Source organism: Alicyclobacillus fructus (assembly GCF_017329605.1).
In the GTDB taxonomy this organism is placed as follows: domain Bacteria; phylum Bacillota; class Bacilli; order Alicyclobacillales; family Alicyclobacillaceae; genus Alicyclobacillus; species Alicyclobacillus fructus.
The window spans coordinates 1-57,671 of record NZ_JAFMTY010000021.1 but is presented as its reverse complement, the minus strand read 5'-3'; the positions used below and the strand labels follow the sequence as shown (position 1 = coordinate 57,671).

The window sequence follows — 57,671 nt, the reverse complement described above, 5'->3', positions numbered from 1 at the left end:
GGGGGTGGGCAAGCATGGACATGAGCTCGGCGACTTCGCGTACGGAGGCGCGATCGGACATCGTATCCGACGCGGATCGGATGGCGTCCGTGAGTACGAAAAAGGGATGGGGCCGTTATCTGTGGTCGTTCTGGGTGTTGCTAGGCCCTGGGTTTCTTGCGGCATTGGCCGACAACGATGCGGGCGGCGTGATCTCCTACACGGCCACGGGCGTTCAGTTTGGCATCGGGTTGTTTGTGCCGCTGGTGCTATGTCTCGCTGTGTTGACCTTCACCGTGCAGGAGATGAGTATGCGCCTCGGCGCGGTCACGCAGGAGGGATTCTCGAGGCTTGCGCATCAACGATACGGAAAGTTTTGGGGTATCTATCACGTGACGACGCTCGCCTTCGAGAATCTGCTCACCCTCATCACAGAGTTCATCGGGATGACGGCTGGATTGTCCATGCTCGGGATTCCGATGTGGCTCGCTGATCTCCTGTGTCTGGTGTTCGTCGTCTTGTTCGTGCTGTTTACCGGCTACTTCACGAAAGAGCGGATCGCGCTTGTCATCGGCGCGCTGAACATCGTTTTCCTCGTCGTGGCCGCCATGACGCACCCCAGCCTAGAGGCGCTGGGACGGGCGTTTACCACGTGGAATGTCCCCGCGTCTCTGCGAGGCGATGTCACCTGGTTTGTCATCGCCACGGTCGGAAACGCCATCGCCCCGTGGATGATCTTTTTCCAAGGCAGCGGCGTGATCGACAAAGGCGTCAGTTCCCGCGAACTCAGGCTTGGGCGGATCGACACGGCGTTTGGTTGTCTCGTCCAGGTCGTGATCGCGGCCGGGATTATCATCTGTGGTGCATCGCTCTATGGGCACATTCACAACGTGAACAGTCTAGGCCCTTCGGACATCATCAGCGGCCTGCAGCACACTGTGGGTCGGATCGGGGCAGTGCTCTTTGGAATTGGCCTGTTCGACGCGGGATTTCTGGCGTCGATCACGGTCTCGCTCTCGTCGTCTTGGAGTATCGCCGAACTGTTTGGCTGGTCCAAGAGCCTCAATGACAAAGTACGAGAGGCGCCGAAGTTCTATGCAATCTACGTGGGGAGCTTGACGGTTGCCGCGCTCGCCATCCTGATTCCGCATATGCCGCTCAACCTGATTTCGATCATCACCCAGGTCATCGGGGGCGTTCTGATGACGCCGCTACTCATCTTTCTCGTCCTGATGACGAGTGATCCGGCGCTCATGGGGTCGTATCGAACCAAGCTCTGGGGCCGGATCTGGGGATGGCTGATGGTGACGCTTCTCATTGGGCTGACGCTTGCCACGCTTGTGCAAACACTCCTGCACGTGTGACACGAACCGCGGGGTGTGTCATGTGCGTCCATCCGGCTGCGAACGAGCCGTTGAAGCGTAGCGACCGAGGCGCATGATCAAATATGAGGGACGAGAACGCTTTCTTGTCTCTGAGATCTTGACAGGGGCTTCGCCGCGTGTTACAAAGGCAGAGGAAAGCAGGCGGTTCACATGGCGCATGCCCGGAACCGCGTTGCGGGAATTGCATACCTTACGTTTGAAGATGCGTTCCTCGTTAGGCGAGGCTACTATACGAACACAAGCCACTGCCCGGAAACGTGGAGACACGCCAATGGGTAGAACAGGTATGGCCGGCTTAAGGCTTTACCTAACGTGGCTGGGTTATCCCTACGTCGTATAGTGCCAAAGCTCAACCAGGGGGGATATGCATAGGATCTGCCTATGCCCCCTGGTTTCCAGGGGGCTTTTCGTTGGAGCCATGAGAGGAGCCGTGGAGGAGGTGATGGGTATGGACAGTCCGTCGAGTAGTCGCCCAATCGGTGTAACAAGGTCGCGAATGATGGGCCGACGTCCAGGATTCGATGGATCGCATTCTATGAGGGCGTGGGGACTGCCTGCCCATCGCCCGTCCAGAGGTGATAGTCATGGCTCGCAATGTTCATGTGTATGCGAAGGATTTGCATGAGCTGGAGCGCGAACTCCGCGCTAAGGATATGGCTCGTGTTGCCAATTTGCACAACAAGCGGGGCTTTTGGGCGAGGCTTCGCCTGATTTTGGTCCTGATAGGTCCCGGTGTGTTGACGATGATCGCCGACAACGACGCGGGTGGCGTCATCACCTACGCTCAGACGGGCGCCACCTACGGCATTGGCTTTTTCATTCCTTCGCTCATCATCGCGGGTTTCATCGCGTACGTCGTTCAGGAGATGACGGTGCGCCTCGGCGCTGTGACGCAGAGGGGCCATGCCGAGATGATCTGGGGCCGGTACGGTGCGTTCTGGGGCTGGTTTTCCTTGATCGATCTCGTCGTGGCGAATGTGCTCACCTTGGTCACGGAGTTCATTGGAATCAAAATTGGAATGGGCGTGTTCGGCGTTCCTGGCTGGTTGAGCGAATCCATCGCGCTTGCCATCGACGTGTTTGCCCTTTTGGTGCTGAGGTATTACACCTGGGAGCGCATCGCGCTGTGGATCGCTGCCGGCAATCTGATCTTCATTCCGTTGATGTTCATGGCGAAGCCGCATTGGTCCGCCGTGGCGGACGCGTTCGTGAACTGGAATGTACCCGGTGGTTTTACGCCGTCGTTCTTGTTCATCATTCTGGCCAACTTTGGCACCACCATTGCGCCTTGGATGCTGTTTTTCCAACAGTCGTCCGTGGTTGACAAGGGGCTGACGGAGCGAGATATCCGCCATGGCCAGCTGGATACGGCGCTTGGCACACTGGCGATGATCGTGGTGGCGTGCGCCATCATCGTGTTGACCGGCACGGTGATGCATGGTTCGCGAGGCGTGAACCTGGATATCTCCGGTATCTTGAACGTGCTGGGCGCGAAAATCGGTCCCGTCGGCGAGCGGCTGTTCGCCTTGGGCCTCGTCGAAGCAGGCCTCATCGCCGCCATCGCGCTCACGGCAAGCACCTCGTGGGCGATGGGCGAGGCGTTCCACTGGCCGAAGAGCATCAACATGCCGGCTCGCTTGGCTTGGAAGTTCTATGTGCCGGGGATTGCGAGCGCCGTGATCGCGGCCGCCATCGTGCTGATACCGCATGCGCCGCTTGGCTTTCTGAACATGATTGTCCAGGTCATCGCGTCCATCTTTATGCCGGCGGCGCTCATGTTCCTGATGCTTCTTTTGAACGATCGCGACGTGATGGGCCAGCACGTGAATCGCAGGTGGCAGAACGTGTCGGGATTTGCCATCATCGGGCTCCTCGTGGTGCTGAACGGATTGTCTGGGTTGACGGTCATCTTTCCGCATCTGTTCTGAGGGAGGAGGGTGGAATCATGAAGCGTAAGCACGACGTGATGGTTGAACGGGTGCCGGTTGCGCCGATTCCCCCGTCGGAGCCGCTGCCGCGTGCCCACGTGAAGGGCTGGGTCAAGGCGGTGTTCTGGGGACTTCGCGTGTACATCGCTTTGATGCTCGTCCTCGTGGTCATCGGCTTGGCGAAAGGCAGCTTCTGAGGCGATGCGGGGTTTGACCATCGATGGAATAGAGCCTCGAGCGCGGCGATATGATCCAAAGGCCTGCATCCCGGATGTGACGCGCGGGAAGCAGGCCTTGTGTATGTTTCACAGGTGATGGCGACGAACTCGATCACGCTGACCGCTGGCGCGGGCTCGGGGTCCTGCGGCATGCAGGACGGCGGAGCGGGCTGCGAGCAAGGCGCCAACGGCCACTGCGCCCAAGATCCACTTCATTTCCTGGACCTCCTCGCCGAGATACCCCATTCCATGCGCGAGTTTCCCCGGGGAAAACCTATCCCAGATTATGCGCGCCGAGAGCCATCCGTTCTTGCCATCGCCGTTCCTCATCTGTTGCGCAGTCGAGGGCACCGGGAGTGGATTTCGAGGGTTCTTCAAGCTGGGGGTGGTATCGTAAGAACTGCGGAACCCCCCTGAAACCCCCTGAATAGGCTTGGCCGCCGCGTTTGCGGCGGCGCTTTTTTCTACGAGCTGGCGCGGTGAAGTTCGGTTGTCCTGCTGTGTCCTCATACGTCACAAAATTTCAATGGACTTTCAAGCGAAAATGCGTATGCTACATATTGAACCCTTCCATTCCCCCTGGGTTTCATTGTGGCCGCCGTGGGATTACGGCGGTTTTTTCTTTTCATGGTGCCGTGCGATCCGGCAGCAACCAGTAAATCACCAGGCCGGCCACGGTCGCGATGGCGATGCCGTTCTGCGGCGCGCCGATGCCAAGGATGAAAATGACCGCCACCACGATGAGATTCTTGGTCTTGGTCAAATCCACCTTCGCCTCAATCATGTGCCGAATGCCCATCGCGGCGATCATGCCGTAGAGCAGGATGCCCACGCCCCCCACCACGGCGGGCGGGATCGACTGAATGACCGCGCTCACCTTGCCGACAAGCCCGAGAATGATGGCGATCACGGCCGCCCCTTGAATGATGCGGCTCGAGAAGTTCCTTGTCATGGCCAACACGCCCAGGTTCTCCGCGTACGTCGTCTCCGCGGGCCCGCCGAGGAGCGCGGAAATCAGCGTGGCCAGGCCGTTGCCGAACAAGATCGACGCAAATCCCGGATCGCGCGTCACGTCGCGCTCGATGATCTCGTTCAAGACAAACATGTGGCCGAGATCCTCGACCATGGTGACAAGCGCGATGGGCGCCATGCTCGCGATGGAGGCGAGGCTCCAGTCAGGGACGTGGAAGGTCGGGAACTCGATCCACGCCTCGTGAGCCACGGCTTGTCCCACATGTACGAAGCCCCGGGCGAGCGCGTACAGGTAACCGATGACAATGCCCGCGAGAATCGGGATGATCCGCAAGGCGCGGGGGCCGGCGATGGCGCACACGACAGCGGCGGCGAGTGTCACGATGGCGACGTCCCAGTGCGTGGACGCATCCACGGTCACGGCCGTGGTCGCGAGCGACAATCCGATGATCGCGACCACCGGGCCGACCACGACGGAGGGAATGGCTCGGCGGACGCGATCGAACCCCACAATGCGCACGGCAAGCGCAAATAGAAAGTAGACGATGGATACGCTCACGAGTCCGGTGACGGCCTGCCCTGGCGCATGATGTCGGGTGACATACAGGGTAAGGGGCGCGATGAAAGCGAAGGACGATCCCAGATACGCGGGCACCTTGCCGCGGGTGACGGCATGAAACACGAGCGTGCCGACGCCGCTCGCCACCAGGGTTGCGCCTGGGCTCAAACCGGTGAGGATGGGGACGAGCACCGTTGCGCCAAACATGGCGAACACGTGTTGCAGGGAGAGCGGAAGCTTTCGCAAACGAGCGTTCAACGGCATGACCTCCTGTGAGATGGATACAGGGCCCCGCATGTGTGCGATGGTCCGCGGAAAGTATAACCACGATCTCGTCAAAACTCAAAGGAGTGTGGTCGCTTGCGGTGGGGAGTGGCAGCGGTGGCGCTTCTTGTCGCAGCCGCCCTCACGGGCTGCGACACGGTGAGCGAACATGGCGGAAACTTCATCGGCGAAAGCACCAATCAGACGGTGAACGGCTCGGCTCCTGAATCGGGTACGAATCGGACCGATCTCGGCAACCGGGCGCTTGGCAGCGATCGCGGTGAGACGGGCAATGCCCTCGGTGGAAGTCAACATCAGCCCACGAGCGGCCGCGGCACCTCGTGAGGCGAATGGGAGCCAAAGATACCCCGCCCAGGCTGAGATGGCCAGAGGCGGGGTGAGTTTTCATTGCGGATTGGTCATGATGAGCGTGGCCGATTTCAGGAGCACCCGGTTGGGCAAGCGGAGCGAATCGATGACGAGTTCGGCCACATCCTCCGGTTGCATCTGGTGATCCTCGTCGCCGAGCTTGAGGCCGACGTTTCGCGCGAGTTCGGTGTTGACGGTGCTCGGCAGGATGGCCATGACGCGGATGTTGTGCTTCCTCACTTCGTACATCAGGGACTCGGTGAAACCCAGCAGTCCGAACTTCGACGCGGAATAGGCCGACGTGGTGGCATTGCCCTTCTCGCCGGCGGTCGAGCTGATGTTGACAATATGGCCTCGGTTGCGCTCCACCATGTGGGGCAAAATGGCGCGCGTCGCGTAATACGTGCCCAGGAGATTCACTTGGATGATGCGCTCCCATTCCTCGACGGGCATGTCGAGGACGCTGCCGAACTTGGCGGTTCCTGCGTTGTTGATGAGAACATCCACGGATCCCAATTGATCCTTCAGTTGTGCGATGGCCGACTCGATCGAGGCTCGATCCGCGATGTCCGCTGCGCTCGTGTACACCGACACGCCGTACGCGGTGCGGATGCTGTCGGCGACCTGCCTCAGATCGCTTTCTGTCCGCGCGACGAGCCCCAGGTTCACGCCTTCCTTGGCCAGGTGTTCGGCAATGGCCTTGCCGATGCCTTTCCCCGCGCCGGTCACGATGGCGTTCCATCCCCTGAGCGATTGTGCCATGTCTGATTCCCTCCTCTGATTATCTGGACGCGTCCCCATTATAGAAGACGCGTAAGCTGCTTTCAAAAAGAGAGCAAGGAGTCTGGGGGCCTGGTGACCTCGTGTCAACGCCTGCACGGTTGGAGCGCATGTGACATACACGAGAACATGGCGAAGGGGGTGAAACACGATGAAGATCTGGACCGCCTTGATCCAACTCGCGCAGACCAAGCGGCTCAGCACGCTCATCATCGGCTTGTTGGCCTCGGCCAAGCTCATTACGGATGCGCTCGGGCTTCCCTTTATCACGGATCCCGAGATGAACGCGATCGCCAATGCGGTGGCGTCGGTCGTCACCGTGATCGCCATTTTCATGACGCACAGCAAGTCGTCGGGCACGTCCTCCTCTTCATCCGGTGGTGGCGGCGCTTCGAGCGGAAGTCAAGCGAGCTCGGGCCTCGCGGGTGACGGGGCGACCGCTTCTGCTTCGCCCGCGAATGCCTCGCCGCAACAGGCGTCCGACGGATATGCCCGGCCTCCAGGCTCGTAAACATGCAGGCGGCGGCGTGCGTCTGGTAGAATCGAAGGGCACCGATAGAGGCCTGGAGGAATGGAACATGCCAGAGCGCGTCGTCACAACGCTTGAAGTTCGCTGGGGGGAGTGCGATCCGGCAGGGATCGTGTATCACCCGTCGTACGTTGACTGGTTCTCCATTGCGAGAATGCATTTTTTGAAGGAAAACGGTATTCATTATATGGCCGACTTTCACGATGGCGGCGTCACCGTGGTGGTCACGGACGTTTCCTGTCATTACCGGAAGGCTCTTCGCGCCGAGGATATCGCGCATGTGAGCGCAAGGCTCGTGGAACTGGGCAGGACTCGCCTGGTGTTTCGCTACGAGGTGACCAATGAGCGAGGGGATTTGTGCGCTTGGGGAGAAACGCGCCACGCATTTGTCGATCGCGACACGCTTCGACCGGTGAACCTCGCCAAGTTTGCCTCGGGACTGTGGGAGCGATTGGCTCAGCTTCCCATCTCGCCTTTGGACGAAGGGGAGCGGTGACAGAACGGAGAGGGGCGACGGAATCCGAAGGGGATGCCGTCGCCCCTGGACTTTTAGAGAGACATCATCTCTTCGTGCAATTCGTCGTACATCTGCGCCTCGGAGAGCGCGATGTATCGACCGGTTTCATACATCACCTCGAGATCGTGCGTGGAGGTGAACGTCTCGAGGATTTGTTTGCACAGCTGGTAATGTCGAGGCTCATGCTCGTCGGCGTGAACGTCCCAAAACAACGTGTTGATGGGCCCTCGGCGCTGGTAATGCGGATGCCGGAAGCCTTCACCGATTCGAGCCATCACTTGGCCCGCGAAGAGCTCGGAACCCAGACCCACGGCCGCCATCGCCTGAAGCGGCGTGGCTTCGCGGAAGAATTGGATGAACGTGTCCACGGCCTTCCCCACCGCTTTGGACATGGGGACGTCGGGGATGCCGTGCCCGTCTAAGCGTGCGTCGGGGGCGACGGTCCGAAGAAACGTGAGATAGAGTTTTTCATGTGCCCGGCCTGGTTGGCCGCGTCCCGCCTCATCCCAGAGGTTGTCGGCGATTGGGACCCACCACGTGTCGATGGGAGGCATGGCGGCGATGGCGGCACCGAGCACGCGCGGGAAATGTCGGCTGTAATATCCGTATTGGAGCGCGAAGTACCGGATTTGAGCCTCGCTGTACGCCCCGGCGCCAAGCGTCTGCAGAAAGCGACCGTTCAGGAAGTGCTCTTCCACCAACGTGAGCATCGCTCGTTCCACGTCAGCGTAGGAAGACAACGTGAGGTGTGGAAGTGACACAAACATCCTCCTTCTTCGCATGGATGGTTACCCGCATGGCCTTCACCTGCAACTCGATACAGGCAGCTTCGATAGGATACGAGAAGGATAGGGGCGCGATCAACCGTTCTCAAGTCCACCTGTCGTTGACACCTCCTGTTTTCGGTTGCTACAATGAGGGGGCTGTGTGCGGCTGTAGCTCAGAGGGAGAGCACTACCTTGACACGGTAGGGGTCACAGGTTCGATTCCTGTCAGCCGCATTCACTCGAGGCCGCCGGGCAACATGTCCGGCGGCCTTTCCGTACTCAGCCTTTGCGCAGGTTTCTCGGACGGTTTTGGCGGAATTCAAGCTCGCTTTGAACTTTCTTTGAGATCAATAGAGGTGGCATTCGCCCTTGTGTCGAACTTCTATCCATCTGTCCTGTCGCCTCACCGGGCTGGAGGGACGGGCGAGGAGTGGCGATCACAACATGAGGCGTATCCATTGGGCAAAGACACTCTTCCCCGTTCTGGAGGGACGCTAGCGATGTGGACGTGGTGGGCCGCTGGCCTGGCGGGTCTCGGCGGCATAGGGTATGTGACGACCGTGTTGCCCACGCAGTGGCTCAAGGTGGAACACGTCGACTGGCAACTCGGCCTGGCGCGAACCATTCTTCAGGTGAGCGATCTTCACGTCGAACGAAATCGCGTTCAGCCGGATCGCCTGAAGTCCGTCTGCCGAGCGGAGCGTCCGGACTACATCTGTCTGACGGGAGATTATGTGGACTCCGAGAGAGCCATCCATCGTCTGATGCCGTATCTCCGGGCGCTGCAAAGCGTCGGCGTGCCGATGTATGCCGTGCTTGGGAACCACGACTATCGGCTTCGGGGGCGGATTCGCCGGCTGGTCCATGTTCTGGAGGATCACGGCGTGACGGTTCTTCGGAACGAAGCCGTCATTCTGGACGGATTCAATCTCGTCGGGATCGACGATTATCAAACGGGAAAGAGCGATGAACGTTCGGCGTACGAGCGCGTGCGCAAGGACTGGCCGGTCGTGGTGATGACTCACGACCCGACGTTTGTTCTTTCAGCGCAGCGCAAGTTTGACGCCTTCATGGCAGGGCATCTGCACGGCAAGCAGTTTCAACTTCCGTTCTTTTACTATCTCAAACCCATGGGCCCGTTGGCGAAGCGCGGCATCTACGCAGGCATGCATCGCGCGGAAGCTGGGCCCTTCTACATTTCGAAAGGGGTGGGCCAGTCCGGCATCAATCTGCGCTTCTTGGTGCGCAGTGAGGTCACGGTTCACCATCTGTGAACATGTCGCTGCCGAGGAGGGACAAGTATGGCGGATTTTCGCGACGTGAATCTCTTGACGCGGTTGGATCGCCTGCCGATCACGCCGCGCCTCGTGGGCATCATTGCGCTGTTGTCGCTTGTGTGGCTTGCGGAGGCGTTTGACATCGGCATCGTCGGGCCCGTGCTGACCACGCTTGAGAAGGCGTGGCACATGACGGCATGGCAGACGGGACTTTTGGCCATCGCCTCGACCATCGGCATCGTCATCGGGATGATCCCGGCGGGGATGATGGCGGATCGACTGGGCAGAAGGCGGGTCATCCTGCTGGGCATCGCGTGGTTTTCCATCGTCACCATGCTCGGCGCGCTCGCCCACAACGTGGCGGACCTGTTTTTCGTCCGGCTTGTTGCAGGGATCGGCGAGGGAGCCGTGTTGCCCATGCCGTATCTCATTCTATCCGAGTTCACGAATCACCGCCGCCGCGCGGTCAGCGTGGGCTACGCGAATGGGATCCTGACCGCCGCGTACGTGGTTCCGAGCCTCGTATCGGTCTTTGCGCTCCATCATTACGCTGAAGACGTGGCGTGGCGCATTCCGTTCCTGCTCGGAGGCGTGCCGCTTCTCATGCTCATTCCCATTGGCCTTTGGCTTCCGGAGTCGCCGCGATACCTGCTGGACAAGGGTCGCCAGGCACCGGTCGCTCGGCTGGTGGAAGCGCTTGAGCAGGAGGCGGCGCTGCCGCACGATGAAACGCTGTACGATGAAGTCATCGCTGAGACCCTGGACGAGACGCCGCACGACATGCTGCGGACGCTTCGCTCCATCTTCCGGCCGCCGCTTTTGACCCGCAGCGCGATGGTCATCCTCCATCTGACGGCTGCGCTCATCCTGTTCTACATCCTGCAGGTCTATGGGCCTGAGCTTCTGGCGACCCGAGGGCTTGGGGTGTCGAATTCCATCCTGTACACCGGTCTCATGATGCTTGTCGCGGGGTTCGGTTCTGTGTGTCAAGGCTATTTGTCCGATCGCTTCGGACGAAGACGGGCGCTGGCTCTGTACGCTTCGCTGGCGACCATCGGCTGCCTGTTGTTTGCCTGGGTTCATTCTCGCGAAGCGACACTGGTGGCCGGATTTCTCACGGCTTTCTTCGGCCTTGGGATCTTTCCTGTTTCGAAGCTGGCGGTGGCGGAGCAGTATCCGACCGAGGTCCGGGGCCGAGGCGTGTACGTGGCAGAGATGGTGGCGCGGGGGATGAGCGGGATCGTGACGACGTACTTCATCCCCTTCATCCTGTCGATGGGCGGGGATCAAACGGTGTTTCTGGGCGTCGCAGTCGTGCTCATCGCGTTCACCGTTCCGTTCGTGGCGTTTGGACGAGAGACAGCTCAATTGCAGTTGGAGTACGCGACGAGCGTCACGCCCGTCAAGCGGATGCGGCCACGGCTCTCTCGGCACTGACGATGAAGCGATCCGCGCGGCGATGCCGCGCCTCGTTTGGATTCAGGTGTGCAAGCGCTTGCTGAAATCCCTTGCAAATCCATGAGTGGTTTGCTAGGATCATATATGTTTGTTGGTCAAACGAATTTAGGGCGAAGGTGATGGGCGTGACGACGTATTTTCCTGATGTCACTCAAATTGCGTATGAGGGCAGAGGCTCCGACAATCCGCTCTCGTTCAAGGATTACAATCCTAATGAGATGGTGTTGGGCAAGCCGATGAAGGAACACCTGCGCTTCTCGGTGGCGTATTGGCACACGTTCACGCTGTCTGGTGCCGATCCTTTCGGATTGCCGAACATGATCCGGCCGTGGGACGGCGCAACCGGAATGGACCTCGCCAAGCGTCGGGTGGAAGCGGCGTTCGAGTTCATGACCAAGCTCGGCGTCGAGTATTTCTGCTTTCACGATCGCGACATCGCGCCCGAGGGCGACACGCTGCGTGAGACGAATCGGAACCTGGATGTCATTGTCGCGCTGATCAAAGAGTACATGCAGTCGACGGGCATCAAGCTTCTGTGGAATACGCAGAACCTTTTCTCCAACCCGAGGTTTGCCCACGGTGCGGCCACGGCTCCTGATGCGGACGTGTTTGCCTACGCCGCAGCCCAGGTGAAGAAAAGTCTTGAAATTGCGAAGGAACTTGGTGCGGAAAACTATGTGTTCTGGGGCGGCCGCGAAGGCTATGAGACGCTGCTCAACACGGATCTCCGGCTCGAACTCGACAATTATGCCCGCCTGTTACGGATGGCGGTGGACTACGCGGACGAGATCGGCTTTACGGGGCAATTCCTCATTGAACCGAAGCCGAAGGAGCCCACGAAGCACCAGTACGACTTCGACGTCCAATCGGGCCTCGCGTTCCTGTACCACTACGGGTTGAAGGATCGGTTCAAATTCAACATTGAGGCCAATCACGCGACGCTCGCCGGCCACACGTTCCAGCACGAGCTCAGGTTTGCGCGCATTCATGGCCTGCTCGGATCGGTCGATGCGAATCAGGGCGACCCGTTGCTCGGCTGGGACACTGACGAATTTCCGACGAACCTGTACGAGACGACGCTCGCGATGTACGAAATCCTCCAGAACGGCGGGTTGGCACCGGGCGGCCTGAATTTTGACGCGAAGGTTCGGCGCGCCTCGATGACGCCCTTGGATCTCTTCTATGGTCACATTGCGGGCATGGACAGTTTCGCGCGCGGCCTCAAGGTGGCGGCGAAGCTTCTGGAGGACCGGGTCTTCGAGAAGGAAATTGAAGATCGTTATCAGAGCTATCGAAGCGGCGTGGGCAAAGACATTGTGGAAGGCCGCGCGACGCTCGCCTCGCTTGAGTCGTACATCATCGATAAACCGGTGACGGCCACCCGCTCGGGTCGCCAGGAGGTTTTGCTGGCGAAGCTGAACCAATATTTGCTGGAAACGGAATGATGGCGATGCCGGCTGATCGGAAGGCGCTCATGGGGATTGACGTCGGGACATCCGGCGTGAAGGTGGTCGTGATCGACCGCGAGGGAAGGACCATTGGCCAGGCGACGGTCGGATATGACGTGTCGCAGCCAAAACCGCTTTTTGCCGAACAGGATCCAGAGGATTGGTGGCAGGCGACGTGTTCGGCCATTCGGCTGGCGCTTGCGCGCAGCGACAGGCGCGGGGAAGAGATTGTGGCGGTCGGCCTCACGGGGCAGATGCACAGCCTGGTCCTCTTGGACGAGGCGGGAGCGGTCATTCGGCCGGCCATCCTGTGGTCGGATCAGCGCACGGAGGAAGAGTGCGCGTATCTCCGTGACACCGTGGGGCTGGAGCGCATGATCGAATGGGTGGCCAACCCTGCCCTCACCAATTTTACGGCGGTCAAACTGCTTTGGGTGCGCAGGCACGAACCGGAAAACTATGCGCGCATTCGCCGCGTGTTGCTTCCCAAGGACTTCATCCGGTACCGGTTGACGGGGGAGTATGCATCGGATGTGTCGGACGCGTCGGGCACGCTGTGGTTCGATGTCAAGCGTCGCAGGTGGTCCGACGAGATGCTGACCGCCCTCGATGTTCCGAGCACGTGGTTGCCGGAGGTGTACGAGTCGCCGGAGATTTCCGGGCGAGTCACCGAATGGGCGGCTGAGCGCACAGCCCTTTGCCCTGGCACGCCTGTGGCGGCCGGCGGCGGCGATCAAGCCGCGGGGGCGGTGGGCAACGGCATTGTTCGCACGGGCTTGGTGTCGAGCACCATTGGCACGTCGGGCGTCGTGTTTGCGCATGCGGACGAGATCGTCCGGGACGAACAGGGCCGGTTGCACACGTTCTGCCACGCGGTGCCGGGCAAGTGGCACGTGATGGCGGTGACGCAGTCCGCCGGCGGATCGCTCCAATGGTTCCGCAATCAGTTTGCGGACGCGGAGCGGGCGGTGGCGGCGCAGACAGGGCGAGACGTCTACGATGTCCTCAGCGACGAAGCGCGGCGCGTCCCGGCGGGGTGCGAGGGGCTGGTCTTTCTCCCGTATCTCATGGGCGAGCGCACGCCGCACCTGGATCCGCTGGCGAAGGGCGTGTTTTTCGGCATCACGCCGAGGCACACGCGGGCGCACTTTGTGCGGGCCATCATGGAAGGCGTGGCTTTCAGCCTGCGCGACGGTCTGGCGCTCATGGAGGATCTGAACCTGCCCGTGGAGGAGATCCGCGTGTCCGGCGGGGGCGCGAAGAGCGGCGTGTGGCGGGAGATCCAGGCGGGCGTCTTCGGAAGGCCTGTGGTGGCAATCGAGGCGAACGAAGGGCCGGCGTTTGGCGCGGCCATTCTCGCGAGCGTGGCCGCCGGGATGTTCGACGACGTGGTGACGGCGGTCGACGCCTGGGTTCGCGCGGAGGATACGGCGCAGCCGGTGGCGGAAGACGTGGATGTGTACCGCCAGGCGTATCAGACGTATCGCGCCTTGTATCCGGCGCTCAAGCCGCTGTTCAGGGCTGCGCCATCGCGAGAACATGCGCAATGAGGCATATCGTAACGTTAGGCGGTGCGCCCATGGAGCCCGGTCGTCCGGGTTTCCGTGGGCGCCGGCGTTTGTGGGCAGAATGAGGCGTGCAAAGTGGTTTTGAGGGAGCAGGATATCTCGACTTGAAAGCGTATAGCTACCGAGGGAACATCATGAGAAGGGGTGGCGAGCATGCCCGCAGTGGAGACGACGTATGGCGGTGAGCGCGCGATCCGGCTTTCGCACGGGCGCTACGAGGCCTATCTGCTGCCCGGATGGGGCAACCTCGTGGCGCTGCGAGACACGGCGCGAGGCTTCCGGTTCTTGCGCGAACCGGAGTCGGAGATGGACGAATTTCGCAAGACGCCCGGCCGGTACGGGATTCCCGTCCTGTATCCGCCGAATCGGTACCGGGACGGCGAGTTTACCATCGCGGGCAAGGCGTATCGCCTTCCGGTGAATGAGGAGGCCACGCACAATCATCTCCACGGCTTCTTCATGCGCATCGAGTGGCCCATCGTCGACATGGGCGAAGATGAGGGCGGCGCGTACGTCGAAATGGCCCACGACGTCGGAGAAGGGCATCCGGTCTATCGCCACTGGCCGCACACGTTTCGTTTCGCCATTCGCTATGAACTGTCTGACGCAGGGTTGGTGCAGCGCGTCCGGATCGACAACCGAGGGGACGAGCCCATGCCCGTCATGCTCGGGTTCCACACCGCGGTCAATGTGCCGTTTTCGCCGGAATCCACCGCCGAGGCGTGCACCGTTCAGCTCACCATCGGCGAGCGCTGGGAGCTCGACCATCGCAAATTGCCCACGGGCCGGTTCCAGCCGCTGAACGAGAACGAACGGAAGATGCCGGTGGGCGGCGCCGATCCATTCTATGAACCGATGGACAACCATTACACGGCTCGCCCGCAGGACGGGCACAATCGGATGGTGCTGACCGATGCGCGCCTCGGGCTTTCGTTCGTGTACGACGTCGATTTGAAGTACCGGCACTGGATGGTCTGGAACAACAACCGCTGCGGCACGTTCTTCTGCCCTGAGCCGCAGACCAACATGGTCAATGCGCCGAACATGGACCTGCCGCAGGATGTGACGGGGCTCATCGTCCTTGCGCCCGCGGAGACGTTCACGGCGCAAAGCCGCATGTACGTGCAATCTGCGCAGTCGTTGAAAGGAGCGGGGGAGCATGGCGCTGAGAGCGCGCAGTGAGGTTCCTGAACACGAGACCTGGGATTTGTCGCCCCTATTTGTGACTGTCGATGCGTGGGAGGAAGCGCTCCAGCGCGTGCGCAAGCTGGCGGACGAGATCGCCGAGATGGCCTCGAAGTCGTTCGGCGGACCGGCCGAGGTGGCCCGCGCGTTGGCGCTGCACGACGACATGTTGCGCCTTGGCACCGACGTCGAGCGGTATGCCATGAGCAAGTTTGCGGAGGACGCCACGGATGAGGGCGCTCAGCGGCTGATGTCCATGGCGCAGCTCGCGCTGGATCGCGCGGGGGAGGCTGCGGAGGCGCTGGTGGCGGCGCTCTGCCGCGTGCCCGAGGGCGATCTCGCCGCCTGGCGCGAGGAGGAGGCCCTGCGGCCCTATGCGCCGTACTTCGGCGAGATCGACCGGGAACGCCGACACCGGCTTGCCGATGAGGCGGAAAAGGTGCTTGCCGCGCATTCGTCAGCCTTCGCTCTTCCTTCTGGGATTTACGAGGCGGCAACGGGGGCGGACATGCGCTTTGAGCCGGTTCGGGACAGCGGCGGGCGGGAGGTGGGCGTCACGCCGTCCGCGCTTCTCATGCACATTGAGACCTCCCACGACACTGCGCTTCGTCATCGCGCTTACGACAGCGTGGTGAACGGACTGAGGCCGTATCAGCACATCCTCGCGCGATCGCTTGGCGCCAAGATCCAAAGCGACGTGGTGACGGCGCGGGTGCGTGGGTTCGAAAGTGTCTTCGACATGTTGCAGAGCACGCGGCTCGGCGGAACGATGGCCGCCAACCAGGTTCCTCCGGAGCACTACTTCATGGTGCAGGACGTGATGCTGAACGAGCTCGCTCCGCACATGAGGCGGCTCGCTCGTTTGCGCAGGCGGGTGATGGGACTTGAAAAGGTCCGGCTTTGCGATACCAAGGCGCCTTTTGTCCCGCTCACGGACGGAGCCCTCACGTTTGATGAGGCGCGGGAACTCATCCTGGAGGCGGCTCGCCCGCTTGGAGACACGTACGGCGACATCCTGCGCCGCGCGTTCGAAGAACGATGGATCTACTGGGCGCGCAACCAGGGCAACTGGAACGGCGCGTTTTGCGGCGAGTCGAGCGTTCACCCATACGTGTTTTCGCCGTTCGAGGGCGGGGTGTACGACGTTTTCGTCATGGCGCACGAGCTCGGCCACGCCGTGCACCTTTATCTCGCGTGCCAGAACGAGCGGCCTTCGAACCTGTCGTTCTCAAACTTGTTCATCGAGACGCCGTCGACGCTCATGGAGCACATGGTGGCAAACGCGCTCATCCAGCGTGCGGAGGACGACGCGGCTCGCGCGAAGGTTCGCATGATGCAGATGTTCACCTTCCACCACGACTTCGTCACACACCAAACGGAAGCCGAAATCCTGCGCCGGCTGTATGCCATCGCGGATCGCGGCGAGCCCCTTTCGACGGACGTGTTTCGCCGGGTATCGAGAGAAGTGTTGACCGACTTCTGGCAGGACGCGGTCGATCTCGACGAAGGGGCGGATCTGTACTGGATGCGCCAGCCGCACTATTACATGGGCCTGTACCCGTACACGTATGCGGTGGGGTTGGCCGCGTCCACGCTGATCGCCGATCGCATTCTCGCCGGTGATGCGGACGTGCTCGCCCGCTGGATCGAGGTGCTGCACGTCGGAGGCGGAAAGACGCCGCTTGAGCTTTTCGCCCACGTGGGGCTCGACATGGGCGATCCGGCTCCCTATCGCGAGGCGATTCGCAAAGTGGGCGAGATCGTCGACGAGTTGGAGCGGGCGTTCGCCTGACGCGCGGACGCCCAGGAGTATACGGCTCCCGCCCCGAAGGAACAATGGAGGTAAATGGAATATGCGATCCGGGGGCGGGAGCGTTGCTCATCTTGGAATTGACATCCGATCTGGACGGCGTGGGGCTTGCCGGGCGTCTGACCGAATGTGGCGCGGCGAGCTACGTGGTGTCGGGCGATCCGCCGCGCGTCGTCTGCGAGTGTGGGAGCGCGCTGTTTGGGCGTGTGGCGCAACTTGTCGCAGGGATGATGACCCGCGAGTGGCTTCAGGCGCGTGTGGTGCAGCGGGTGTGTCGCATGGAACCGCTTTGGTCCGCGGAAGAAGTGCAATTTCAAGCGCTTGTGGAGATCTGCGAGTCGCGTCTGCACGGCCGCCCCGTGGCGGGGCACACGCTCGACGAATGGCAGTCGTCGCTTGCCCGGGCGCTCGTGAGCCAGTTCAGGCGCTCTTTGGTCGTCGCTGTCGATCCCTTTGCTTGCTTTCGGCTGCACAAGGCCGCGGTGGAAATCGCAGAGCGCGTTCGGAATCGTCTCATGGCGTCGGCGCTCGAGGACGAATACGAGGAGTCGCTCGCCATGCTTCGCTACATGTTGGATGAGCAGCCGCTCCACGAAGCGGAACTGCACGTGTACGTCACGCCGGAGGGCGTCTGGATCACCGACGCCGAGGGCGCGTTCGTGTCAGACGAGCAGATTGAACGCGTCGCTCTGCAGGACGAGGATGTCACCACCGAAGATCTCGCGATGACCATTCTCATCACTCGGTCTCCATGGCGCATCGTCGTGCATGACGCCTATCCGGGAGCGCCTTGGCCGAGCTTTGCGGAAACCGTGAGCCGCGTGTTTGGCGATCGCGCCATTCGTTGCGAAGGCTGTTCCACGTGCTGGTCCGCGCGGACATCTTCAGGTTCGGGTAGGCGAGGGACGAGCGAGGGGCGGGTTCGCCCCATTCGACGCCGCTTGGCGCCCGACTCACCAGGCTGATGAGAGCCACAGGCGGAAGGCGAATGGGGCGAGGCATCCTAAGCGTCTTCCGCTTGACATCATCCCGAGGCGTTGTGTAGTTTCATAGGGGAAGGCGCGCCGGAAGCGGCGCGCAGAATGGCATGGATGTACAGGCGATGCGGGAAGACGCGCTTTTGCGATGACGTCGCGCCCAGAGAGAGGTTGCCGAGGCTGCAAGCACCTCCGCGACGGCGCAAGAGACACCACTTCCCAAGCTGTTCGCGGGTCACAACGCGAACCGTGTCCGCCGCGTTAAGGCGTCGAGCCCGCGCTTTTCGTTCGGGAGCGCGGGGAAGATGGGTGGAACCACGAGGCGAGCGCCGTCGTCCCATTGGGGCGGTGGCGTTTTTTGTATGCCCGTGGATCAAGATGCAGAGGGGGATGTCCCATGTCTCACGAAATCACCGTGCGGTTGAAGGACGGCTCCGAGCGCCAGATGCCCGCCGGATCGACCTATGCGGAGCTGGCCCAGTCCATGGGTCCGCGGCTCGGCAAGGAGGCCGTGGTCGCTCGGGTCAACGGCGCGCTCGTCGATCTCAGCCGCGAAATCGAGGACGGCGCTCAGGTCGAGTTTCTCACCTTGCAGGACCCCGAAGGGCTCTACGTGATGCGCCACACGTGCGCGCACGTCATGGCCCAGGCCGTGCAGCGGCTGTTTCCGGGTACGAAGTGCGCCATCGGGCCCGTGATCGAAAACGGGTTCTACTATGACTTTGCCGATCACGATTTTCATCCCGAGGATCTGCCGCGCATCGAGGAGGAGATGCGCCGCATCGTCGCGGAGGATCTGCCGATTCAACGCGAGGTCATCTCGCGCGATGAGGCCCTCCGGTTTTTCCGCGAGCGCGGCGACCGATTCAAGGTCGAGATCATCGAAGATCTGCCGGAGGACGTGACGCTCACCCTCTATCGGCAGGGTGAGTTCGTGGATCTCTGCCGCGGACCGCACCTCCCGTCGACGGGCCGCGTCAAGGTGTTTCAGTTGCAGAGCTTCGCCGGAGCCTACTGGCGCGGCGATTCGAAGCGGGAGATGCTCACGCGCGTGTACGGCGTTGCCTTTGCCAAGAAATCCGATCTCGACGAGTACAACCGCCTGCAGCAGGAGGCGCGGGAGCGGGATCACCGGCGGCTCGGCAAAGAGCTCGACATCTTCACGCTGTCGCCCGAGGTGGGCCAGGGGTTGCCGCTTTGGCTGCCCAACGGTGCAAAGATCCGCCGCATCATCGAGCGGTACATCGTCGATCTCGAAGAGTCTTTGGGCTACCAGCACGTGTATACGCCGCATCTGGCCAACGTCGAGCTGTACAAGATCTCGGGCCACTGGGAGCACTACAAGGACGACATGTATCCGCCCATGAAAATCGACAACGAAGAGCTCGTCCTGCGGCCCATGAACTGTCCGCACCACATGATGGTGTACAAGCATCGCCTGCACAGCTACCGCGAGCTGCCCATCCGCATCGCGGAACTCGGCACCATGCACCGGTACGAGATGTCCGGGGCGCTCGCTGGTTTGCAGCGCGTGCGCGCCATGACGCTGAACGACGCGCACATCTTCTGTCGCCCGGATCAGATCGAACAGGAATTCACCGGCGTCGTCCGCCTGATCCAGCGCGTCTACAAGGACTTCGGGATCGACGACTACTATCATCGCTTGAGCTATCGCGATCCGAAGAACACGGAGAAGTACGTGCAGAACGACGAGATGTGGGAGCTCGCGCAGAGCACGCTGCGCAAGGTCATGCTCGATCTCGGCCTCGAGTTCGTCGAAGCGGAGGGCGAAGCGGCGTTCTACGGCCCGAAGCTCGATGTGCAGGTGCGCACGGCGCTCGGCAAGGACGAGACCCTGTCCACGATTCAGCTCGACTTCCATCTGCCCAATCGGTTCAACCTGGAGTACGTGGGCGAAGACGGCGAACGGCATCGACCCGTCGTCATTCATCGCGGTGTCGTGGGCACGATGGAGCGGTTTGTGGCATTCCTCATCGAGCAGTACAAGGGCGCATTTCCGACGTGGCTCGCGCCCACGCAGGTGGTGGTGGCCTCCGTCGCCGATGAATTCGCGGGCTACGCCGAGGAGGTCGCGGCCAAGCTGCGTGAGCTGGGCATTCGCGCCGAGGCGGACGTGAGCGACAACAAGATCGGCTACAAGATCCGCCAGGCGCAGACGCACAAGATCCCGTACACCCTCGTCGTGGGCGCGCGCGAGCGCGAGGAGGGCTCCGTCTCCGTCCGCAAATATCAGGCGGGCGATCTCGGCGCGATGCCGCTCGATCAGTTCGTGCGGCAGATCCAGGACGAGATCGAGCGGAAGGCGAAGCTCGTGGAGGCGTGAGAGGATCAGGCTGATCCTGACATTGGTTGTGGAGCGGCGGGATCGGCAGAAGCGGCGCGGCTTGTGAGGTCTGTCCACAAGCATGCGCCGCGTTTTACGTCGTGATGATGGAGACGGCAGAGGCCGACTGCGCATGTTTTAGAATGGCGGCGATGCACTTCAAGTTCGGAACCGTGCACGGGTGGCAAAGGGGGGAACATGGAGGCCGTGCAAGTTGTGGAGGTTCAAAAGGGGATCCGCATCGAGTGGGTCAGTATCCTTTGGATGGTGGTGGAAGCTGGCGTCGCCATCCAGTCTGGCATCCTTGCACATTCCCTCGCGTTGACAGCGTTTGGCGCGGACAGTGTCATTGAGTTGGTTTCAAGTGCTGTGTTGTTGTGGCGGCTCTATGTCGAGGCACAGGGTTCAAGCCTTGCAAGGGTGAAACGAGCAGAGAAACAGGCATCTTGGTGGGTCGGGGTGGCCCTGATTGCCCTCGCTGTCTATATCGTCGCGATGGCTGGATATGATTTGTACACTCGTTCAGCCGCTGAGACGAGCGCAGTCGGTCTTGCTCTTGCCGCTGCGTCAAGCGTCCTCATGCCATACTTGTCTCGCGCCAAGAAATCCGTTGGGAGACGGATTGGGAGCAAGGCACTTCAGGCCGACGGATCGTGCAGCATGGTTTGTGCGTACATGGCCTGGATACTCCTCGTTGGTCTTGGCTTGAATGCTTGGTTGGGCTTGTGGTGGTTGAATGCCCTGGGCGGATTGGCCCTGGTGTATTTTGTGGTGAAAGAGGGGATTGAGGCGATTCAAGAAGCGCGCGGCGTGGAAGGCACTTGCGGCTGTTGCGACTGAACTCTCTTTCGTCCATGGTGGGAGATACGTGTCGCCTCATTTGCCTGCGACGCCGCCTTCATGTCGCGGCGTCGCGAGGCTTCACGCCGAGGCGAAGGCGATAGGAGAACCAGACGGGCCTGTCGCCGTCGCCGAAGGCGGCGCGCACGCGCGTTTCAAACGCCAAAATCTCCTGCTCGATATCCGGAAGGCGGCGCCGCAGTGCGCTTTGCACCTGGCCCTGGCTGAGCGCAATGCCGATGAACGCGTCGGCCCGAAGGCGCGTTTCCACGTGGAAGACCACTTCTTTGGCGAATGAAAAGAGCCCTGAGGCGCGGATTTGGTCGAGGTGTTGCTCCTTCGGCCACTTGCGCGCCTGTTCTCGCTCGGGCACGTGTCGTCGAATGGACGCTTCCGCGCTCTGCAGGAGCGTCTCATAGGCAGCGTCCGCTTCCAGGCAGCAGGAGGGCGGCCAGTCGCAGTCGTACGCGGCGAATACGCCGCCCGGTCGAAGCACACGTGCCACTTCACGCAGCGTCGGCTGGGGGTCCATCCAGTGAAACGACTGGGAGCAAGTGACGAGATCGGCTGAGGCGTCGGAACAGGGGATGGCAGTGGATACGCCCTGGAGGAAGGTGACGTTGTCGGCGCCAAGGTCCATCGCGCGGCGCTCGGCCTGCGCTCGCATGTCGTCGTTCGGCTCGACGCCGATCACGCTCCGGGCTTCGTGCCGCCAAGGGAAGGTCGAAAGACCTGTGCCGCTGCCGAGATCGACCACCGTGTCAGGCTTTTTCCCGAGATAGGCGATGAGCAGCTCGCGAACCGTTTTCGGCGCTTCGGGTCGGTAGGTGTCATAGAGTTTGGCGAAACCCGAAAACCGCTCGATATTGTTGCGCACCACGTCGTCCACAGGCATCCCCCTCGCAACCGCGTTGCTCTCATTCTACAACAAAGGCGCCCCGCGGAACTCAAGGCCCTAGGGGCGCCGAATTTGGGATGGGCGCGTGTCAACGATTCTGCAGTCGGCACGTCGGTCGCAGCCGCACGCCGATGAAACTGCCGAGGAGGGCTCCCACAAACCATTCCCAGCCGTGCAGGCTGAACGAAGCGACGCCGGAGAAGTAGGCGCCGATGTTGCAGCCGAATGCAATGCGCGCGCCGTAACCCATCAGGATGCCGCCGACGAGCACGCCGACGATCATCTGCCACGGCATCGGGCGCAGGTACCGCTTGGGCAGCGCGCCCGCGAGGCTTGCGGCGAGGAGTGCGCCGAGCATGATGGCGATGTCGTCCGTGGTCTCGAGGTTCTGGAGCACGCTGTGATGAAGCGCGGCGGCGTTTTGCGGTGTCTGCCAATACGGCAGCGAATCCACCGGATAACCCAACAGAGCGCTGAGTTTCGCTGCCCAGAGCGCGAACGCCGAGGTGATGCCCCACGGCTTGCCGGAAAGCGCCAGCACGATGAAGTTGCCCACGGCGAGCACGATACCGCCCGCAACCCAGGACCACGGCCCCTTGATCACACGACTCACATGCCAAGGTTGATGGCTGAAGAGCGGCTCGACGTCGCCATTGCGGCGCCTTTCGAGCCAGAGTGAGATGGCGAAAATGATAGCCATGATGGCGAAGTTGGCGGTCAGACCGCCGATCGGCCCGAGTGACTGGATGAGCGAGATCTTGCCAAAGTTCGGCGTGCTCATCCACCAAGCGTAGTGCACGGAGCCGAAGAACGATCCGAGGATGAATCCGACAAGCGTCAGAATGCCGCGGGCGTCGCCTCCTCCGGTGTGGTACAGCGTGCCCGAGGCGCATCCGTCGCCAAGCTGCATGCCAATTCCAAAGAGGAACGAGCCCACGAGGACGGATAAGCCCACCGGGTAGACGCTCGCCTTGATGGCGTGATCGAACGCATGGCCTCGAATCAAAAGGGGAAGAAACAGGACATTCGCGAGCGCAAACATGATCATCTGCGCGCGCAATCCCACCGTTCGTCCGCTCACGATCAGGTGGCGGAACGAGGTCGTGAAGCCGAAGTGCGCGTGGTAGAGCGCGACGCCCAGCACGCCCGTCACGAGAAACAAGATGGCGTGTGTCGGCGAGACGGCATTCCACAAATAGAGGAAGCCGAGGACAAAGACAATGAGTGCGGCCGCCGTCCACGCTCGTTGCGCCTCTTCGGGTTGGCGCTCGCGGGTGCGCGTTTCGAGATCGAGGGTGCGAACCTCGGAACTGGCCATGGAATCACCTCCGGGGATTTCGATATCGAGAAGTCATTTTAACCTAAAGTACATCGGAATACAATGTTTTTGGCACCGAGCGAGCGTTCATGTCTTGACATTTGCCCGCCATGTCGCTACCATGAAAACGTTCCGTTGCACACCAAGCAGAAGCCTGCCGCTTCTCACCTGGTCGGCGCAAGCTGACGGGTTCCAAGTCCAGCGCGATTGCCGTAGGTGGAACGTAGCTGGAAGAGGGCGAATCAAGCGCAGGCGAGACCTGCGCTTTTTTGTGTATTGGTGTGGTGGGGCAGATTGGTGGAGGTGACACCCCATAAGCAAAGAAGGGTATCAGGTCAACGAGGGCATTCGCGCGAGAGAAGTGCGTGTCGTGGACGCGGATAACCAGCAGCTGGGTATCATGCCCTTGCGCGAAGCGTTGCGATTGGCCGAGGAGCGCAATCTCGATTTGGTCAACGTTGCGCCCAACGCGAAACCGCCAGTGTGCCGGATCATGGATTACGGCAAGTTCAAGTACGAGCAGAGCAAACGCGAACGCGAATCGCGCAAGAACCAGAAGGTCGTTCTGCTCAAGGAAGTTCGGATGACGCCCAATATCGATGAGCACGATCTCAACGTCAAGCTGAAGAATGTCCTGAAGTTCCTGAGCGAAGGTTCCAAGGTGAAAGTGTCCGTGCGCTTTCGCGGGCGGGAGATCACGCACCAGAACATCGGTCAGGAATTGCTTGAACGGCTGGCGAAATCTGCGGAGGAGCACGCCATCGTCGAAAGGGCGCCGAAGCTCGAAGGTCGTCACATGGTGATGATCTTGGCGCCGAAGCAGCCGAGTGCGTGAACCTCGTGACCTGGTGCAGTTGACTCGGTCGACTGCAGGAACGGCGATTTCGGAGACAGGAGGACACACGAGATGGCCAAGACGAAAATGAAGACACACAGTGGTCTGAAGAAGCGCGTGAAGCGCACCGGGACGGGGCTTCTCAAGCGCACGAAGGCGTTTGGCTACCACAAGGCGGAGCACAAGCCGCCCGCTCGCAAGCGCCGTCTGCGCGGGATGACGCTCGTGTCGCGGAGCGACATGAAGCGGATCAAGCAACTCGTGGCGTACAAGTGAGGAACCGGATTGCGCGTCGCGCCGATGCGCGTTCCGGTCCGATGATGGGAACATGATTCGAGGAGGCTGTTGGAGATGGCTCGCGTCAAGGGTGGCGTGGTGACACGCCGTCGTCATAAAAAGATTCTGAAGCTCGCAAGGGGCTACTTTGGTTCCAAGCACACGCTGTACCGCACGGCGAAGCAGCAGGTCATGAAGTCGCTGATGTACGCGTACCGGGATCGCAAGCAGCGCAAGCGCGACTTTCGCCGGCTGTGGATCCAGCGCATCAACGCGGCGGTCCGGCCTCACGGCCTGTCGTACAGCCGATTCATGCACGGGCTGAAGTTGGCTGGTGTTGAGGTCAACCGCAAGATGTTGGCGGATCTCGCCGTGACGGACAAAGAGGCATTTTCGCAGTTGGTCACGGTCGCTCGCGAGCGCCTGAACGCTAACGCGTGACAAAGACCCCGGTCTCATGACCGGGCTTTTTTGTCGATCTCGCCCTGGGAGGGCCTCATCGTGTACATCGAATCTGCGCACAACGATCGAGTCCGGGAGTGGGCCCGCCTCAAGACGCGCCGAGGGCGCGAGCGGACGGGCTGTTTCCTCGTGGAGGGCGAGCGCCTGGTGGCCGAACTGTTGAATAGCTCGCTCCATGTCGAAGCTCTTCTGTGGAATGCTGCGTCGGACGAGCCATCTGGCGAACTGTGGCAGCATCCCAAGGCACAGGGGCGCCGCTTCGAGCTGTCGCCGCAGGCGTTCGCTGCGGTGGCTGACACACAGACGCCACAGGGTTTGATGGCTGTGGCGGCCATCCCGAATTGCGAGCCGCAATATGGCGATCGCGTCCTCGTGCTCGACGCCGTCCAGGACCCGGGAAATGTCGGGACTTTGATACGGAGTGCCGAGGCGTTCGGCTTTCGCGAAATCGTATTCGGCACGGGAACGGCGGATCCGTACGCGCCCAAGGTGGTTCGCGCCTCGATGGGCGGCCTGTTCCGCGTCTGTGTCGTCGTGAGCCATGCGGAGGACTACCTCAGGACTTGGCGCGAGCGCCATCCCGAGGGCATCGCGGTGGCCACCTCGGCTGACGCGGTGGATCGGTGCGATCAAGCGCCGCTCGGGGGCGATGTGGCGATGGTGATTGGGAACGAGGCCCGCGGCGTGAGCGAGGGCGTTCGCAAGCTCGCACAGCGGTGCGTGGCCATTCCCATGGCGGGGAGCGCGGAGAGTTTGAACGCCGCCATGGCAGGAACCATCCTTCTGTATGAGGCGTATCGACAGGCTTCCAACCTCGCGATCTGAGGAGGACTGGCGCGTTGCTTCATATCTGGTCGAGTTTGTGGGCGGCACCGCTTCTGGCGATGATCGTCGCCCAAGGTCTGAAGCCGGTGTTCGTGATGATTCAAATGCGGTCGTGGGATTGGCGCCATGTGAAGAATTCGGGCGGCATGCCGAGTTCCCATACGGCGGCGGTGGTTGCGTTGGTTGTGCAGCTGTGGCTGCACCTGGGCGGCTCCGATCCCGTTGTCGCCATTGGGTTGTTTCTGGCCGCTGTCGTGATGTACGACGCGGCTGGCGTGCGTTGGCAGACGGGAAGGCAGGCGGCGGTCCTCAATCGCCTGTTGCACGACTTGCGCGGGCAGCATCTTTTGATGGAACCCATCGAACAGGCTGCATCGTCCGAAAAGGCGGCGCAAGCAAAGGAAGCGGCCGAGGGCGCGTCGTCGCGTTCGACGTCTCCTTCGATCCGCAGGGGCGGCTCGCACGCCGTCGAGCCGCTGCGCGTTGCGAAAGGGCCTTGGTGGCTCGTGGATTGGCCTGTGTTGAACGAACAGGTGGGGCACAAGCCGAGCGAGATCGCAGGAGGCGTGATCGTCGGCATCCTCGTGGCGCTTGTGCTGAATCATTGACGCGTCTGCATGTCCTCCGAAATTCCCCGGCTGTCCCAACGTCTGAAATTCCCCTCGGGCGCATATAGATACTTTCGAACGCTGCTCAAGGAGGGATGGCGTGACAGTGGATGGCAATTTGCCCGAATGGCGTCCTTACGTGAATTATCGAAGCCCGTTCGATCCATGCTCCGCGCGGGTGAAGTGGTATGACGTTCCGCCCGAAGTGACGCATCCTGTCCAGAAGAGCGCGCGGAAACAATACGCGCCGCAGGAGGCGCTTCGAAAGGGCACGCTTTGGCCGGAATACGATAGCCCCTATCCGCCGGCGTGAGGAGGACGAGATCGCGTGAGTGAGACCGCGGGGCCTCTGCCCAAGCTTTACTATCAGTATCTTCGGGAACTTCAGGCCGTTGATTTCGTGTTGGTCGACTTGACGCTGTATCTGGACACGCACCCGGATGACGAGCAGGCGCTCGCTCAATTCAAGCAGTTTCAGAAACGAAAGCACAACCTCATGACCCAGTTCGAGTCCGCGTTCGGTCCTCTGCATCAGTACGGCTTGAGTCCCGCCGCGGGGGAGTCTTGGGCTTGGTCCGAGACGCCTTGGCCGTGGCAGGTTTAGCTCGAGGTGGGGGGTGAGCGGCCATCTGGATCTATGAGAAGAAGCTCCAGTACCCTGTGCGCGTGAGCAAGTGCGATCCCAGGCTGGCCAAGATGCTCATTGAGCAATACGGTGGAGCCGACGGAGAGTTGTCCGCTGCGCTGAGGTATCTGAATCAGCGGTACTCGATTCCAGACAAAGTCATTGGCCTTTTGACCGATATCGGAACGGAGGAATTTGCGCACCTCGAGATGATCGCGACCATGGTCTACAAGCTGACGAAGGATGCGACGCCCGAGCAGCTGCGTGAAGCCGGTCTTGGCGATCACTACGTGAATCACGGCTACTCGCTCTTTTACCATGATGCCGCGGGAAACCCGTGGACGGCGGCCTACATCGCGTCGAAAGGCGATCCAATCGCCGATCTGTACGAGGACATTGCCGCAGAGGAAAAGGCCCGAGCCACCTACCAATGGATTATCGACAACACGGACGATCCGGACATCAAAGACAGTCTTCGATTCCTCCGCGAGCGGGAGGTGATCCATTCGCTTCGTTTTCGCGAGGCGGTCGAAATTCTAAAGGAGTATCAAGGCAGTAAGAAGGTGTTTTAGGCGCAGCTTGACCCGATGCCACGACGCTCAGGCGATTGTCCCCTTCTCCTTTGGCCCTCGGCCCACGGCTGAGGGCAATTTATTGTTTCATTGACGTTTTTCGAGGAGTTTCAGCATAATAGCCTCGTTGACATCCAGGAGAGGAGCGTGACACATGGAAACATCAGGGCATCGGGAGCCGTCAACGCTCGGCTATCGCCAGGAATTGAAGCGATCCCTTCGCTTGCGGGATCTCATTGTCTACGGCATGATTTTCATGGTCCCCATTGCGCCCATGGCCATTTACGGCTACGTGGCGCAACAGAGCTTCGGCATGGTTCCCCTCGTTTACATCATCGGCATTGTGGCCATGGTCTTCACGGCGCTCAGTTACAAGCAGATGAGTGCCAAGTTTCCCATCGCGGGATCCGTATACTCCTACGTGCAACGCGGCCTGAATCCACACGTCGGCTTCGTCGCCGGATGGATGATCCTGGCGGACTATCTGCTCGCACCCTCCCTGCTGTACGCGTTCTCGGCGGGTTGGCTGCACGGCCTTGTGCCGAGCGTTCCCACCTTCGTGTGGCTTCTTTTCTTCGTGCTTTTCAACACCGTCGTCAACGTCCTGGGCATCACGCTGCAGGCGAGGACCAACTTCATTCTTCTGGCGATTGAACTTATCTGTCTCCTCATCTTCCTTATCGCTTCCGTGCGGTTTGTGTTTGCGTTGGGCCACGGCGCGGGGCATCTGTCGTTCACCCCGTTTTATCAACCGAGTCACTTCAATCTGAAGTTCATTGAAAATGCCGCGTCCATCGCGGTGTTAAGCTTCCTCGGCTTCGATGCCATCAGCACCTTGGCCGAAGAGACGGAACGACCGGAGAAGACCGTCGGGAATGCGACCATCGCGTCGCTTGTCATCATCGGCCTCCTCTTCGTTTTACAGACGTACGTCGCGGCGCTCGTCCATCCGAATTACGCGGATCTGAATCCGAACATGGCATTCTTCCAAATCGCGAAAGAAGCGGGAGGAACGTTCCTCTACGTCGTTCTCCTCTTGGTGAACGCGGTGGCGTCAGGTATCGCGAATGCTCTGGCCGCGCAGTCGGCTATCTCCCGGATTCTGTATTCGATGGGCCGCGACAATCTGCTGCCGTTTTCCAAGTTTTTCTCACATGTGAGTCCGAGATTCCAAACACCGGTCAACGCGACGCTGTTGGTCGCGGTGATTTCGCTTTTGGTGGCGGGTCTCGTTCCTCAAGAGACCATCACGACGTTGGTCAACTTTGGCGCACTGACCGCGTTCCTGATGTTGAACGCAACCGTGTTCGTGTACTTCTACATCCGGCAGCGGGGCTTTCGCCACGTGTTCAAGTATCTGTTGTTTCCGCTCTGCGGTTTTGTGGTCATCGGTTACGTGTGGCTCGGCTTTGACCGGACCACGTTCATCTTCGGGTTGAGCTGGATGGCGCTCGGGATTCTCATCGGAGCCGTGAAATCGAAAGGGTATCGCGAGGTTCCGCCCGTTCTGAAGGACATGTGACGAAGCGGAGGAGAAAACATGGAGGCGCAGACGCGAATCATCACGCTGTCCACGGGACACCACGTGTGGACGCGCAGAGTGGGGACGAGCCCCATTCGCATGCTTCTGTTACACGGTGGGCCCGGTGCGAGCCACGAGTACTTCGAGATCTTCGAGCCGTATCTCACGAAGGCCGGGATCGAGCTATACTTCTACGACCAGCTAGGCTCGTATTTTTCAGATCAGCCTGACGATCCCTCCCTCTGGACCATCGACCGCTTCCGCGAAGAAGTGGACGAAGTGCGTCGAGCGCTTGGTTTAGAGGACTTTTACCTGTTGGGGCAGTCCTGGGGCGGGATGCTGGCACTCGAATACGCGCTTGCCCATCCGACCGTGTTGAAGGGACTTATCATTTCAAACATGACGGCCAGCATTCCTTCGTATATGCGGTATATCCAGTTGTTGCGCCAACAGCTTCCGAAGGAGATTCAAGAACAGCTGCGGGCGCATGAGGAACGCGGAGACTACGAGTCTGCGGGTTATCAAGAGCTCCTCATCGAACATCTGTACAAAAGACACCTGTGCCGCCTGGATCCTTGGCCGGACGCCGTGGTTCGGACGTTCGCACACATCAATCAGCAGGTGTACAACACCATGCAGGGGCCGAATGAATTTGTGGTGACCGGCAACTTCAAGGACTGGGACCGCTGGCCCCATCTCGGCCAGGTCAGTGTACCCACCCTCGTCATCGGCGCTCGTTACGACACGATGGATCCTGCGGACATCCAGGAGATGGCGCGTCGGATTCCCCGTGCGCGTGCAACCATCTGTCCCAACGGCAGCCACATGTCGATGTGGGATGACAGCGACGCGTATTTCAGCGCCATCGTGAGCTTCGTACGCGATGTGGAAGCGGGGCAGTTCTGAAGCGTCCTCTTGGGGGAGATGGACATGATCACCATTCGAGGCGCCCTTCCGGCGGATCTCGAGGCCGTGGGACGGGTGCACGTGGACGCATGGCGCCACGCGTATCGGGGCGTGGTGCCGCAATCGTTTCTCGATCGGATGGACCCAACGGTGAGCGCCGAGCGGTTCGGGAGGCGATTGGCGGATCCTAGACAGGCGTTTTGGGTGGCGCTTGCGGGTGAGGACGTCGTCGGATTTGCGAGTGGTGGCCCCACTCGTTTGGAGGACTTCGACGCGGACGCGGAGATCTACACGCTGTACGTGTCCCCTTCGTGGCATCGGCGGGGCATTGGGCGGCGTCTCGTGGGTCAACTCGCCGATTGGTTGAAGCAGCAGGGGCATCAATCGGTCGCCGTGGTCGCCTTTCGGGACAATCCGTGGCGGAGATTTTATGAACGATTGGGCGGGATCGTCGTCGGGGAAAAGACGTTCGAAATCGACGGTGTCGCGCCGCCGGAAGTGGTCTATCGCTGGCCGGACGTCGAGGATCTTCGCGTGCGCGCGAAATGAGGCGCGCTGTCTGGGAGCGCCGGGCGGCTGCGCGCAAAGGCCGGACGGTAGATAGGGGGACTGCGGATGACTTGGCTGGCCACCTTCAGAACCGCGCGATGGCGCCCATTGTTCCTGGGGCTCCTGGCCTCCTTGTTTTTCGCTGTGACGTTTGTCGCGAACGAGGCCATGAGCCGCGCGGGCGGATCGTGGGCCTGGAATGCGTCGTTGCGGTATTTTCTCACGCTGCCGATTCTGTTCGCCTACGTCGCCTGGAAGGGGCGGATAGGCGCGCTCCTTCAGTCCTTTCGGCGCAATTTCTGGCGCTGGGTGGCGTTTGGAACGGTCGGGTTCGGCTTGTTTTACGCTCCGCTCTGCCTCGCGAACGCGTACGGGCCCGCGTGGCTCGTGGCGGGCGTCTGGCAAATCACCATCGTGTGCGGGGTGTTGCTCACGCCGTGGCTGAGCGCGCGCGGGCCCGACGGGCGCCACGCCCCCATCCCAGTCCGAGAGCTGGTGACTTCGCTCGGAATCGTGGCTGGTGCCATGCTCATGGAGATGGCCGATGCCTCCCAGATGTCGTGGGGGCGCGCGGCGCTTTGTGCGGTTAGTATTCTGGTCGCGGCCGTCGCATACCCTGCCGGCAACCGGATGGCCATGCGCGCCTGCGCCGGGGAATTCGACGCGCTGGAACGGATGCTCGGCATGACCCTCGGGAGTCTGCCGTTTTGGATCGCCTGGTCTTCGGTGAGCGCCGCAACGGCCGGCTGGCCCACGCCGCGGCAGATTGTCGGTGCGCTGCTTGTCGCCGTGTGTTCGGGCGTGATCGCCACGGCGCTCTTCTTTCGGGCGACGGACATGGCGCGCGAGTCCCCGAGAGAGTTGGCCGCTGTGGAGGCGACGCAAGCTGGCGAAGTGGTGTTCGCGCTGGCGCTCGAACTCGTTGTGATCCCGGGCGATCGCGTCGGATGGCTCGGCGCCATAGGCGTGGTGACCGTCGTGGTGGGTTTGGTGGTTCACGGGCTGGCCATGGCGGCACGGCCCGTTTCGTCGGAAGGAGGCGAGTGACAGCACCTGCACGCGCGCTCGTCTCCCGAACGCTGCATTTTACGGGACAATCGGCTATGATCGGGAGACGGGTCCGAGCCCGCGACCGAGGAAGAGGAGCGGGAGGTGCATCGAGACTTGCATTCCGACATCAAACAGATGCTCCTGGCCGAGGGCTTGCTTTCGGAACGTGAACTTTGGCTCGCGGACTGGCTGCGGTCCGAGCGGCTTTTGCGGCTGCGGGAGGTGTTGATGCGGCGAACGTCGTATATCGCCGTGGCGATGGAGGCGGTCGATGACGGGCACAATCAGGCTGCCATTCTGCGCAGCGCCGAGGCGTTCGGCGTCCAGCATGTGGCCGTGATCGAGGGACAGCAGCCGTTCCACCCGTCGAAGGGTGTCACGCAGGGCGCGCATAAATGGCTCACCATCCACCGCATGGCGAGCGTCGGCGACGCGATAGACGCGCTGCACGCAAAAGGCTATCAGGTGTACGCGACGGATCTCGGCGAGGGCGCGGTACCGATTGAGGAGGTCGATCTCGCCCGGCCGACTGCGATCCTCTTCGGCAACGAGAAGGACGGCGTTTCGCCCGAGGCTCGCGAGCGGGCGGACGGGCGGTTTTTCATCCCCATGGCCGGATTTGTGCAGAGCTTCAACGTGTCCGTCGCGGCCGCCATCGCGCTCTACGAGCTGACGCGGCGAGCCCGCGCGGTGGCCGGAGATCGGTATACGCTCGACGGGAGCGAGCGCCACCAATTGTTTGTGACGTGGTGCCTGCGCTCCCTCCACGGCGGAACCCATGAAGAGGCCCGGCGCCGGTTGCTCGCGGGCGGCTTCCCGTGGTGCGATGCCCTCCTCGATGAGGACAAGCATGTGCCTGAGGAAGACGAGTGACCCGGGCCGTGAGGCCCGGGCGACGGCGATTCAGAACCCGTGGCGCGGGTCGTTGATGAAGTCGATGGATCCGCATTCCGGGCACACGAACACGTGCACGGCGACGTTGCGCTCCAACGCCGTGCTGAGGAGCGCCTCGTCGCGCTCGCCGAGGAACAGGTCCGTCAACAGGCCGGCTCCGCGGCTCAGTCCGCCGGTGCGAATCGCGTGCGCACCGTGGTATTGCATGGGAACTTGGCATCGAACGCAGAGGTGGTCGTGGCGATACTCGCCGTCTTGGCTCAGGCCTTCCGCCGCGCGGCGCAACATATCAAAAAAGCCCATTCAGATCTCCCTTCTGGCGCCAGCCGACACCTGGCGTCTCCTCCGATCTTCGCGGCGCGCGAACATAATTCCTGTCGAACTGCACAACTTGATCTCAGGATGCGAGACACGCCATGCCAGATGCACCGGGTGTCCAGAGCCGGGCTTTCATTTTCGCGGAGGGGAAGAGGGCATTTCGTGACAAGTTTCGATTGGGTGGAAAGCGTCCGGCGCGAGCTCACGGATCTGACGCGCGCGTACTGGTTGGAACACGATCTCGGCACCTGGCAATGGTGGCTCTTTGTGAGCCTGGCGATTGTGCCTTGGATGGTGTTCGTGCGATTTGTCGATCGCGCCCGGGTGATGGAGGTGCTTCTGTACGCGCTCCTCGTGGGTCTCGCAAGCTCCGTGCTCGACATCATGGGTTCGGATCTGATGCTCTGGGGCTACAAGGTCCGCCTTCTGTGGTTTGTCTACCCCACTCTCCTCTGCACAGACCTGACCATTATTCCGGTCACTTTCGCGCTCATCTATCAGGCGTGCAGCCGCTGGCCCGCCTTCGCGGCGGTGTCGCTCGTCTTCAGCGTTTTGTACGCGCTGATGGAGATCGTGTTCCGCTGGTTCGACATTTACGTTTCGTACCGCTGGCATCTGCTTTACTCCATTCCCATCTACTTGGCGCTGGCTTCAGCCGCGAAGTTCATCTTGGATCGTCTGGCCCTATTGGAGCGGCGCCATCGACGGTGAGGGTTGCAGCCAAATCCGAAATCACGTGACCACATTGAGGATGGCCCTCGCGGGCGGGTTGTGGTTCAATGGAATCGGACTTCGACCCAAGACAAAGAGGTGAACCCGAACGCGCATGGAAGCCTGCCTGCATCCGACCCTCGTGGACGAGACCACCCTCGTATCCTATCTTGATCTCGCACGTGAAACCGGTTACCGTTACGTCGACGTCCCTTTTCACTGGCTCGAAGCCGAGGCGGAACGGCTCGGCGAAGCCGCCGTCGAAGCGCTGTTTGCGCGGCGCGGCCTTGTCTTGGCCAATCTCGGCCTTCCGCTCAATCTCTATGATTCCGAACCGGCATTTCTCCGGGAACTCTCCCTGTTGCCGGATCGCGCACGTCTGTGCGCAAGGCTTGGAGCGCGCAGCGTGACGGCGTTTTTGTGGCCCTCGATGGACGAAGAGCCGGTGCGCTACATTTCCCAGCTGGCGCGCCGCATTCGCCAGGTGGCCGTAGAGGTGATGCCGTTCGGGATGCGCGTGGGACTGGAATACGTCGGGCCGCATCACCTGCGCCATCGCAGGTATCCGTTCGTGCAGTCGCTCGCGGACCTGAAAACGTTTTGGGAAGCCATCGGGGCCCCGAATGTGGGCGCGCTCGTCGACAGCTATCATTGGTACACCGCCGGTGAGCAGGAGGATGATCTCGCCTCGCTTCCACCGGAAAAAATCGTGTACGTGCATATCAACGATACGCTGGATGCGCCGGAAGACGCGCACGACGCAAGACGCCTGCTACCAGGCGACGGCCGGATTCCGCTTGTGCCGTTTTTGCGCGGCTTGTATCGCGCCGGATATCGCGGGCCCGTGGCCGCCGAGGTGCTTCACGAGGCGCCGCTCGCGGGCACGGGAGAGGCGCGCGCCCGCCAGGTTCGGGAGCGCTTGGAACAATTTTTCGCGCTGGCGAAGGGGGACGTTTTGGATGGCTGAGATCGCGCTGCAAATGTACACGCTGCGCAAGCCGCTTGAGGACGATTTCGACGGGACGCTCCGCCGGGTGGCCGAAATCGGTTTCCGCCTGATCGAGCTCCATCACTACGGGCCGTACACGGCGCCGGAGCTACGGCGTCGGTTGGACGAACTGGGGCTCAGGGCCATTTCCGCTCACGTGCCGCTTGATCGGCTGGAGTCGGAAATCGAAAAGGTTGTGGACGAAGCGAAGGCACTTGGCCTCGAATACGTGGTGTGCCCTTGGCTGCCTGTGGAGCGGCGCGGCGACTATCCGGCGCTCGCCGACGTGCTCTCCCGCGCATCGGAACGGGTGCGGAGCGAAGGGCTCGGCTTCTCTTACCACAACCACGATTTTGAGTTCACGGCGTATGAGGATCAGACGGCGCTCGACTGGCTGCTTCAGCGCGTTGCTGACGCCGGGCTTGAGCTCGACGTGTATTGGGCGCATCATGCCGGGTTCGATCCCGTCGAAATCATCCGCCGCTACCGCGGCCGTCTCGATCTTCTGCACGCCAAGGACGCCACCCCCGGCGGGGACTTCGCGGCCGTGGGAACCGGCGTGCTGCGCTGGAGCGAAATCTTGCCGGCGGCCGCCGATGCAGGAGTGCGCTACGTGATCGTCGAACAGGACGTCTGCCCGGGCGATCCGTTCGAGGCCATCGCCACCTCGCTCCAATTCTTGCAGTCGCATCTCTGATGCGCGGAAAGGAGGCCTTTCCATGAAGTTGGGCATTTTTACGGTCCTTTTCAGCCAAATGCCATTCGAAGAGATGCTCGATCACGTCGCGGCGGCCGGCGTGGACGCCGTCGAGATCGGCACCGGCGGTTACCCCGGCAACGCGCACTGCGACCGGGAGACGCTCCTCGCCTCCGCCGAGAAGCGGTCCGCGTTTCTGAATGCCATCACGTCGCGCGGACTCGAGATCTCGGCACTCTCCTGCCACAACAACCCGCTCCATCCGAACGCGGAGATCCGCCACAAGGCCGATCAGGAACTCCGCGAGACCATTCGGCTGGCGGCGGAACTCGGCGTCCGGACGGTGGTCACGTTCTCCGGGTGTCCGGGAGAATCGGAACGCTCGGAAAACCCGGTTTGGGTCACCTGCCCTTGGCCCGAGGAGTATTCGCGCGTGCTCGAATGGCAGTGGAAAGAAAAGGTCATCCCGTATTGGGCGGAGATGAACCAATTCGCGGCTCAACATGGCGTGCGGATTGCCATCGAGGCGCATCCTGGGTTTGTGGTGTACAACGGAGAGACGATGATCCGTTTGCGCGAGGCATGCGGTGAGCAGCTGGGCATCAACTTCGATCCGAGCCACATGTTCTGGCAGGGAATCGATCCCGTCGAGGCGGTGCACGCGCTTGCGGCGCACGGATGTATCTTTCACGTGCACGCGAAAGACACCGGATTCAACAAACACAATGTGGCGCGCGACGGCGTGCTCGACACGAAGCCGTACCGAGAAGAGCTTAGCCGGGCGTGGATCTTCCGCACCGTCGGCTACGGGCACGATCAACAGACCTGGGCCGATCTGTTGAGCGCCCTGCAGATGAACGGCTACGACGGCGTGATTTCCATCGAGCATGAGGACAGCCTCATGTCGATCGAGGAAGGGTTTCAAAAGGCAGTCGCGTTCCTGCGGCCGCTCGTGATTCGTGAAAAACTGCAGCAGATGTGGTGGGCATAAGGGGAGGACATGGAAGTGGCAGATCAGATTCGCGTGGGTATCGTGGGCGCGGGCGGGATCGCCCAGCAGGTGCACATTCCAAACTATAAAAAGTGCGGCGAACAGGTGGAGATTGTGGCCATCTGCGACGTGGCGGTCGATCGCGCTGAAGAGGCGGCGCGCAAGTGGGGCATCCCGCATTTCTTCAAGACCGTCGACGAGATGTTGGAGAACGTGCAGCTCGACGCCGTGAGCGTCTGCACGCCGAACAAGTTCCACAGGGACGCCACGATCAAGGCGCTCCAGGCAGGGTGTCACGTGCTCTGTGAGAAACCTCCGGCCATGACGGTGGAAGAGGCTCAGGAGATGGCGGATGCCGCAGCGAAGAGCGGGAAACACCTGTCGTACGGGTTTCATTACCGGCACACGAGCGAGGTCGACTGCTTGAAGCGGTTTATCGACGCGGGCGAGCTGGGCGAGATTTACGCGGGAACGGCCATCGCCGTTCGGCGCCGCGGCATTCCGGGCTGGGGTGTGTTTACGAATAAGGAGTTGCAAGGCGGCGGCCCGCTCATCGATATCGGTTGCCACATGCTCGATACGGCGCTGTACCTGATGGGGTACCCCGAACCGACGATGGTGTGGGGCGCCACGTACCAGAAGATCGGCACGCGCAAGGGTGTGGGGCTCCTCGGCGATTGGGATTGGGAGCATTTCACCGTGGAAGACATGGCGCGCGGCATGATCCAGTTTGCGAACGGCGCGACGCTCGTGATTGAGTCGGCCTTCGCGGCGAATGTGAAGGACCGCGACGTGATGAACGTGAAGCTGATGGGCGATCTCGGCGGCGCCAACGTGTTCCCGCTCGAACTGTACCAGGAGAAGCACGGCGCGCTCATCGACGTGACGCCGGCGTACCTGCCGGAGATCTCCCCCTATGAGCGGGAGATCCGCCGCTTTGTCGACGCCTGTCTGACGGGCCAGCCCCCCCTGTCGACGGCGGAGCAGGGTGTCAAGTTGCAGCGCATCTTGAACGGCCTGTACGAGTCCGCCGAGCGGGGCGAGCCCGTGAGGCTGTAGGTCGAAACGGGGAGGCATCGAAATGCCGAAACGGTCGATTCGAATCGGCATGGTGGGCTATCAGTTTATGGGCAAGGCCCACAGTCATGCGTATCGCGATCTCGCGTTCTTCTTCGGCGATCTGCCGGTTGAGCCGGTGCTGCAAGCCATTGCGGGGCGCAGTGAGGAACCCCTGCGGCGAGCGGCTGAGGCGTACGGCTTCTCTTCGTATGAGACGGACTGGCGTCGATTGGTGGAGCGCGACGACATCGACGTGATCGACATTGTGACGCCGAACAACGCCCACGCCGAGATCGCCATTGCCGCGGCCGAACACGGCAAACATGTGATCTGCGAGAAGCCGCTCGCGATGACCGTGGACGAGGCGGTCCGAATGCGAAGCGCGGTGCAGGCGGCCGGGGTCCACCATCTCGTCTGCCACAACTATCGGTATGCGCCGGCTGTGCAGTTTGCCAAGCGGCTGATCGACGAGGGGCGCCTGGGGCGGATTTATCACGTGCGGGCGCAGTACCTGCAGGACTGGATTATGGATCCCGACTTTCCGCTCGTGTGGCGGCTGCGCAGAGACGTGACGGGATCGGGCGCGCTCGGCGATATCGCGGCGCACATTCTCGATCTCGCCCGGTTTCTCGTCGGCGAGATTCGCGATGTGGCGGCTTGCATGGAGACGTTCATCAAGGAGCGCCCGCTCGGCGAGATGGCGGGCGGCCTGGAGGCCAGGGCGTCTGGCGGCACGGGGCGCGTGGACGTCGACGATGCGGTCGCGTTTCTCGCGCACTTTGAAAACGGCGCGATGGGCGTGTTTGAGGCGACGCGTTTTGCGGGCGGCCATCGAAACGGCAATCAGATCGAGATCAACGGCGAGAAGGGATCCCTTCGCTGGAACCTCGAGGACATGAACTGGCTCGAGGTGTACTTCCACGGCGATGAGCCGGGACTGCAAGGTTTCCGGCGGATCAACTGCACGGAAGCCGTTCATCCCTATGCGGAGCGGTACTGGCCCGCGGGGCACATCATCGGCTATGAACACACGTTCTTGAACCTGTTCGGCGCGTTCTTCAAAGGTTTGGTGGACGACCAGCCGGTCAAGCCGGACTTCGAGGACGGGGTGCGCAACCAATGTGTGCTCGAGGCGGTGGAGAAGGCGGCGGCCTCGAGATCGTGGGAGACGGTGGAATACCGCTGAGCGCACGGCCTTGCGCCAACTTACAAAGTTGCAGTACAATGTGAGCAAGCGAATAGGAACCTTCGGGGCAGGGTGAAATTCCCGACCGGCGGTGATGGCCTTGTGCCTAAGCCCGCGACTCGCCAGAGGTCTGGCGACTGATTTGGTGAAAATCCAAAGCCGACGGTGAAAGTCCGGATGGGAGAAGGTTCACGGTGACCGCAGCGTGCTGCGGCGTGCGGTCGCGGCTTCGGCCGTGGCGGATCGCCGCAGGCAGTGGACTGTTGTGGAAAAAGCCCCGAGGGATGGTGTTCCTCGGGGCTTTTTCCGCTTTGCGACACCGTTTCTCCACTCGCTCCCAGGGTTCCTCCGACGAAAAGAAAGAAAACGGAGGGACGCCCGGTGAAGTCGATGCATGCGAAACGCGAGGCGGGCCGGGGATCGCTTTGGCTCATCTCTTGCGGCGCCGCCTTGTGGGGCCTGGATGCGCTTTTCATCCTCGCGCTTCAGCACTGGTTCACATCCATCCAGATTGTGTGTTTTGAACACGTACTGCTCGCGCTGTATGCTATTCCCGTTTTGATCCGCAGGCGCAGGGAATGGATGAGGCTTGGCCTGATGGATTGGCTCGCCGTGTTGTTTGTGGCGTGGGGCGGCTCGGCCGTGGCCTCCATCCTGTTTAACGTGGGGCTCTCTATCGGCATCCGGTCCGACGCCGTCAACGAGGTGTTGCTGTTGCAGAAGCTTCAGCCGATCTTCGCCATTTTCTTGGCGGCCGTCGTCCTGGGTGAGCGCGTGCGGGCCTCGTATTGGCCGTGGTTTGCCGTGGCCCTCATCGGTGGGTACGTGTTGACGTTTGGGTGGACCTGGCCGTCGTTTGCTCAGAATTTGAGCGCATGGGCGGGCGTGTGTGCGTTGGGAGCCGCGTTTCTGTGGGGCGGTTCGACGGTCATGGGCAAGCGCGTGATGCGCAAGGTCTCGTTTCCAACCATGACTGCCCTGCGCTTTGGCGCGGCGTTGCCGCTTCTGATGGCGCTCACGCTCCTGAATCACCCAAACTGGGCGCGCGTGGCGGACGGGCTTCATCACGGGGCCGTGATCGGCAACCTGGTGTATCAGACGGTTGTGCCGAGCCTCCTCAGTCTGCTCGTCTATTACCGCGGATTGGGCGGCGTCAAGGCTTCGTACGCGACCTTGGCAGAACTCGCCTTCCCGGCCACAGGCCTTGCCGTGAACGCGCTGTTCCTGCATCAGACGGTTCATTTGGCGCAGTGGATCGGATTTGCGCTCGTGTGGAGCGCGGTGTACGCGCTCTCTCGGCTGGCGGATGGCGCGGACGCGAGTGCGGATCGCGTGCGGCAGGCTTCGGCCGGCACGGCGGCCTGAAGCGGCTCGCTTTCGCGCGAGGCCCGTCCGACGGTCAAGACCGGGCTTGCGCAATCAACAGAAGGGCGGCGGTTCTCCCCGCGAGGAGAGCCGCCGCCAGCTATTACAAGAGCCCCTTCTTCCAATGCCACTTGTCTGTGATTTCCTCGCCTCGGTGCACGATGGCGCGCGACACATGCGAGATCTTGTGCCATGCCGCTGAACCCAGCGCTTTCGAATACCGGCCGTGATCGCCCGCGAGACTCACGAAGCTCATGAAGAGAAGTGCAAAGCTCAGGCTGATGGCCGTGATGGCGCGTTGGCGCACATACCGCTTGGCGGGCGCCGTTTGCGCGTCTGGGGTGTGCCGAACGGGAAACGCGATGATCTTTGCCGTTCTGCGGGGCCGACCCCGCCCTTCAGCGCGATGGTCATCCTCTTCCTTCGGCTGAAACATGGTCAGCAACTCGCGGAACTCCGCGACGTCGCGCCGGCACGCCGGGCAGGTGGCGAGGTGGCGTTCAAACCGCTTCTTCACGAGCTCGTCTTGAAGCTCATTCAACGCGTAATCGACGCAATAGGAGCAGATGGACGGGTTGTCCAAATGGTTCTCACCCTCTTGACGGAATCCATACCCCATCGTTTTTCAGTAAACCACGATCCAGCGCGGTTGAGAAGCCCTTATTTTTGTCGCGCAGCATGAGAGACGGGCACAAGGCCACACAGGTTCGCCGACGCGCCGCCGATCAACGTGTCCACTCTGCGAAAGCCAAAAGATGAGAAACGACTGGGCGGGCAGCGCGTTCTCAAGGGGTCGCGCACCTTTCCTTCAGCAAGCATTCGGAGTAGAGTGAAACTGGCAACGGTATTCAAGGGGAGGGCGCGTATGGCAACCATCGTTTCCACGAAACCGCTCAGCGAAGCACAAAAGGGCAAGTTGGCCCGTTTTGGCGAGATCGCCTGCCCTCCGGAAGGCGAGCGGTTCTCGCAAGCTGAGCTCTTCTCCGCGCTTCACGACGCCGTCGGCCTCATCACGTTTGGGACGCGCGTCGACGAGACTTTGCTCGAGCAAGCGCCCCAGCTCAAGGTGGCGTCCACAGCGTCCGTCGGCTATGATCATTTCGATCTCGCGGCCATGCGCCGGCGCCGGATTCTCGGGACTCACACGCCGCACGTGCTTGACGACACGGTGGCCGATCTCGGCATGGCCCTCATGCTCGCCGTTGCGCGCCGGATCGTCGAATTGGACGGCTACGTCCGCAAGGGCGCGTGGAAAAAGGGCGATGAAGAGGTCCTGTACGGCGTCGATGTCCACCACCGGACGCTGGGCATCGTGGGCATGGGCCGTATCGGGCGGGCGCTCGCGAAGCGGGCAAAGTTCGGATTCTCCATGAACATCCTGTACCACGCGCGATCGCGCCACGATGACGTGGAGCAGGCGTTTGGCGCCCGGTACGCCGACTTGCCGGAACTCCTTCAGAATGCGGATTTCGTGGTGCTGCTGACCCCACTCACGCCGGAGACGGAAAATCTCATGAACCGGGATAGGTTCAGGTTGATGAAACCTGGCTCGATTTTCATCAACCTTTCCCGCGGAAAGACGGTGGATGAGGACGCGTTGGTTCAGGCCCTGCGTGAAGGTTGGATTCGAGGCGCGGGGCTCGACGTGTACCGACAGGAGCCCATTCCGGCCGATCACCCGCTTCTCTCGCTCTCCAACGTGGTGTGCGTGCCGCACATCGGCTCGGCGACGCAGGCGACGAGAACCGCGATGCTCGATCTCGCCATCGACAACCTGATCGCCGCGTTGGAGGGGAGGCCGAAGGACGCGTACATCGTGCCTGAACTCAGGGATCTCGTGGAGGAGGGATGAACATGTGGCCTGTGAAATTCAAACCGGTCGCCATGGAGCGCATCTGGGGCGGCGACGAGCTGAAGTCGATGTTTGGCGTGACGACGGATCGACCGATAGGAGAATATTGGGTGATCTCGGCACACCCAAACGGCATGAGCGTCGTGGACGGCGGTCCGCTCGCCGGCAAGAGCCTGCAGGAGCTGGTCGAGACGTATCCGGACGCGTATCTCGGCAAGCATTCTCCGCAACCGCGCTTTCCGCTCCTCGTGAAGTTCATCGAAGCCCACGACGATCTATCGGTGCAGGTTCACCCGGACGACGCCTACGCCGAAGCGCACGAGGGGGATGCGGGCAAGACGGAGGCGTGGTACGTGCTCGACGCGCCTGAGGACGGGCGGGTGATCCTCGGCCACTCGTTCCCGGACCGGGACACCTATCTGCGAGCCGTCCGCGAGGGCCGCGTCCGCGAGTATCTGACGTATCGCCCGATTCGCAAGGGCGATCTCGTCTTTGTTCCCTCGCGCACATTGCACGCGCTGCTTCGGGGCACCAAGGTATTGGAGATTCAGCAGACGTCCGACGTGACCTACCGCGTGTACGATTGGGACCGCGTCGATTCGAACGGCAAGCCGCGGGAGCTTCACATCGAGAAGGCCGCGGACGTGATCGCCTACGGAACAGAACCGCCCGTGCCGGAGCCCGTCACGATGGCGGACGAGCCGGGATTCCAGTGGAGACGCTTGGTTTCTTGCCCTTACTTCACCATCGATCTCGTCCGCGTGAACGAGCGCTCTGCCGAGATGGAAGTCGGCGTGCGCGGCAATCCGGACTGCGCCATCGTGGTGGCAGGCGCGGGGCAGCTCCGCTGTGTGGCGGAAGGCGAGGAGGTACGCCTGTCCGTCAAGGCGGGGGATGCGCTCGTCATCCCGGCGGACGTGCCTCGGTACGCATGGGAGACGGACGGCGAGCTCACCGTCGTGCGGGCGTTTTATGGCTCGTCTGGGCCGTAACGAACTCGCTCGTACGCGCGGACCAGTGCCGGATCGTCCGGATGGAGAAGGGCGCCAGGAAGCGCATCGGTGAACGAGCGCACCGTCTCGCCGCGGGCGAGGGTATGTCCCGCGCGGTGCCACGCGCGCAGGCGCTGTTGCATGCGAACGCGCACAGGATGGGTGGTCGGGGCGAGCCGGAATTCGTCTTCGAGCCGCCGCTGGACAATCGCCGGGCGGATGTGCGGCTCGGTTGACGCCGCCGGCGATGCGACGAGCCTTCGCGTCATCAGAGCGAGAGCGACGAGAATGGCGACAGCAGCGACAGCGGAAATCAGCACGACCGGGAGACCGGCATGGGGAGGTGCGGCGTGCTCGGACATCCTGACCCCCCCAGGTGGGTGATTCGGCGTGTGCCCCTTGTTGCGAAATGCGCCCGGATGGAGGAAGCGCGGCAGAAACGCGATGACCGGCGTCGCGACGGCGATCAGGCCGGCGGTGTAGAGCGCGTAACGCGCGATGGCTTGCATCACTTCTACAGGCAGGTCGCGAAAGGCGACGGCGAGTCCGAGCGCGGCAAGCCATGCGCGCCGGGCGCGCGAGCCGTAGGTCAGCCGATGCGCCGCGCGCGCCGTCGTGGCGGCGAGGACGATGATCGCGCATGGGTACATGGTCGCCGCCGCTTGGCCGAGGCTATTCGGCGACGACAAGGGGCGAACGAAGGCCAAGTAGGCCACCGTAGCCAGCAACACGGCGGCCGTGGCGACGCGGACGTGGACCTGGCTCGCGAGCGCGATGTCCCCGTACGTGAGGAACGGTGCCGACATGGCGGCCACGAGCGCGGAGCCCGCGAGCCCCGCGGCGAGCCACGCGGGTCGATGCAGCGGCCCGAAGACGGCCACGCTACACGCCGCCCCAGCCGCCGCGCCGAGGATCAGGGCCACCGCGGGTGTCCGCCGCGCCGACCATGCCACAACGGCGCCTGCGGCCCAGGTGCAGAGCGTGAGCAGCGCGAGATCGCCGATCCCGCCCGCACGACTCCAGAACACGCTGGTCACCATCCATGCGGCCGTCATGCCGACCGCGAGGCTCATCCAGGCGCGAAACGCGGCCGGGGCGTCGCCAAGGCGCATGTACGATGGCCGGCCCGATCTCGCGCGTTCATCTTCCGGTCGCGGCATGTGGCGTCCCCTCCGTTTCCTCCCTGCGCTCACCCTCTGAAGGGCTGTTGGGACAAATCCAGAAGGCGCGGATGCCAAGGCGATCCAGCCGACTGGCCGCTTCCGGATCGTCCCAGGGGGTCAAAATCACCCAGTGATCCAGGGCCCTGTGCGATCGCGCCAACGCGGTGATGAGTGTGCCGAGATCGCAAGTCGCGATGGGTTTCGCATGCGCGAGCAAGGACGCGACGCCTTGCGCATTCAGCCATCGGATGACCGAGCGCTCGCGGTGGCCGCACGCCGCGTTGGTCGCAAAACAAACGGGTTCACCGCGCCGGGTGAGCCACTCCGCCGCGGCGAGCGCCTCTTCGCAAAGCGCATCGAACGTTTCGGCGTCCACAGCGGCCATCCAGTGCGGGCGGGCCGACTGGGCGTTCAGAACGACGGCCCACCGCGGCATTTCGGTGGAGAAAAACTCTTTGACCATCAACGTTCCGAGTCTGGCCGTCGCGCGCCAATGGATGTGGCGGACGGGATCGCCGTACGCGTATCGGCGCACGCCGCGCAGCGCCGTCTCGTCGGGGAACAGCCTCGACTCGCGCACCATGGCGCCTTCGAGCGAGGCCTCGAGGGAGCGGGCCATTCGCCGGCGCTTGGGGCGAACGCCGAGCGAGGCCCTGACTTGGAGCGGCAAGAAGATCTCCACCAGGCCGAGACCCTCTCTCAGGGCGATATGGCCCTGAATCGAGGTGACGGCGCCGCGACGCCATCCGTACACCGTGAAGTCGACGTCGGCCTGGCGGCGCGGAAGAACCGCAAGTGCCGCGCGGCCGCGGCGAATCGGCGCATCGGGCCGAAACGACAGCTCCTCTGGCAGCCGGATTTCGATGGCGACGAGCGGCAAGGGCATCCACGAGCGGTTGATCACCGTCACCCGGAGCGTGGCTTCTTCAAGCGGCCACATCTCCAGGCGCGAGATGCTGAGCCAGCCCTCGACTCGGCCGTTCGTCGCCTTTGAAAACGCGGGCGGCCAGAGCCACAGCGCGGCCAGCATCAGCAAGGGCAGCCAGAGCCAGGTCATGGCGGGCTCACTTCGCGCTCGTGGGGAACCGGCGTTCCGGCGAGAATGGCCTGGAGCAAGTCGTCCCGATCCGCGCGATCCGCCCACGCGATGTCGAAGACGAGCCGATGCCTCATCACGGGAAGGAACGCTTCCTGGACGTCGTCCGGCGTGACAAAGTGCCTGCCTGAGACGAGCGCTAGCGCTTGGGCCAAGCGGACGAGCCACACGGCCGATCTGGGGCTGGCGCCTAGCGCGATTTGATCGTGCTCCCGCGTCCGCCGCGCGAGCGACACCGCGTAGTGCAACACCTCGTCGTGGACAAAGATCTGCCGGGCCAACTGCTGCAGGCGCAGCACCTGCTCCGCGTCGACCACCGCGTCGGGTGCGCTGTCGCGGTCCGCCTCGGACAGGACGCGCCGAACCATGTCGACTTCCTGCGACTCCGGCAGGTAGCCGAGGGCGACCTGGACGAGAAACCGATCGAGCTCAGCCTCAGGGAGGGGAAAGACGCCCTGGGATTCGACGGGGTTGGCTGTCGCGAGCACCAAGAACGGTTTCGGGAGCGGCTTGACTTCGCCGTCCACGGTCACCGCCTGCTCGGCCATCGCCTGCAGGAGCGCCGATTGCGTCCGGGGCGTGGCCCGGTTGATCTCGTCAAACAACAACACCTGTGTGAAAATGGGACCGGGATGAAACCGGAACGCCTCTTCGCGCGGATGGTACACGGTCGTGCCGATGACGTCGGACGGCAGCAGATCCGGTGTGCCCTGCACGCGGGCAAACGACAGCCCGAGCGCGGCGGCGAGCGAGGAGGCGAGCCTCGTCTTGCCGGTGCCGGGCACGTCCTCGAGAAGCGCGTGGCCGCCCGCCAGGCATGTCGCGAGGAGGATCTTCACGGCGCGTTCGTGTCCTACGACGCGGCGGCAGACTGCGGCGATGACGGCGTCGATCCGCGGCTTTTCCTGCGCCACGGTGTCCGCTGACACCCTCTCGGACATCTGTGTCCCTCCCCTTCTTCAAGCCCGAATCTGACATGCGATCCGCTTTACTGAAAAAACCATCCGTGACTGAACAAGCCTGCCCCCATGGCTCCCACGGCCGCGAAGGCCACAAGCGCGATCCAGAACAAGAACGACGTCGGCTGTCGCACAAAGCGCCGCGCGATGCCGCCCGTTGCCGGATACACGATGGAGGCGAAGCGGAGCGTGCTTTGCAGCGGGTTGTGAGGCATGTTGGCGCACATGTCGATGACGGCCGTGAGCCACATCCAGAGCCCGCTTTCCAGACTATCCATCATTCTGCCATCCTGCGGCGCCAAAAGAAAGCGATCCCGCCCGATGGCGATGCCGCCCTGCACGCACAGGAGCCCGATCACGAACACCGTGAGCACGCCGACGGACGTGAACGCGCCCTGCGCGATGGCGTCGCCCACATTGACAAACGGCCATGTCCAGTGGCGGTGCCAACTGCTTTCGGCGGCGAAGATGGCGAACGGCGTGCCGAATCGTTCCCACATGTAGAGGGCGTAGGCGGCCGGCGTGACGCAAAAGCACGCTACGAAGACGAGCGCCGCGCCGAAGCGGCGCAGGCGCGCAAGCCTGAGTGCAAACAGGACGGCGAATGCGCCGAGATCGTGAAAGGATGGGGCGAGGAACGCTCCGAAGCATGCCGCGGCCAGGCGGCGACGGTCATTCGGCCGCTGAAGCCCCCAAAGGATGAGGAGAAACGCGGTCAACGTGTAGGTCTCCGTGTACAGGGAGCTGAAAAAGATGGCGCAAGGGCCCGCGGCGAGGAGGAGCGCGGCAGGGAACCCGGCGCCTTCGCGCTCCTCTTCGGCGATGGCGTAGGCCAGGACGAGATCGAGCGCGAACAGGAGGTTCGTGAGCACCCATGCGCCGCCGATGCCCAGCGCGTGGATGATGATGGGGAGGCCGGGCAAAAAGGCGGCCGCCTTGTCGAACGGGACAAACGGGACGGAGTTGCCCGTCGGGATAAAGGTGCGCTGGATGTCGGGCGGAAACACGTACCCATAGCGAGCGATGTCCACAAACCACTGGCTATCCCACTGGACGAAGTTGTCAAGCCACGAGCCTGTGATGGCGAGCCTAGCCGGCGCGTTGCCGATGGGGCCCAGGACACCCACCAGGATGATAAGCCAATGCACGGCCCAAGCGGACAGCGCGTGGCGCAGCGGTTGAAAGCGGAGGAGGCGCTGTTGAACGTTCAATGAAACTTCGCTCCCGTCTGTCGGTTGAGCGCGCGAAGTTTTGCGCGGGAATTCCGACTGTGGTATACATAGAAATCGGAAAAGGATCGGGTTTGTCCTACCCGTCTATTCATTCTCTGACACCAGGCCGGAATTCCTGCTTGGGATCCCCGGGTGTCCCAAGGCGCCCCAAGCGGGCGCTCCGTCATGCCCAGTGCGCGTGGAAGAGGGGTTCACAATGGCGAACGAACAACCTGGATCAGTGCAGACGTTCTGGCATCAATTTTCAGGGCCGAATTTGGCCTATCTGCTCGAGCAATATGAGCAGTACCTCGCGGATCCCAACGCCGTGCCGGAGGACGTGCGCAGCCTGTTTGCGCAATATGGCGATCCGGCTCAGGCCGTATCTGCTTCACCGATAGAGAGACAACCGGTGTTCGCACCTCAGGTTTCCGCGCCGTCGCCTCGTTCCCTCGAGGCAGCAGCGAAGGCCCATCGGCTTGCGCAAGCCATCCGCGCCTGCGGTCATCTCGCGGCGGATACCGACCCGCTCTTTGCTCCTGAAGGTTCTCCCGAATTGGAAGCGTCGACCTACGGTCTCGTGGAAGCCGATCTCGCCCAATTGCCCGCCTCGGTGGTGGGAGGTCCCATCGCGCAGACCGCTCCGAGCGCGCTTGCCGCGATTGAGGCGCTGAGGAAGGCGTATTGCGGCGATCTCGGCTTCGAATTTGCGCATCTTTCGAGCCGCGAAGAGCGGGAGTGGTTCGAGGATCAGATTGAGAACCGCCGCTTTCATCAGCCGCTCACCCTCGAGGAGACGAAGGCGCTTTACGAACTGTTGGCTCGCGCACAGCTGTTTGAGCGGTTCATGCACAAGCGCTTCGTCGGGCAGAAGCGGTTCTCCGTGGAGGGTGTCGACGCGCTCGTTCCCATGGTGGATGCGCTTGCGAAGATGGCGGTGGACGCGGGATTCGAGAACGTGTTCATCGGTATGGCACACCGGGGCCGCCTCAACGTGCTCGCCCACGTGTTGAAGAAGCCGTACGAGCGCATTTTCGCCGAGTTCCACGCGGGCAACGGCATGGCCTCCGACGAGGAACTCGCGGAATACATGCTCGGATGGGGCGGCGATGTGAAGTATCACATGGGTTGGACGCGCGTCTTCGAGGCGCCGAGCGGCCGCAAGGCTCGCTACGTGCTGTCCAACAACCCGAGCCACCTCGAGTTCGTCGATCCGGTGGTCGAGGGCATGACGCGCGCGGCCCAGGATGATCGCACGCGCCCGGGTCAACCCATCCAGGACGTGCACAAGGCCTTCCCCATCCTGATCCACGGCGACGCGGCGTTCACGGGCGAGGGCGTGGTGGCCGAAACCCTCAACTTCTCGAAGATCCCCGGCTACTACACGGGGGGCACGGTGCACATCATCGCCAACAACCACCTCGGCTTCACCGCCGATCCGGAGCAGGGCCGGTCGACGCGCTACGCGAGCGACATCGCCAAGGGCTACGACCTGCCGGTGATCCACGTGTCGGCGGATCGGCCTGAGGCTTGTCTGCGCGCGATTCGCCTCGCCTTTTTGTACCGCGAGGCCTTCCAGAAAGACATCGTGATCGATCTCGTCGGCTATCGCCGCTGGGGCCACAACGAGTCGGACGATCCCGCCATGACCCAGCCGGTGATGTACGCGAAGATCTCGTCTCACCCGACGGTCATGGAGATCTACGCCAACGAGCTCGTCGCGCGGGGCGCGTTCACGGCAGAGGATCTCCAGAAGATCGATCAGGCGATTGACGAGGAACTGATGCAGGCCTACAAGAAGTACCCGGAGATTCATACGCCGGCCGCCGTGACCGACTTCTCGGAGCCCACGGAGGACGCCGAACCGGTTCAGCTCGACGAGTTGAAGGAGATCAACCGCGCGCTTCTGGAGACGCCCCCGGACTTCACGGTCTATCCGAAGCTCAAGCGCATCCTCGAGCGGCGCCGCGATGCCCTCGACGGCGGGGACATCGACTGGGCGCACGCCGAAGCCCTGGCGTTTGGGACCATTCTGCGATCCGGCACGCCCATCCGCATGTCCGGCCAGGACTCGGAGCGCGGGACGTTTGGCCAGCGCCACCTCGTGTTGCACGACGCGAACACCAATGCGCGCTACGCGCCGCTGCAGCATCTCCCGGGGGCGAAGGCGAGCTTTGTGGTGTACAACAGCCCGCTCTCGGAGACGGCCGTGATCGGATTTGAATACGGCTATTCGGTGGAGGCCAAGGACACGCTGGTCCTCTGGGAGGCCCAGTACGGCGACTTTGCGAACGTCGGTCAGCCGCTGTTTGACAACTTCATCGTAGCCGCGAGATCGAAGTGGGGCGAAACGTCTGGACTCGTGTTGCTTCTGCCGCACGGCTTTGAAGGGCAGGCGCACGAGCACTCGAGCGGCCGCGTGGAGCGATTCCTGCAACTCGCTGCGCGCAACAACATCGTGGTGGCGAATGTGACGACATCGGCTCAGTATTTCCACCTGCTGCGGCGGCAGGCGGCGCGGCTTCGCAATCCGCGTCCGCTGGTCATCATGACGCCGAAGAGCCTGTTGCGCAATCCGCTCGCGGCCTCGAAACCGGAAGATCTCACCAACGGTCGCTTCCAGCCGGTGCTCCACTTCGCGAAGTCGGGCGAGAGCGCGAAGGCCGTCCGCCGGTTGATTCTCTCGAGCGGCAAAGTGGGGGTCGATCTCGCCGCGGAGATGGCGAAGCGGGGCGACGAGGCGTGCGCGCACGTCGCGGCCGCGCGGATCGAGCAACTCTATCCGTTCCCGGCCGATCGCGTCAGGGACGTGATCGCGTCGTACCCGAACCTCCAAGAGCTGGTTTGGCTGCAGGAGGAGCCGGAAAATCAAGGGCCGTGGAACTTCGTGCGGCCGCGGTTGCAGGAACTTCTTCCGGCGTCGGTGAAACTCCGTTATATTGGACGGCCGGAGCAGGCCTTTGTGGCGGAAGGTTCGCCAGACGTGCACAATCGCGTGCAGGCTGAAATTTTGGCGCAGGCGTTGGCAAACGATATCCACTAAGGGCGCATGCCGAATACGGGGAGGAAGCCATCGTGGCAGAGGTCAAGGTTCCATCGCTAGGCGAATCGATTGTGGAAGCGACGATTGGTCAATGGCTCAAGCGCGAGGGGGATGCGGTCGAGTCGGGCGAGGCCATCGCGGAGCTGGAGACGGACAAGGTGAACGTGGAGGTCATCGCGGAGGAGTCAGGCGTCTTGACGCAGATTCTGAAGCAGGTCGGCGACACCGTGGCCATCGGCGATGTCATCGCCGTCATTGCGGAAGGTCAGGCGCCGTCTGCGCCCGCTGAGCAGCCGGCTCCGGCCGCGCAGGCGCAGGAGACGAAGCCGTCCGCGCCTTCCGCGGGGAGCGCGCCACAGGCGCCGGTTGCTGCGCCGGCGGCTTCGGCGCAGCAGGTCTCGGTTCCAGGAGAACTGTTGGTGCGCCCGACGCCGTCCTTGCGCCGCGCCGCGGCGGCCCAGGGCATCGATCTGCGGCAGGTTCAGGCTGGCGCGCTGGGCCTCGGCGCCCAACCTTCGGCGCCTGTTGCCCCCGACAAGCCATCGGCAGCGGCCTCTCAGCCGACGGCACAGCCCGCGTTGCGCCCGGACGAGGAGCGCATCCGCATGTCGCGGCGGCGCGCGACCATCGCCAAGCGCCTGGTGGAAGCTCAGCACACCGCGGCCATGCTTACCACCTTCAATGAGGTGGACATGAGCCGCGTCATCGAGATCCGCAAGCGGCGCAAGGACGCGTTCCGCGAGAAGTACGGCGTGGGCCTGGGCTACATGTCGTTCTTCACCAAGGCGGTCGTGGGTGCGCTGAAGCAGTTCCCGCTCTTGAACGCCGAGATTCAGGGCGAGGACATGATTGTGAAGCACCACTACGACATCGGCATCGCGGTCGCGACGGAGGGCGGCCTCGTGGTGCCGGTGGTTCGGAACGCGGATCGCCTGACGTTCGCCGAGATCGAACAGCAGATTGCCGATCTCGCCGCGCGCGCCCGGGCCAACAAATTGTCGCTCGAGGAGTTGCAGGGCGGGACCTTTACCATCACGAACGGAGGCACGTTCGGGTCGCTGTTCTCCACCCCCATCCTGAACGCGCCCCAGGTCGGCATCCTCGGCATGCACAACATCGTGGAGCGGCCGGTGGCTGTGAACGGGCAAGTGGAGATCCGCCCGATGATGTACATTGCACTGTCGTACGATCATCGCATCGTCGACGGCGCGGAAGCCGTCAGCTTCTTGGTGACGGTGAAGCGGCTGATTGAAGATCCGGAGTCGCTGTTGCTCGAAGGTTGAGATGGCTTTGGGGATGGCGGGGGCGGCGTGGGCCGCACCCCGCCATTTCCATGAATCGGCGCTCTGCGAATTCGCGAATCGAGCGCCGATGATTTATACTCTATAAGGGTTGTCGAAAGTCGTTGAAGGATGCGGAAACCGCTTGATTTCGGCGTCGACACGGGATTCGGACGGCGCCGGACTCGGACAGTTTGGCTTGCGCGGCGCTTCTCGTGCGCCCGCATCTGTATAAGGATGGGATCGACATGGACGGAAAGACGAGATCGGATGTCGCCCTGATTGGCGGCGGCATCATGAGTGCCACGCTGGGAACGCTGTTTCGGCAGCTCGCGCCGGACTGGAGCATCACGGTCTTCGAACGGCTGGACGAGGTCGCCGTGGAAAGTTCGAATGAATGGAACAACGCGGGCACCGGCCACTCGGCGCTCTGCGAGCTGAACTATACGGTCGAAAGGCCGGATGGAAGCATTGACATTTCGAAGGCGATTCAGGTCAACGAGCAATTCCTGGTTTCCCGCCAGTTTTGGTCGTTTCTCGTTCGGGAAGGCATCATCCAAAATCCGAGAGACTTCATTGTCCCGGTGCCGCACATGAGCTTCGTTCAAGGTGAGACGAACGTGGCCTTCTTGAGGAAGCGGCATCAACTGCTGTCGGAGCACCCGCTCTTCCAAGGCATGGAGTATTCCGAGGATCCAGAGAAACTGAAGGAATGGATCCCCTTGATGATGAAAGATCGCAAGCTGGACCGGCCGATTGCCGCCACGTGGATCGCGTCCGGCACGGACGTGAACTTCGGCGCGCTGACGCGGATGCTGTTCCAGTATTTGCAGCGCGAAGGCGTCGAGGTTCAGTGCGGCAAAGAGGTTCAGGACGTGAAGCGGACGCGCGACGGCATGTGGCAGCTCCGCGTGCGCGACGTGAAGACGGGCGCGACGTACGAGCACCTCTCGAAGTTTGTGTTTGTGGGGGCGGGCGGCTGGAGCCTCCTTCTCCTGCAGAAGTCGGGCATCGATGAGGGCAAGGGCATCGGCGGATTTCCGGTGAGCGGGTTGTTCATGGTCTGCGAGAATCCGGAAATTGTGCGCCAACACAGGGCTAAGGTGTACGGCAAGGCGCCCGTGGGCGCACCGCCGATGTCCGTGCCGCACTTGGATTCTCGCGTCATCGGCGGGCGTGAGTACGTCCTGTTCGGCCCGTTTGCGGGATTTTCGCCGCGCTTTTTGAAGACGGGATCGATGCTCGACCTGTTCAAGTCGGTGAGGTTCCACAACCTGTCGACTCTGCTGGCCGCAGGCGCGAAGAACGCCTCGTTGACGCTGTACCTGATTCGGCAGCTCATGCTGACGAAGAAGCAGCGCATGGACGAGCTGCGCGAGTTCGTCCCGACCGCCCGGGACGAGGATTGGCGGTTGGTCGTGGCGGGCCAGCGCGTCCAGGTCATCAAGAGGCGGCCGCGCGGTGAGCTTCAGTTCGGCACGGAGGTCGTGAGCGCCAAGGACGGCTCCATCGCGGCCCTCTTGGGCGCGTCGCCCGGTGCGTCGGTCGTCGTCTCCATCATGCTGGAGGTCATCCGCAAGTGCTTCCCGGATCACCTGCCCGCATGGGAGGGAAAGATCCGCGAGATGATCCCGTCGTACGGCGTCACGTTGCGCGATCGACCCGATTTGATGCGTTCCATCCAGGCCGAGACGGCCGAAGTGCTTGGACTCCATCGCCTGGAGGCCAGGACGGACGCCTGATGCGCGCAGGAAGGGATGCGCCGGAACGCGGGGCGCGTCCTTCTTAACGACCCGTTGCGCGAGGGAGATGCGCGCGTTGTCTTGAAAATCAAGCGTCTGCTACACTAGGCGTATCCGGCCGACACGGCGAAGAGGAGGTCGCGCATGGAGTTTCAGCGGAGTGGTATCAGTCTGATTTACCGACTTGAGATTGCCAACAAAGGCAACACGTTTGCCAAAGTGGCGAGCCTGGTCGGAAACGCGGGCGGCGACATCGCTGCGGTCGACGTGATCCGCGTGACGCAGGACGTGGTGGTGCGAGACGTCACCATCAACGTGGCGAATCGGGATCACGGCCGCCAGATTGCCGAACTGCTGGACGCCGAACCCGGCATTCACGTGGTTGCGGTGTCCGACCGCACCTTCCTCGTTCACCTGGGCGGCAAGCTCGAGGTGGTGCCGAAGATCCAGGTGAAAAACCGCGAGGATTTGTCCCGCGTGTACACCCCGCACGTGGCTCGCGTCTGCGAGGCGATTCACGAAGATCCGTCGAAGGCGTTCCAGCTGACCATCAAGCGCAACACCGTCGCGGTGGTTTCGGACGGCACGGCGGTGTTGGGGCTCGGCGATATCGGCCCGTATGCGGCCATGCCGGTCATGGAAGGTAAGGCCATGCTGTTCAAACAGTTTGCGGGCGTCGACGCGTTTCCCATCTGCCTGGACACGAAGGATCCGGACGAGATCGTCGAGACGGTGAAGCGCATCGCGCCGGCGTTCGGCGGCATCAACCTGGAGGACATCTCGTCGCCAAGGTGCTTTTATATCGAAGAGCGACTGAAGCAGGAGCTCGACATTCCGGTCTTCCATGACGATCAGCACGGCACGGCCGTGGTCATGCTGGCTGGCTTGATGAATGCGGCCAAGCTGGTCGGAAAGAAGCTCGAGGATCTGAAGGTGGTCATTGTCGGCATCGGGGCCGCGGGCGTCGCATGCACGAAGATGCTATTATCGGCTGGCGTGAAGAACATCATCGGCGTGACGCTGGAGGGCATTCTGCACCGCGGCAAGCAGTACGACAACGAGATCTGGAACTGGTACAAGGAGCATACCAATCCGGACAACATCACGGGCACGCTCGACGATGCCATCGTGGGAGCGGACGTGTTCATCGGCGTGTCGGGGCCCGGCGTGCTGACCGTCGATCACATCAAGAAGATGGCGCCGGATCCGATCGTCTTCGCCATGGCGAATCCCACTCCGGAGATTGAGCCGGAGTTGGCGGCGCCGCATGTGCGCGTGTTGGCGACAGGGCGATCCGACTATCCCAACCAGATCAACAATCTGCTCTGCTTCCCGGGCATCTTCAAGGGTGCGCTGGCAGCCCGCGCGTCGACCATCAACGAGGAGATGAAGCTCGCCGCCGCACAGGCCATCGCGTCCATCATCCGGGAGAACGAACTGCGCGAGGACTACATTATTCCGTCTGTCTTTAACCAAGCGGTTGTTCAGCGAGTGGCGGACGCCGTGGCGGAGGCGGCCCGTCGGACGGGCGTCGCTCGCCGCGAAGTCATGCCGAAAGACAACTACTGATGCAAAGCTTCATGGAAAGTTCGTGTGGCGAGTGCGAATGCGCGAGCGGAGGCGTCAAAGCCCCGCTCGCGCTTGGTTTTTGGGCATGTTTCCCTGGCCGTGATCGTGCTAGAATCAAAGTGAATGTCGACGTTTCATGTGCGGGAGCCGAGAAGATGGACTTTCGAGAGGAGCTGGTATCGCGGTTCTTTCAGGCCCTGGGCAAGCCGTGCGCCTGGATGCCTTGGCCGATGCAGTTCGCCGATACGCCCGTCGGCGAGTCGGTGGAAGGGCCGAGCGGCGTCTTCTGCCTGCGGGTCCGGGACCATCTCGCCGTGGACGCGAGCGCCCTCGAGCCGGAAGAACGCGCATTTTTGCGCTGGGCGCTGTCCTCGATGAGGGAGACGGACGAGGCGGATCCCATCGCGCGCCTACGCGAGTGTTCCACGCGCGATCTCGTCGTAAGTATCGCAGGTGGGGCCCCTCAGGAGCCGCTCCGCCAAGCCGCGAGGACCGTTCCGGTGGTGTCCTATCCGGCCCATCTGATGGCCATCGAATGGTCTCCGCGCGTGGTGGATCCATCGGAGATCCGGGAGGGCGCCGAGATGGTCAAGCGGGTGGCGGAGGCCTACGTGGAGGTCGAGGCTTGGTGGAGCTGCCGGCAGGCGCCTGTTGTCATCGCTTCGATCAGCCGATCGGCGCTTCGCCACGCATGGTTGTCGCTTGGGCATGCGGAGATGGACGCGCGCGGGCTCACGGCCTTGGTGTCGCAGGTGGCGAGCGCCGTGCGGAGTGAGGCGCTGATCGACGCGCGCGTGGCTGTTTCAAGCGTGATTCGGCGCGCGGAGGACGCGGAGGCAGGGGTGGCGACGCTCGAACTCGCCCGGCGTGAGGCGTTGTGCAGAAACACGGACGCCGTTGTGTTTGGCGACGATCCCGTCCGCACAGCGCTGCACTGGCTTGACGAACCGACCCAGACCGCCTTCCTGCGCGCCGTGTCGGCGCTCTCGGAGACAGGACTCGATGCGTGGCCGGAAGGCTGGGGCGAGATCGCCGACGCGATGGTCCGCGCCAACCTGAACGTCAGTGAGGCGGCGCGATCGCTCTATATGCACCGCAACACCCTGCTCGCGCGCATCGAGAAGCTGCGGGAAACGTCGGGACTGGACGTGCGCCGCGGGCCGGAGGCGTTCGCCCTGTTGGCTGCGGACGCGCTCTTGAGAGGTCAATCTGCACTCGATTAGGCGCAGGACCTGTACAAGTTGCACATGGCCGCCGTGAAAGCGTTTTGATACGCTCGGATTGAGCATTCTGACAGGGAGTTGATAGCGTGGCTCGCGTGTTGCTCGAGCACATTTACAAGACGTATCCAGGGCAGTCGGAACCGACGGTGAAAGATTTCAATCTCGACATTCAGGACAAGGAATTCACCGTGTTCGTCGGCCCCTCCGGCTGCGGCAAGACGACGACGCTTCGCATGATCGCTGGACTCGAGGACATCACGGAAGGCAACCTGTACATCGGGGATCGGCTCGTGAACGACGTGCCGCCGAAGGATCGCGACATCGCGATGGTGTTTCAGAACTACGCACTCTATCCGCATATGACGGTGTATCAGAACATGGCGTTTGGCCTGAAGCTGCGCAAGGTGCCGAAGGCCGAGATCGACCGCCGGGTCCAAGAGGCGGCCAAGATCCTCGACATTGCGCACCTGCTCGACCGGAAGCCGAAGGCGCTGTCCGGCGGCCAGCGTCAGCGCGTGGCCTTGGGGCGCGCGATTGTGCGCGAACCGCAGGTGTTCCTGATGGATGAGCCGCTGTCCAACTTGGACGCGAAGTTGCGCGTGCAGATGCGCGCGGAGATCCGCAAATTGCATCAGCGCTTGCAAACCACCGTCATTTACGTTACACATGATCAGACGGAAGCCATGACGATGGGCGATCGCATCGTGGTCATGCGCGACGGCGTCATTCAACAGGCGGATACGCCGCAGGTGGTGTACTCGCAGCCGAAGAACATGTTTGTCGCCGGTTTCATCGGTTCTCCGGCGATGAACTTCATCCGCGGTGAAATCGTGCAGGATGGAGATGGGTTCTACTTCCGCGCGCCGTCCATCTCGCTGCGCTTGCCGGAGGGCCGCTACGGGGTGCTGAAGGCGTCTGGGGCTATCGGCAAGCCCGTCGTGCTGGGCGTGCGGCCGGAAGATCTGCACGACGAGGAAGTCTTCATGACGACGTATCCCGACTCCGTGTTGCAGATGCAGGTGGAAGTTGTCGAGCACATGGGCTCGGAAGTCTATCTGCACTGCAGCATCGGTCCGAACACCATCGTCGCGCGCGTGAACCCACGCCACGTCTACCACGTCGGAAGTTCGGTGAAGCTCGCCATTGATCTGAACAAGATTCACATTTTCGACGCGGAGACGGAGGAGTCCATCGGCTTCGCCGCAGGTCCTGCGGGTGAACGTCAAGAAGCTTTGGTCTGATGTCGAGGTGTTGGTGCCATGGTGGAGAAGGTTCTGACTGTCAACCTTCCTCAGGGGCTCGCGGCGCGACCGGCGGCGGAATTTGTGAAGCGAGCGTCCTCATTCTCCAGTCAGATTCGCATTGGCAAGAATGGTCACTTCGTCGACGCAAAGAGCGTCCTCGGCGTGATGTCGATGGCCATCGCCCGCGGGGAGACGGTGACCCTGCAGGCCGAGGGCAGTGACGCGGAGCGGGCAGTGGAGGCACTCGCGGAACTGCTGTCCCGGGACACGTTTGAATGACACACTGAGGATGGTCAAAGCCCGGCGCCACGCGGCGTCGGGCTTGAATCGTGTGAGGCGGCGAGGAGGAAATTTCGCCGCAATCCCGAATAGACCCTCATGTCGATTTTCGACGCCACGGGATCATGAAAATGGCGATGTTGCGCGCTACGATGGTGATAAGCAACCACCAGAGCTCGATCCCTCCAT

The 57,671-nt window shown here is 62.2% G+C and carries 55 protein-coding genes, 1 tRNA gene and 2 riboswitches; of the genes, 45 read left to right on the top strand and 11 right to left on the bottom strand.

All coding sequences use genetic code 11. The annotated features are described in order from the left end of the window. Positions 1-14 precede the first annotated feature (14 nt). The 3 genes from J3481_RS11245 to J3481_RS11235 all read left to right on the top strand — a co-directional run bounded on the left by J3481_RS11245 (position 15) and on the right by J3481_RS11235 (position 3,489). Positions 15-1,343 carry an NRAMP family divalent metal transporter gene (locus tag J3481_RS11245; RefSeq protein ID WP_206832205.1) on the top strand — a complete coding sequence of 443 codons (1,329 nt, stop codon included), beginning with the start codon at positions 15-17 and terminating at the stop codon, positions 1,341-1,343. Between the two features lie 224 nt (positions 1,344-1,567). Continuing rightward, positions 1,568-1,732: riboswitch (M-box (ykoK) riboswitch) on the top strand. A 216-nt stretch (positions 1,733-1,948) separates the two neighbouring features. Next, positions 1,949-3,292, top strand: a complete 1,344-nt coding sequence (locus J3481_RS11240) for an NRAMP family divalent metal transporter (RefSeq protein ID WP_206832206.1) — start codon at positions 1,949-1,951, stop codon at positions 3,290-3,292. Positions 3,293-3,309: 17 nt separating this feature from the next. Further along, positions 3,310-3,489, top strand: coding sequence for a hypothetical protein (locus J3481_RS11235; protein WP_206832207.1), 180 nt, complete (start codon positions 3,310-3,312; stop codon positions 3,487-3,489). 646 nt (positions 3,490-4,135) lie between these two features. Here J3481_RS11235 and J3481_RS11230 read toward each other — a convergent pair. Further along, positions 4,136-5,305, bottom strand: coding sequence for a uracil-xanthine permease family protein (locus J3481_RS11230; protein WP_407929332.1), 1,170 nt, complete (start codon positions 5,303-5,305; stop codon positions 4,136-4,138). Between the two features lie 96 nt (positions 5,306-5,401). Between J3481_RS11230 and J3481_RS11225 the strand changes: the two genes are divergently transcribed. Beyond that, the gene (locus tag J3481_RS11225; RefSeq protein WP_206832209.1) at positions 5,402-5,650 is read left to right on the top strand and encodes a hypothetical protein; all 249 of its coding nucleotides are present in this window, start codon (positions 5,402-5,404) and stop codon (positions 5,648-5,650) included. A gap of 60 nt (positions 5,651-5,710) precedes the next feature. Here J3481_RS11225 and J3481_RS11220 read toward each other — a convergent pair whose 3' ends face one another. Next, on the bottom strand, positions 5,711-6,436 hold the full coding sequence (locus J3481_RS11220; RefSeq protein WP_206832210.1) for a 3-ketoacyl-ACP reductase: 726 nt from the start codon (positions 6,434-6,436) through the stop codon (positions 5,711-5,713). Positions 6,437-6,605: 169 nt separating this feature from the next. On the opposite strand from J3481_RS11220, the gene J3481_RS11215 reads away from it, so the two are divergent. Beyond that, the gene (locus J3481_RS11215) at positions 6,606-6,965 is read left to right on the top strand and encodes a hypothetical protein (protein ID WP_206832211.1); all 360 of its coding nucleotides are present in this window, start codon (positions 6,606-6,608) and stop codon (positions 6,963-6,965) included. A gap of 67 nt (positions 6,966-7,032) precedes the next feature. Next, entirely contained in the window at positions 7,033-7,479 is a 447-nt protein-coding gene (locus J3481_RS11210) for an acyl-CoA thioesterase (RefSeq protein WP_206832212.1), read from the top strand. A gap of 53 nt (positions 7,480-7,532) precedes the next feature. Here the strand turns inward: J3481_RS11210 and J3481_RS11205 are convergent, their stop codons facing one another. Further along, positions 7,533-8,210: a TenA family transcriptional regulator gene (locus tag J3481_RS11205; RefSeq protein ID WP_236017224.1), complete on the bottom strand. Its 678-nt coding sequence runs from the start codon at positions 8,208-8,210 to the stop codon at positions 7,533-7,535. A gap of 219 nt (positions 8,211-8,429) precedes the next feature. Between J3481_RS11205 and J3481_RS11200 the strand changes: the two genes are divergently transcribed. From J3481_RS11200 to J3481_RS11155, 10 genes are all read left to right on the top strand, one after another. Then, positions 8,430-8,501: transfer RNA gene (locus tag J3481_RS11200), tRNA-Val, on the top strand. Between the two features lie 266 nt (positions 8,502-8,767). After that, positions 8,768-9,541 (top strand): metallophosphoesterase, encoded by a 774-nt coding sequence (locus tag J3481_RS11195; RefSeq protein ID WP_206832214.1) that lies wholly within the window; start codon positions 8,768-8,770, stop codon positions 9,539-9,541. A gap of 27 nt (positions 9,542-9,568) precedes the next feature. Beyond that, the gene (locus J3481_RS11190) at positions 9,569-10,981 is read left to right on the top strand and encodes an MFS transporter (RefSeq protein ID WP_206832215.1); all 1,413 of its coding nucleotides are present in this window, start codon (positions 9,569-9,571) and stop codon (positions 10,979-10,981) included. Positions 10,982-11,121: 140 nt separating this feature from the next. After that, positions 11,122-12,447 (top strand): xylose isomerase, encoded by a 1,326-nt coding sequence (xylA, locus tag J3481_RS11185; protein WP_206832216.1) that lies wholly within the window; start codon positions 11,122-11,124, stop codon positions 12,445-12,447. Positions 12,448-12,452: 5 nt separating this feature from the next. Next, a complete protein-coding gene (xylB, locus tag J3481_RS11180; RefSeq protein WP_236011589.1) occupies positions 12,453-14,000 on the top strand; it encodes a xylulokinase in 1,548 nt (515 codons plus the stop codon). Between the two features lie 171 nt (positions 14,001-14,171). Further along, positions 14,172-15,200 (top strand): aldose 1-epimerase, encoded by a 1,029-nt coding sequence (locus J3481_RS11175; RefSeq protein WP_206832218.1) that lies wholly within the window; start codon positions 14,172-14,174, stop codon positions 15,198-15,200. Beyond that, positions 15,178-16,995: a M3 family metallopeptidase gene (locus tag J3481_RS11170; RefSeq protein WP_206832219.1), complete on the top strand. Its 1,818-nt coding sequence runs from the start codon at positions 15,178-15,180 to the stop codon at positions 16,993-16,995. Before J3481_RS11175 ends, J3481_RS11170 begins: the two co-directional genes overlap by 23 nt. 92 nt (positions 16,996-17,087) lie before the next feature. Beyond that, positions 17,088-17,978, top strand: coding sequence for a putative sporulation protein YtxC (gene ytxC, locus J3481_RS11165; RefSeq protein ID WP_236011588.1), 891 nt, complete (start codon positions 17,088-17,090; stop codon positions 17,976-17,978). A 409-nt stretch (positions 17,979-18,387) separates the two neighbouring features. Then, positions 18,388-20,334 carry a threonine--tRNA ligase gene (gene thrS, locus J3481_RS11160; RefSeq protein WP_206832221.1) on the top strand — a complete coding sequence of 649 codons (1,947 nt, stop codon included), beginning with the start codon at positions 18,388-18,390 and terminating at the stop codon, positions 20,332-20,334. A gap of 198 nt (positions 20,335-20,532) precedes the next feature. Next, positions 20,533-21,174: a cation transporter gene (locus tag J3481_RS11155; protein ID WP_206832222.1), complete on the top strand. Its 642-nt coding sequence runs from the start codon at positions 20,533-20,535 to the stop codon at positions 21,172-21,174. Between the two features lie 58 nt (positions 21,175-21,232). Here J3481_RS11155 and J3481_RS11150 read toward each other — a convergent pair whose 3' ends face one another. Both J3481_RS11150 and J3481_RS11145 read right to left on the bottom strand, forming a co-directional pair. Then, positions 21,233-22,063, bottom strand: a complete 831-nt coding sequence (locus J3481_RS11150) for a class I SAM-dependent methyltransferase (protein ID WP_206832223.1) — start codon at positions 22,061-22,063, stop codon at positions 21,233-21,235. A 97-nt stretch (positions 22,064-22,160) separates the two neighbouring features. Next, the gene (locus J3481_RS11145) at positions 22,161-23,390 is read right to left on the bottom strand and encodes a YeeE/YedE family protein (RefSeq protein WP_206832224.1); all 1,230 of its coding nucleotides are present in this window, start codon (positions 23,388-23,390) and stop codon (positions 22,161-22,163) included. A 313-nt stretch (positions 23,391-23,703) separates the two neighbouring features. Between J3481_RS11145 and infC the strand changes: the two genes are divergently transcribed. The 13 genes from infC (at position 23,704) to J3481_RS11080 (ending at position 32,493) form a co-directional block, all read left to right on the top strand. Next, positions 23,704-24,225 (top strand): translation initiation factor IF-3, encoded by a 522-nt coding sequence (gene infC / locus J3481_RS11140; protein ID WP_206832251.1) that lies wholly within the window; start codon positions 23,704-23,706, stop codon positions 24,223-24,225. Between the two features lie 72 nt (positions 24,226-24,297). Then, the gene (gene rpmI, locus J3481_RS11135) at positions 24,298-24,501 is read left to right on the top strand and encodes a 50S ribosomal protein L35 (protein WP_206832225.1); all 204 of its coding nucleotides are present in this window, start codon (positions 24,298-24,300) and stop codon (positions 24,499-24,501) included. Positions 24,502-24,576: 75 nt separating this feature from the next. Continuing rightward, positions 24,577-24,942 carry a 50S ribosomal protein L20 gene (gene rplT, locus J3481_RS11130; RefSeq protein ID WP_008337696.1) on the top strand — a complete coding sequence of 122 codons (366 nt, stop codon included), beginning with the start codon at positions 24,577-24,579 and terminating at the stop codon, positions 24,940-24,942. 60 nt (positions 24,943-25,002) lie between these two features. Further along, entirely contained in the window at positions 25,003-25,788 is a 786-nt protein-coding gene (locus J3481_RS11125; protein WP_206832226.1) for a TrmH family RNA methyltransferase, read from the top strand. A gap of 14 nt (positions 25,789-25,802) precedes the next feature. Beyond that, the gene (locus J3481_RS11120) at positions 25,803-26,396 is read left to right on the top strand and encodes a divergent PAP2 family protein (RefSeq protein ID WP_206832227.1); all 594 of its coding nucleotides are present in this window, start codon (positions 25,803-25,805) and stop codon (positions 26,394-26,396) included. Positions 26,397-26,496: 100 nt separating this feature from the next. After that, entirely contained in the window at positions 26,497-26,709 is a 213-nt protein-coding gene (locus J3481_RS11115; RefSeq protein WP_407929331.1) for a spore coat associated protein CotJA, read from the top strand. Positions 26,710-26,724: 15 nt separating this feature from the next. Then, positions 26,725-27,000, top strand: coding sequence for a spore coat protein CotJB (locus tag J3481_RS11110; protein WP_206832228.1), 276 nt, complete (start codon positions 26,725-26,727; stop codon positions 26,998-27,000). Between the two features lie 23 nt (positions 27,001-27,023). Then, positions 27,024-27,593 (top strand): manganese catalase family protein, encoded by a 570-nt coding sequence (locus J3481_RS11105; protein WP_012811435.1) that lies wholly within the window; start codon positions 27,024-27,026, stop codon positions 27,591-27,593. Positions 27,594-27,747: 154 nt separating this feature from the next. Next, complete coding sequence (locus J3481_RS11100; protein ID WP_206832229.1) at positions 27,748-29,115, top strand: APC family permease; 1,368 nt, start codon at positions 27,748-27,750, stop codon at positions 29,113-29,115. A gap of 18 nt (positions 29,116-29,133) precedes the next feature. Beyond that, positions 29,134-30,021 (top strand): proline iminopeptidase-family hydrolase, encoded by an 888-nt coding sequence (locus J3481_RS11095; protein ID WP_206832230.1) that lies wholly within the window; start codon positions 29,134-29,136, stop codon positions 30,019-30,021. A gap of 24 nt (positions 30,022-30,045) precedes the next feature. Further along, complete coding sequence (locus J3481_RS11090) at positions 30,046-30,570, top strand: GNAT family N-acetyltransferase (protein ID WP_236011585.1); 525 nt, start codon at positions 30,046-30,048, stop codon at positions 30,568-30,570. A gap of 66 nt (positions 30,571-30,636) precedes the next feature. Next, entirely contained in the window at positions 30,637-31,617 is a 981-nt protein-coding gene (locus tag J3481_RS11085) for a DMT family transporter (protein ID WP_206832232.1), read from the top strand. A gap of 105 nt (positions 31,618-31,722) precedes the next feature. Further along, entirely contained in the window at positions 31,723-32,493 is a 771-nt protein-coding gene (locus J3481_RS11080; RefSeq protein WP_206832233.1) for a TrmH family RNA methyltransferase, read from the top strand. Positions 32,494-32,523: 30 nt separating this feature from the next. Here the strand turns inward: J3481_RS11080 and J3481_RS11075 are convergent, their stop codons facing one another. Continuing rightward, positions 32,524-32,817: a hypothetical protein gene (locus J3481_RS11075; RefSeq protein ID WP_206832234.1), complete on the bottom strand. Its 294-nt coding sequence runs from the start codon at positions 32,815-32,817 to the stop codon at positions 32,524-32,526. Positions 32,818-32,994: 177 nt separating this feature from the next. Between J3481_RS11075 and J3481_RS11070 the strand changes: the two genes are divergently transcribed. From J3481_RS11070 to J3481_RS11040, 7 genes are all read left to right on the top strand, one after another. Next, positions 32,995-33,543, top strand: a complete 549-nt coding sequence (locus J3481_RS11070) for a CBO0543 family protein (RefSeq protein ID WP_206832235.1) — start codon at positions 32,995-32,997, stop codon at positions 33,541-33,543. Positions 33,544-33,658: 115 nt separating this feature from the next. Next, complete coding sequence (locus J3481_RS11065) at positions 33,659-34,510, top strand: sugar phosphate isomerase/epimerase family protein (RefSeq protein WP_206832236.1); 852 nt, start codon at positions 33,659-33,661, stop codon at positions 34,508-34,510. Further along, entirely contained in the window at positions 34,503-35,228 is a 726-nt protein-coding gene (locus J3481_RS11060) for a sugar phosphate isomerase/epimerase family protein (protein WP_206832237.1), read from the top strand. The genes J3481_RS11065 and J3481_RS11060 overlap by 8 nt, the downstream gene beginning before the upstream one ends. Before the next feature lie 22 nt (positions 35,229-35,250). Further along, the gene (locus J3481_RS11055; protein WP_206832238.1) at positions 35,251-36,219 is read left to right on the top strand and encodes a sugar phosphate isomerase/epimerase family protein; all 969 of its coding nucleotides are present in this window, start codon (positions 35,251-35,253) and stop codon (positions 36,217-36,219) included. 15 nt (positions 36,220-36,234) lie between these two features. After that, positions 36,235-37,278: a Gfo/Idh/MocA family protein gene (locus J3481_RS11050; protein ID WP_206832239.1), complete on the top strand. Its 1,044-nt coding sequence runs from the start codon at positions 36,235-36,237 to the stop codon at positions 37,276-37,278. A 22-nt stretch (positions 37,279-37,300) separates the two neighbouring features. After that, entirely contained in the window at positions 37,301-38,464 is a 1,164-nt protein-coding gene (locus J3481_RS11045) for a Gfo/Idh/MocA family protein (RefSeq protein ID WP_206832240.1), read from the top strand. 54 nt (positions 38,465-38,518) lie between these two features. Further along, a riboswitch (FMN riboswitch) is annotated at positions 38,519-38,657 on the top strand. 197 nt (positions 38,658-38,854) lie between these two features. Further along, entirely contained in the window at positions 38,855-39,829 is a 975-nt protein-coding gene (locus J3481_RS11040; RefSeq protein WP_206832253.1) for a DMT family transporter, read from the top strand. 103 nt (positions 39,830-39,932) lie between these two features. Here the strand turns inward: J3481_RS11040 and J3481_RS11035 are convergent, their stop codons facing one another. Further along, positions 39,933-40,412: an anti-sigma factor family protein gene (locus tag J3481_RS11035; RefSeq protein WP_236011582.1), complete on the bottom strand. Its 480-nt coding sequence runs from the start codon at positions 40,410-40,412 to the stop codon at positions 39,933-39,935. A gap of 282 nt (positions 40,413-40,694) precedes the next feature. On the opposite strand from J3481_RS11035, the gene J3481_RS11030 reads away from it, so the two are divergent. Both J3481_RS11030 and J3481_RS11025 read left to right on the top strand, forming a co-directional pair. Continuing rightward, positions 40,695-41,681, top strand: coding sequence for a 2-hydroxyacid dehydrogenase (locus tag J3481_RS11030; protein ID WP_206832242.1), 987 nt, complete (start codon positions 40,695-40,697; stop codon positions 41,679-41,681). Positions 41,682-41,683: 2 nt separating this feature from the next. Next, the gene (locus J3481_RS11025; RefSeq protein ID WP_206832243.1) at positions 41,684-42,673 is read left to right on the top strand and encodes a type I phosphomannose isomerase catalytic subunit; all 990 of its coding nucleotides are present in this window, start codon (positions 41,684-41,686) and stop codon (positions 42,671-42,673) included. On the opposite strand, the gene J3481_RS11020 is transcribed toward J3481_RS11025, so the two are convergent. From J3481_RS11020 to J3481_RS11005, 4 genes are read right to left on the bottom strand one after another with little or no spacing between them, the layout of a single operon-like run. Then, on the bottom strand, positions 42,652-43,833 hold the full coding sequence (locus J3481_RS11020; protein ID WP_236011581.1) for a hypothetical protein: 1,182 nt from the start codon (positions 43,831-43,833) through the stop codon (positions 42,652-42,654). The genes J3481_RS11025 and J3481_RS11020 overlap by 22 nt on opposite strands. Then, positions 43,814-44,893 carry a DUF58 domain-containing protein gene (locus tag J3481_RS11015; protein WP_206832244.1) on the bottom strand — a complete coding sequence of 360 codons (1,080 nt, stop codon included), beginning with the start codon at positions 44,891-44,893 and terminating at the stop codon, positions 43,814-43,816. Before J3481_RS11015 ends, J3481_RS11020 begins: the two co-directional genes overlap by 20 nt. Beyond that, positions 44,890-45,873, bottom strand: coding sequence for an AAA family ATPase (locus J3481_RS11010; RefSeq protein WP_206832245.1), 984 nt, complete (start codon positions 45,871-45,873; stop codon positions 44,890-44,892). The genes J3481_RS11015 and J3481_RS11010 overlap by 4 nt, the downstream gene beginning before the upstream one ends. A 47-nt stretch (positions 45,874-45,920) precedes the next feature. Next, complete coding sequence (locus J3481_RS11005) at positions 45,921-47,102, bottom strand: mannosyltransferase family protein (protein WP_236011580.1); 1,182 nt, start codon at positions 47,100-47,102, stop codon at positions 45,921-45,923. A 217-nt stretch (positions 47,103-47,319) separates the two neighbouring features. Between J3481_RS11005 and J3481_RS11000 the strand changes: the two genes are divergently transcribed. The 7 genes from J3481_RS11000 (at position 47,320) to J3481_RS10970 (ending at position 57,482) form a co-directional block, all read left to right on the top strand. Continuing rightward, entirely contained in the window at positions 47,320-50,145 is a 2,826-nt protein-coding gene (locus tag J3481_RS11000) for a 2-oxoglutarate dehydrogenase E1 component (protein WP_206832246.1), read from the top strand. Positions 50,146-50,177: 32 nt separating this feature from the next. Further along, entirely contained in the window at positions 50,178-51,428 is a 1,251-nt protein-coding gene (gene odhB / locus J3481_RS10995) for a 2-oxoglutarate dehydrogenase complex dihydrolipoyllysine-residue succinyltransferase (protein ID WP_206832247.1), read from the top strand. A 245-nt stretch (positions 51,429-51,673) separates the two neighbouring features. Further along, positions 51,674-53,167, top strand: a complete 1,494-nt coding sequence (gene mqo / locus J3481_RS10990; protein ID WP_206832248.1) for a malate dehydrogenase (quinone) — start codon at positions 51,674-51,676, stop codon at positions 53,165-53,167. A 144-nt stretch (positions 53,168-53,311) separates the two neighbouring features. Further along, on the top strand, positions 53,312-54,736 hold the full coding sequence (locus J3481_RS10985; protein WP_236011579.1) for an NAD-dependent malic enzyme: 1,425 nt from the start codon (positions 53,312-53,314) through the stop codon (positions 54,734-54,736). Positions 54,737-54,891: 155 nt separating this feature from the next. Further along, the gene (locus J3481_RS10980; RefSeq protein WP_236011578.1) at positions 54,892-55,959 is read left to right on the top strand and encodes a helix-turn-helix domain-containing protein; all 1,068 of its coding nucleotides are present in this window, start codon (positions 54,892-54,894) and stop codon (positions 55,957-55,959) included. Between the two features lie 86 nt (positions 55,960-56,045). Then, positions 56,046-57,200: an ABC transporter ATP-binding protein gene (locus J3481_RS10975; protein WP_206832249.1), complete on the top strand. Its 1,155-nt coding sequence runs from the start codon at positions 56,046-56,048 to the stop codon at positions 57,198-57,200. An 18-nt stretch (positions 57,201-57,218) separates the two neighbouring features. Further along, positions 57,219-57,482, top strand: a complete 264-nt coding sequence (locus J3481_RS10970) for an HPr family phosphocarrier protein (protein WP_206832250.1) — start codon at positions 57,219-57,221, stop codon at positions 57,480-57,482. Positions 57,483-57,671 lie beyond the last annotated feature (189 nt).

Coding starts and splice junctions, on each gene's coding strand:
- J3481_RS10980 (WP_236011578.1), top strand. CDS start 54,892: ATGGACTTTCGAGAGGAGCTGGTATCGCGGTTCTTTCAGGCCCTGGGC.
- J3481_RS11065 (WP_206832236.1), top strand. CDS start 33,659: ATGGAAGCCTGCCTGCATCCGACCCTCGTGGACGAGACCACCCTCGTA.
- J3481_RS11060 (WP_206832237.1), top strand. CDS start 34,503: ATGGCTGAGATCGCGCTGCAAATGTACACGCTGCGCAAGCCGCTTGAG.
- J3481_RS11025 (WP_206832243.1), top strand. CDS start 41,684: ATGTGGCCTGTGAAATTCAAACCGGTCGCCATGGAGCGCATCTGGGGC.
- J3481_RS11220 (WP_206832210.1), bottom strand. CDS start 6,436: ATGGCACAATCGCTCAGGGGATGGAACGCCATCGTGACCGGCGCGGGG.
- J3481_RS11090 (WP_236011585.1), top strand. CDS start 30,046: ATGATCACCATTCGAGGCGCCCTTCCGGCGGATCTCGAGGCCGTGGGA.
- J3481_RS11230 (WP_407929332.1), bottom strand. CDS start 5,305: ATGCCGTTGAACGCTCGTTTGCGAAAGCTTCCGCTCTCCCTGCAACAC.
- J3481_RS11235 (WP_206832207.1), top strand. CDS start 3,310: ATGAAGCGTAAGCACGACGTGATGGTTGAACGGGTGCCGGTTGCGCCG.
- J3481_RS11100 (WP_206832229.1), top strand. CDS start 27,748: ATGGAAACATCAGGGCATCGGGAGCCGTCAACGCTCGGCTATCGCCAG.
- J3481_RS11045 (WP_206832240.1), top strand. CDS start 37,301: ATGCCGAAACGGTCGATTCGAATCGGCATGGTGGGCTATCAGTTTATG.
- J3481_RS11015 (WP_206832244.1), bottom strand. CDS start 44,893: ATGACCTGGCTCTGGCTGCCCTTGCTGATGCTGGCCGCGCTGTGGCTC.
- J3481_RS11085 (WP_206832232.1), top strand. CDS start 30,637: ATGACTTGGCTGGCCACCTTCAGAACCGCGCGATGGCGCCCATTGTTC.
- J3481_RS11210 (WP_206832212.1), top strand. CDS start 7,033: ATGCCAGAGCGCGTCGTCACAACGCTTGAAGTTCGCTGGGGGGAGTGC.
- J3481_RS11170 (WP_206832219.1), top strand. CDS start 15,178: ATGGCGCTGAGAGCGCGCAGTGAGGTTCCTGAACACGAGACCTGGGAT.
- J3481_RS11190 (WP_206832215.1), top strand. CDS start 9,569: ATGGCGGATTTTCGCGACGTGAATCTCTTGACGCGGTTGGATCGCCTG.
- J3481_RS11240 (WP_206832206.1), top strand. CDS start 1,949: ATGGCTCGCAATGTTCATGTGTATGCGAAGGATTTGCATGAGCTGGAG.
- J3481_RS11215 (WP_206832211.1), top strand. CDS start 6,606: ATGAAGATCTGGACCGCCTTGATCCAACTCGCGCAGACCAAGCGGCTC.
- J3481_RS11040 (WP_206832253.1), top strand. CDS start 38,855: ATGCATGCGAAACGCGAGGCGGGCCGGGGATCGCTTTGGCTCATCTCT.
- xylA (WP_206832216.1), top strand. CDS start 11,122: ATGGGCGTGACGACGTATTTTCCTGATGTCACTCAAATTGCGTATGAG.
- J3481_RS10970 (WP_206832250.1), top strand. CDS start 57,219: ATGGTGGAGAAGGTTCTGACTGTCAACCTTCCTCAGGGGCTCGCGGCG.
- J3481_RS11205 (WP_236017224.1), bottom strand. CDS start 8,210: ATGCTCACGTTGGTGGAAGAGCACTTCCTGAACGGTCGCTTTCTGCAG.
- J3481_RS11075 (WP_206832234.1), bottom strand. CDS start 32,817: ATGGGCTTTTTTGATATGTTGCGCCGCGCGGCGGAAGGCCTGAGCCAA.
- J3481_RS11055 (WP_206832238.1), top strand. CDS start 35,251: ATGAAGTTGGGCATTTTTACGGTCCTTTTCAGCCAAATGCCATTCGAA.
- xylB (WP_236011589.1), top strand. CDS start 12,453: ATGCCGGCTGATCGGAAGGCGCTCATGGGGATTGACGTCGGGACATCC.
- thrS (WP_206832221.1), top strand. CDS start 18,388: ATGTCTCACGAAATCACCGTGCGGTTGAAGGACGGCTCCGAGCGCCAG.
- J3481_RS10985 (WP_236011579.1), top strand. CDS start 53,312: ATGGAGTTTCAGCGGAGTGGTATCAGTCTGATTTACCGACTTGAGATT.
- J3481_RS11245 (WP_206832205.1), top strand. CDS start 15: ATGGACATGAGCTCGGCGACTTCGCGTACGGAGGCGCGATCGGACATC.
- J3481_RS11030 (WP_206832242.1), top strand. CDS start 40,695: ATGGCAACCATCGTTTCCACGAAACCGCTCAGCGAAGCACAAAAGGGC.
- J3481_RS11095 (WP_206832230.1), top strand. CDS start 29,134: ATGGAGGCGCAGACGCGAATCATCACGCTGTCCACGGGACACCACGTG.
- rpmI (WP_206832225.1), top strand. CDS start 24,298: ATGGCCAAGACGAAAATGAAGACACACAGTGGTCTGAAGAAGCGCGTG.
- J3481_RS11195 (WP_206832214.1), top strand. CDS start 8,768: ATGTGGACGTGGTGGGCCGCTGGCCTGGCGGGTCTCGGCGGCATAGGG.
- J3481_RS11010 (WP_206832245.1), bottom strand. CDS start 45,873: ATGTCCGAGAGGGTGTCAGCGGACACCGTGGCGCAGGAAAAGCCGCGG.
- J3481_RS11145 (WP_206832224.1), bottom strand. CDS start 23,390: ATGGCCAGTTCCGAGGTTCGCACCCTCGATCTCGAAACGCGCACCCGC.
- J3481_RS11000 (WP_206832246.1), top strand. CDS start 47,320: ATGGCGAACGAACAACCTGGATCAGTGCAGACGTTCTGGCATCAATTT.
- mqo (WP_206832248.1), top strand. CDS start 51,674: ATGGACGGAAAGACGAGATCGGATGTCGCCCTGATTGGCGGCGGCATC.
- J3481_RS11175 (WP_206832218.1), top strand. CDS start 14,172: ATGCCCGCAGTGGAGACGACGTATGGCGGTGAGCGCGCGATCCGGCTT.
- J3481_RS11020 (WP_236011581.1), bottom strand. CDS start 43,833: ATGCCGCGACCGGAAGATGAACGCGCGAGATCGGGCCGGCCATCGTAC.
- rplT (WP_008337696.1), top strand. CDS start 24,577: ATGGCTCGCGTCAAGGGTGGCGTGGTGACACGCCGTCGTCATAAAAAG.
- J3481_RS11155 (WP_206832222.1), top strand. CDS start 20,533: ATGGAGGCCGTGCAAGTTGTGGAGGTTCAAAAGGGGATCCGCATCGAG.